Below are 57206 nucleotides of genomic sequence, written 5' to 3' on the forward strand. Positions count from 1 at the left end.
CCGCCCCCCCCCCCCCCCGCGGGCGGGGGGGGGGGGGGGGGGGGGGGGGCCCGCCCCCCGCCGGGGGGGGGGGGGGGGGGGGGGGGGGGGGGCCCCCCCCCCCCCCCCCCACGGCCGCGCGTACGCCGCTGCCGGCGGCGTACGCACCCTCATCAAGGAGCACACTCATCATGAAGAAGTCCCTCGCCCGCTGGGGGTGGCTGTTCACCGGCCCGACCGTGGCGGCGTTCATCATCGGGTTCATCATCCCGTTCGCCCTCGGCATCTATCTGTCGTTCACGGAGTTTCGCACCGTCACCCGCAGCACGTGGGTCGGCTTCGACAACTACGCCAAGCTCTTCGGCGACGAGGTCTTCGCCCACTCGCTGTGGTACACGGCGGCCTTTGCGATCGTCACGACGATCCTCATCAACGTCTTCGCCTTCGCGATCGCCTACCTGCTCGTCAAGAAGTTCCGCGGCCGCAACGTGTTCCGCTCGGTGTTCTTCATGCCGAACCTCATCGGCGGCATCGTGCTCGGCTACATCTGGCTGCTGCTGCTCAACGGTGTCCTCGCTTTCTGGGCCCGATCGATCACCTATGACGCCGCGTACGGATTCTGGGGCATGGTCGTCCTGATGTGCTGGCAGCAGATCGGCTACATGATGGTGATCTACATCGCCGGCCTCCAGTCGATTCCCGCCGAGCTGATCGAGGCCGCCGAGATGGACGGCGCGTCGCGCTGGCGGAGCCTGCGCAGCGTCGTCATCCCCCTCGTCATGCCCTCCATCACGGTGTGCACGTTCCTGACGATCACCAATGGCTTCAAGATGTTCGACCAGAACCTCGCGCTGACCAACGGCGCTCCGTCGCGCCTGTCCGAGCTGCTGGCGCTCAACATCTTCAACACCTTCTACGGACGACCCGGCTTCGAAGGCGTGGGCCAAGCCAAGGCGGTCGTCTTCCTGCTGATCGTCGCGGTGATCGCACTCGCGCAGAACCGCTATGCGCGCTCGAAGGAGGCGATCGCATGAACGACAAGGTGCGCCGCCCCTGGCTGTGGACGACCGTCTTCGCGGTCATCGCCGTCGCCTATCTGTTCCCCATCGTCCTCGTCGTCGTCAACTCCTTCAAGGACAAGGTCTACATCGCCTCGGAGCCGTTCGCTCTCCCCCGCGCAGAATCGTTCGTCGGCTGGGAGAACTACCTGCGCGGCATTCAGCTCACCGACTTCATCGCGTCGGCAGGGTGGTCGTTCGTCATCACGATCGGCTCCGCGATCCTGATCCTCGCGTGCACGTCGATGACCGCGTGGTGGATCGTCCGCATGGACAATCGCTTCGCCAAGACCCTGTATACGACGTTCCTCTTCAACCTCGTCGTGCCGTTCCAGATGGTGATGTTCACGCTGTCGTGGCTGGCCGACTACCTCGGGCTGAGCAACCCCTTCGGGCTGTGGATCATCTACCTGGGGTTCGGCGCGGGGCTGGCCGTGTTCATCTTCACCGGCTTCGTCAAAGGCATCCCGTACGAGATCGAGGAGGCCGCCACGATCGACGGCTGCGGACCCGTCCGCACCTTCTTCCTCATCGTGCTGCCCATCATGAAGCCCGCCGTGATCACCGTGGCTATCCTTGAGGTCATGTGGCTGTGGAACGACTATCTGCTGCCCTACCTGACGCTGGACCTGAAGAACTACAAGACGATCCCGATCGCGGTGCAGTACCTTCGCGGTGGATACGGATCGGTCGACATGGGGGCCATGATGGGCGTCCTGGTGCTCGCACTGATCCCGGTCATCGTGTTCTACTTCGCCAGCCAGAAGCACATCATCAAGGGTGTCGTCGCCGGCGCCGTCAAGGGATGATCGACCCCGTCGAGGAGGCTTCCGCGTGGCAGAGATGACCATCAAGGAGCTCGCTCGCATCTGCGGTGTCGCGGTATCGACGGTCTCGCGCGCGATGAACGATCGCTCCGACGTCAGTCCGCACACGCGGGCGCGCATCCGCGCCGCGGCCGAGAAGCACGGCTACGTGCCCAACTCCAGCGCCCGCCGGCTGAAGATCGGCTCGACCAAGACGATCTCGGTCTTCATCCAGGGCGAGTTCGGGCAGTTGCTGGTCGAAGTGCTGCAGCTGCTCGAACTGGCCTTCGCCGAGGCCGGTTTCGACACGACGATCTCGCACATCGCCGATGCCAGTCATGCCAATGCCGGCACGGTGGAGCGCATCGTGCGCGAGGGGAAGTTCGGCGGTGTCGTGTTCCTCGGCAGGTATGGGAACGCCGACCGCGAGGCTTCCGCTCAGCTGAGCCGTCGCCTCGCGGAGATCGACGTGCCGATGGTGTTCTGCACGACGCCGGACTACTCGGGCGCGGCGGCGCTGCATTCTTCGATCTCGGTCGATGACCACGCGGGCGCCCGCGACCTCACTGCGCATCTGGTCTCGCTCGGCCACCGCCGCATCGCGTTCGTCGGCGCCGGCGCCGAACCCGATCGCGAGCACGCGTGGGCGCTGCGACTTGCGGGCTACCAGGCCGGTCTGCGCGACGCCGGCATCGATCTCGACCCGGCGCTCGTGGTCGGCTCGGCGCTGGAGGAACAGACATACTCGATGCGCAACGGCTATGAGTCGATGCGTGTGTGGCTCCCCCAATCGCCGGACGATGTCACCGCGATCGTCGCGGTGTGCGACGCAGTCGCGATCGGCGCGAGCCGGGCACTCGACGAGAGACGGCTATCCGTCCCGACCGACATGTCGATCGTGGGCTTCGATGGTCTCGATGTCGCCAACTACGTCGTGCCGAGCTTGACCACCATCGTCCAGCCGGTGGCCGAGATCGCGCAGAGTACGGCACGAGTGCTGCTGGCGACGATGGCCGAGCCGACCCGTGCGATCGAGCAGGTCTGGATCCGCGGGCGCCTGATGACGGGAGAGTCCGTGCGGCCGCGGTGACGAGGGCGCACGAATGGCCTGGCGGAACGAGACGGAAATCCCTTCCGCGGGGGCGCGAAGTCTTTCCGAAGCGTGACGCGATCATCCGCTGCAGCCGCGAACTCACCGGCGAGGTGATCGAACCCGACTTCCGCACCTTCCCAACCCGACCAAGACACGAAGGATCGCACGATCACCGATACTCCACGCCCAAAGACCTGCCCGACCCTGGTCGGCGACACGGTCACATTGCGCAACTACTCGCTTGCGGATACCGCGCTCGTGCGCACTGTCGTGGATGACCCGCACATTCCGTCGATCACGTCGGTTCCTCGACATGGCGATGACGCGGCGATCGAAGCGTACATTCAACGCTAGATCGGACGCGCACGCGACGGCGAGGGGTATCAGTTCGTTGTACTCGACACGCACTCGGGTGTCGCGGTGGGTCAGGCCGGCGTCATGCTCCGCTCCCTCGACGAGGGTCGAGCGGGTATCGGCTACTGGATCTCACCCGCGCAGCGACGCCGAGGCTATGCGACGGCGGCGCTGCGCATGCTGGTCGGATGGGCGTCCGCTATCGAAGGCGTCGAACGTCTGGAGCTCGTCGTCGAGCCGTGGAACGAGGGATCGTGGCGGGCCGCGGAGGCCGCGGGGTTCGTGCGCGAGGGCCTGCTCCGTCGTTGGGAACGCGTGGGCGGTGTCAGCCGCGACATGTACATGTACGCCTACCTGCCCACTGACGCTCCGCACGATCGGGACACCATCGTGTCAGGCTCGCCGGCGCCAGCGGTTGCGAAGGGAGACGAGACACCTCGCTTCGTCAACGCCCGCGCGCTCGATGTCACCAGCTGAGCCGTCGCGCCACAGCGTCGGCTGCGGCGCTCGGGAACTGATCCCAGCCCGTTTCGAAGATGCGCCGCGTCAAGAGGAACAGGTCGCGCGCCGCGGCGTCGGCGGGGCCGTCGAGTGCCGTGGCGATGGCTTCGGCCCAAACGGGGTAGTCGGCTTCAAAGCGCCGGGTCGGATCGATGCGGTCGCGCGTCGCCGGGGAACTGCCGGCGAAGCGTCCCCGAATAGCGCGGAGAAGGTGGTTTACGGCCCACGTGCGGATGAACTGGCCGCCGTTCAGTACCTCGCCGCGCCGAACCCGTCCGACGCCGAGCAGCAGCTTGACCAAGACGAGGCGCACGTCGTTCTCGGGGTCGAACGAGTCAGCTTCGGCAGCAGCGGCTTGTCCCGCTTCGATGAGAGCGGCGGTGGTGCCGGAGGCGTCGTCGACGACGACGCTGGCGTCGCCGGCGACGACGCTTGACAGTTCGGCGGGCTCGGCAAGAGCGAACTCGAGTACGTGGCCGTCGTCGTAGACGACGACGAACCCGACCGAGCCTTCGCGGGCGATGAGCACGATGCGTCCCGCGTCGGGCAGCCAGTTGAGCGCAGTGCGTGCTTCGTCTCCCCTGCCGGGCACCGCGATCGCGAAGAAGTCGTGGTCTGACCATTCGTCGCGGCGGTGGTCGCCTGCCCTCGACGCGGAGCCGAGGAGGACGAGCCCGAGGAGCTCGTCCGCGGAGCGCACGCCTCGGGTTAGGCCGTCACTGATGGCCGTGAACCTTTCGGGCGTGGTCACGAGAGTCTGGCCACGGACACGTCGCACGCAGCCGGCCGCGGTGCTTCTGGGGCGACAGCCCGCAGCGGCGACGCCGGACCCTGGCTGAGGAAGCGGGGCGAACCGTCGTAGGTGGCCTCGCTGATGGGACACCGGCTCGGATCGTGGTGCGGCATTGCCGTCCTCCCTCTTCGGAAAGTCGACGTTTCTGCCCGCACAGCGATTCACCGCCGAGGTCGCGACACGCCTACCGTAGCAGTGACGAGACACTCTGCAGCGCCGCCATCCATGTCCTGAGTCATCGCACGCGACGAGACCGTGTGCCAGAACGGCATCTCCGATGCAAAACGAAACTCCCCGCTCGCGAGCGGGGAGTTCAGTTTCAGTCTCACACGAGGTCAGTTCATTGGACCAGCGTTTGAGTAACTACGATGTGGCTGGACTGATAAGACGTGGCATGGCGTTCCATGTTCATGACCATAGGGTGGCCGCCGACGTCGAATGTTGTCAAGGAGTTAATTCCATGTTTCGGCACATGGAACGCCAAACATGGAACGCCAGGCGTGGAACGGTTCCAGGTCAGTACGCGACCGGGACCGGCGGCGGGGGGACTGCTGAACGAGCAATGACAGGTGGCGGGGCTTGTTTCGTGCCCGTCGAGGAACCTCAATCGCACGGCTCGAGGCCCGTACGCTTCGTTCCTGATTCGCGCGATGCCCGGATAGGGATCACGAGGGGCCGCTCGGCGCCGTCGGTCACGGAGCGCCGGGAGCGCCGGCCACTTCTGAACCGCACTGTAAGTTTCGATCATGACGCCCGAAGGAATTGCTGCTCTTGTTTCGGCGGGCGCTGCTGTGATTGCACTCTTCGCCGCGCTCTTCGCTTGGCTGCAGCGACCGAAGCCAAACCTGCAGCTGTCCCACTTCGTCATTGATGATTCGGCGTGGCACAGCGAGTCTGACGTGGTCCGGGTGAAGGCGATCGTCGTGAACCACGGCGACGCACCCGCGCTGTCCGTGACGCTGTGGCTTCGAAAAGAAGGAATGCCGCGCCGTTGGATGCGAACGTCGGCGGCGGACTACTGGGCAGCGATCTACCCGGGCGAAGCAATCGCCTACACGACGCACACGACGTTGAACCTCTGGCAGCCGAAGAAGGATCTGTTTGTCAGCGGAGCTGGAGGGCTCGCCAAGTTCGACGGCGCGAAGCTACGCGTAAGGAGGCTCGGGAAGTTCCACGTCCCGATGTGCAAGACCTGGGACCTGGATCGTCGCCACCGACGCCAAGGACGCTCGACCCGAGACTTGCCGACCCTGAATGACAACTAGTCCCGGGAGGGTAGCACTGGCCCCGCTCGGAAACCACGCTCGCGCGCACACCCCCGCTCAACGCGCAATGCCCGTATGGGGATCGTCTTGCGGGCACCCGCATGGCACTCCTCGAGCGTTCCGGTGTCTCATAACCTAAGTGCCTCGAAACCCATGGGATGTGAGACAGGGGCGGCAGAAGGACAGCGCATAGAACCTATGCTGACGGCATGGCAACCAACCTCAGTTACCTCCCCGCAGATTTGCCGGTCCCCGTCGACGACGGTGCCGCAGACCACCTCCCTGGCCTTTCTATCCCGCATCTGACTCTGCCGACCGCAGACGGTGAGACCGTGGCACTGAACGAGCTGGGGACTGGTCGCACGGTGATCTATTTGTATCCTCTCAGCGGTCGGCCCGGAACGGAACTGCCTGAGGGATGGGACTCCATTCCGGGCGCGCGCGGTTGCACTACCGAGGCATGCGACTTCCGCGACCACCACAGCGACCTCCGCGACGCGGGAATAAGCGCTGTCTATGGATTGTCCAGCCAAAGCACCGACTACCAAGCCGAGATCGTTGAACGACTCAGATTGCCGTTCACGATGCTCTCCGACGCAGATTTCCAGCTCGCTGACGCCCTAAAGCTTCCCACCTTTCAAGCACCTAGCCAGGACCGGCTCTACAAGCGGCTCACACTCATCGTCCATGACGGACGGATCGAGCACGTGTTCTACCCGATCTTCCCCCCGAACACCCATGCTCAGCAGGTCTTGACCTGGCTGACCATGGCAACGGGACAAGCTCATCGCCCTGTCTCATAACCTCAGTGTCTCGAAACCCATGGGATACGAGACAGTCGCCCCACCTCGCGCGATCGGCTGACGCACACGAGTGTTGAGGACTTCGGACAGAAGTGCCGATGACTTCGGACATTGACACGACGGCATCCGGCCGACGTCGACACGCCGTGCCGAAACCCTGTACCAAAACCTCCCGTCCCGTGCCGCAGTGGTAAACGTTTCCGGCACGACGACTAGGCACGTATGCAGGCTGAGTGTTGCCTATTCGTTTGAGGTCGCGCGATGACTTCAGATGCAACTACGAGTACCGATGGCCTGCGCACAAGATCACCTCTAATCAGGCCTTTCTTGTGCCCTCGAGGCTCGGCTGACGTCCCTGCAGCGCCACCAGGTCGGGCGCCGTGACCGCGAGCTCGAACGTCTCCTCCACGGTGATGATGCGCTGCTCCGGCGGGCACTCGGCGATCAAGGCCGCGAGCAGGGTGGTCTTGCCGGCGTGCGTCGCACCCGACACGAGGACGTTCCTGCCTGTAGCCATCGCATCGGAGAGCATCGCGGCCACATCCGCCGGCACGCTTCCCGCCGCCACCAGATCGTCGAGACTCCGCCGCGTGCGAAGGAACTTGCGGATGTTCACCGCGTGGTGCGCGCGCGTGATTCCCGCGGCGGCCACGTGCAACCGACTGCCGTCCGGCAGCGAGGCATCGACGAAGGGCTCGCTCAGATCGAGGCGGCGCCCGGTGGCGTGCAGCATCCGCTCGATCAGGTCGCGGACCAACTCGTCGGTGAGCGGCAGTCGCACGCGCTCGCTGCGCCCGTCGCGGGCGACGAACACCGTCTCTGGATCGTTGATCCAGATCTCCTCCACATCCGGATCGTCCAGCAGTGCCTGCAGCGGCCCGTACCCTGCGACGCGTGCGAGGACGTCGCGGACGCCCGCCCTCTCGTCGTCGATGAGCTCGAGGCCGCGCGCCAGCGCGACGTCGTTGTGGCGGCGGATCTCGGCGCGAGCCGTGAACTCCGCCCGATCCGGTTGTCGTAGCGGATCCGCCTGCTCCTCGCGCAGAATCGCCCGCACACGCTCGGCGACCGCCTGCACAGCGGAGCCGGGAGGAACCGGGGCGACGAGACTCACACGCGCATCCTGCCCGTCTCCGGCGAAGGGCCGGCGCGCTTATCCACAGGGCGCGCTCCACGGCGCGCTGTCGACGAGCCGCGCGCGTCGGCACGCGGCGTCAGCCCGAGGTGTCCCCTGCCTCGACCGGCCAGACGCTGCGCAGGACGTCGATGACGTCGTTGCGGTCGGCACCCGCCGACGTCGCCTCGTCGACGAGGTCCCGGATGCGCGCGATCACCACCCTCGGCAGGAGCGCGGCCGACGCGGCGACACGTGTACCCGCGGCGGTCCGACTCACCACGAGCCCGTCCTGCTCCAGCATCTTGTAGGCCTTCGCGGCCGTCCCCGGAGCGACGCCGAGATCCGCCGCCGTCTGCCGCACGGTGGGGAGCCGTTCGTTCGCCGCGAGCTGACCCGACACGATCAGGGCGCGCAGCTGCCGATAGATGTCGACGGCGGGACTGCCCTCGTCGGTCGGCGCCAGGAGAATGGTGGCCATCACTTGACGGTCACCGTTCCGGCGGGCTCCGCGGCGACCGCGGCGGATTCCCGCGCGATCGGCGGCCGACGCCAGCCCCGCGCCGCGGTCGCCAGGAGGAGCACGAGCGCCGCGGTCTCGAGCACGGGGGCAGACCATCCCGCCATGACGGCGAGTTCGGCATAACGCCACGCCGCGTCGTAGGTGGCATCCGCCTCGCCCCCACCGATCGAGAGGGTCGACACGGTTCCCGATGCGGCGATGAGTCGCCACGCCTCCGCGACCGACAGCAGGGTCGCACCCATCGCGATGCGGGTCGTGCCTGCGGCGGTCGCGCGGCGGCCCCGCCGCTCGGCGACGACGGTCTCGGCACGCAGGAACGGACGCGCCGCGTTGCGGTCGAGCACCGCCCAGGCGACGGCGGCGAGCGACACCAGGCACACCAGCACAGGAACGCCGTAGGACCAGCCGAAGAACGGGAGCCGGATCGGATCGATGGCCGCCTCGTTCGGGATCGGAATCACGAGCCAGGTCGAGTTCCCGTCGTCGTCGGGCGACGAGGCCAGGCCTGCGGCGATCGTCGTCGCCGCGGAGACGAGCGCCACGATCGCGGCTACAGCGAGCTCCGCACGCGAGCTGAAACTCGTCCAGCCGCGCCGTGCGGCCGTGAGCACGGGCGCTTCCGGCACGGAGGTTCCGCGCGTCACGACCACTCCGAGGACGACGCACAGCCCGACGACCGCACACGCGACCGGGACCGCGAACCGCCACCACGGCAGGAGCCCGGGCGCCGTGACGAGGTACCCGCGGACGACGAACTCGCCGAAGAACACGACGACGACGGTGACGGCGACGATGGCGAGCACGCGGACCTCGGGAACGTAGCGCGCGTTCACGGACGGAGTCACCGTGCCCATGCCCGGCTCTCGTGACACGACGAGGATGATCGTCGTCACCACCACCGCGACGAGGAGCGCCGCGGGCGGGAAGGACAGCACTCCCCACACGAGGTCCAGGGGATCGACAGTACGTCCGGCGAGAGGCATCGGGGCTCCTTCGAGGTTTGTACTGCTTGTCTATCACAACTTGTGACACACGGACAGTACAAAGTTCTTCGCGGCGTCTCACGGACGACGTATGCACGGTCCTCCTTCTCTCGAGCCGCGCCCGAACACGGCTACCGTTCGAGAGTGGGATTCTCGCCGCTGGGGTTCGTCGTGAGCGTCTTCGTGCTGGCCCCGACTCTCCTTCTGGCCCCGTTTCCGCCACGCGATCCGGCTCCCCCACTGCAGCTGCCACCGGCGCTCGCGTGGACCGAGCGGGTGGGACAGGCCCTGTGCGTCGTCGTCCCCGCCGCCACCGCACCGGGGGAGATCGTGTGGTGGTGGGCCCTTCCCGGCATCGCGGCACTCCTCGGCTACAACGCGCTGTGGGTGCGCTACCTTGCGACCGGTCGCCGTCGCGCCGCTCTCTACGACACGGTGTGGCGCGTGCCCGTGCCGATGGCCGTCCTTCCCGTCGTGGTCTTCCTTGCCACGGCGGGACTGCTGAGCAATCCGTCGATCGCCGTCGCCGCCGTCGTCCTCGCCGCCGGACACATTCCCGCGTCGCTCAGCGCGGCACGAGCCCTGGCCCACCGCTCGTGAGCGCCGTCCGCGCGGAGCTGTGGTGGATGCCCGTGGGCGCGGGCGGGCACGTGGTCGTCCACACCAGCAGGTGGTGGGAGCTCGTCCGCGCTCGCCGCGAGCATCGACATCCGCGGCCTCTGTTCCATGCGGCGCTCGAGGTGATCGCGGATGCGCATCGCACGGTCATCGAGATGACGCCCGCGTGGGGTCAGCCGGCGGACGCGAGCGGCGTCGTCAGGGAGGGCCCGGTGGGCCTGCGACCGCTCGGCCGGTGGCGGCTGTTCCGCTACGAGGTGCGCGCCTGGCCGGACGGAGCGATCCCCGACCGCGCGTACGCGGTGGACTCGCCCACCGCGATCCCGCTCACGCCGGCGGCGAGGGATGCCCTGTTCGCGTCCCTCGCCGAGGTGCCGCCGTTGACGTGGGGACGCCCCGTGGTCCCCGGCGGCGACATGTGGAACAGCAACGCCGTGATCTCCTGGCTGCTCACGCGCGCCGGCGTCGATGCGACGCGGCTCTCCCCTCCCCGAGGCGGCAGCGCCCCCGGCTGGTCCGCCGGCATCGCCCTCGGCGCGGACTGACTCGTCAGGACTCGGCTCGCTGCTGCAGAGATCGAGCCGCAGCATCCGCGTCCGCACCGACACGCTGCGGACGCCTCCTCACGCGGGGAGGGTGGCGCCGTAGCGGTCCGCGACCTCGACGAACCGCCGTCTCAGTATCGGCCACCGGTCCTCGTGTCCGAAGCGGGCGGTCGCCTGTGCGAGCTGCGCATCACGGGACTGCTCGTCCCCGATGGCGCACCACCAGGCGAAGAGATCCAGGTCGAGTCCGGCCCCGGCGTCGCGCTTGACCCGCGCGAGCGCCTCCGCCGTCTCGATTCCCCCCAGATGGTCGGCGAGAGTCACCATCGCGTCGCGGAAGCGCGGTATCAGCTGATCGTCCGACCACGTCTCCAGATCGATCCATTGCGCCGGCCAGCCGACGATGCCCTCGAAGCGCTCCCGGTACTGCGGGGTCGCCGCCGTCAGCACATCGGGCACGCTCCGCCCGATCGCCCGATCGAACTCGGGAACGTAGACCGCACCCTCGACGTAGACGCGCACTGTCGTGGCGGTGTTGCCGTGGCTGCGTTGCAGCACGATCTCCTGCAGGGCGGAGGGGGACTCGTGGACCCACGTCAGTCGCTTCTTGCGGTACCCGCGGGGCTTGAGGACCGGCACGACGGCGCCGGCCACGAGCGCATCCAAGCGGTCATCCAGGTCTGTCATCTCTCCCCCATCGGCGCATCGATCACAGAGCGACCTTACCGGCGCCGAACGTCCGCCTATTGATACGGCTCCCACGACGACCTTGTGGCCTGACCACATGCGAGCATGATCCCATGCTCAGCATCCCCGACACCCTGGTCGTGCAGGCCGACGCGGCGGTCCACAAGTCGGAGGCGCTCCGCTCCCCCGGCCGCTTCCTCGTGTCCGGAATGCTCGCCGGCGCATACATCGGGGTCGGCGTCGTACTGATGGTCGCCACGGCCGGACCGCTCCTCGCGGCCGGATCGGGGTTCGCCAAGCTCGTGAGCGGACTCGTCTTCGGCGTCGCCCTCACGCTCGTCGTCTTCGCCGGCGCGGACCTCTTGACCAGCGCGATGATGATCCTCCCGATCGGAGCGCTGATGCGCGCCGTCCCGCCGTGGCGCGCCCTGGCCACGTTGGTGGCAACCCTCGCCGCCAACGTGCTCGGCGCGCTCGTGTTCGCGGGCCTCATCGTCGCGTCCGGCGTGCTGCACGCCAACGCGCCCGCGGGCAAGATGCTCTCCGACATGCTGGCTGCCAAGGCGGACGAGGGGCCCGTGGAGCTGTTCGCGCGCGGCGTCCTCTGCAACGTCCTCGTCTGCCTCGCGATCTGGATGGCCGCCCGGGTCCGCGACGACGTCGCCAAGATCCTGCTGATCTTCGCCGCGATTCTCGCGTTCATCAGCTCGGGGTTCGAGCACGTCGTGGCCAACATGACCACGTACGGCATCGGACTGTTCAGCGGCGACCCGCACGCGACGTGGGGCCTGTTCGCCTACAACGTCACCTGGGTGGGCCTCGGCAACCTCGTCGGCGGGGCCATAGTCGTGGGTCTCGGCTACTGGGTGATCGGCGGATCCCCGCGCGGCGGCCTGCCCCGGCGGCATGCGGACGTCCCGATGGACGCCCCGCCGGCCCGCGTAGACTGATCTCCTCCGCGGGAGTGGTGAAATCGGCAGACACGCAGGATTTAGGTTCCTGTGCCTTCGGGCGTGTGGGTTCAAGTCCCACCTTCCGCACAGGAGGCGCAGGCTACGCTCTAATCCTCCGCGCCTTCGGCGCCCCTCCCCCGCCCACCGATCGACGGGACCCCTGTGCACGCTCTCGCCCTCATCCCCTGGCTCGACCCGCAGGTCATCATCAACTCCGCGGGTCCCTGGGCCCTGCTGGTGGTGTGCTTCATCGTGTTCGCCGAGACGGGGCTCCTCGTCGGCTTCCTGCTGCCGGGTGACACGCTGCTGGTCATCTCGGGTCTGCTCACGCACACCAACGACATCTTCGGCGTCAACATCTGGATCGTCTCGCTGCTGATCGCCCTCGCGGCGTTCGTCGGCGGTGAGGTCGGGTACCTGATCGGGCACAAGGGCGGGCCGGCGGTCTTCGAGCGGAAGGAATCCGGCCTGTTCAGCCGCAAGAACGTCGAGCGCACGAACGCGTTCTTCGAGCGGTACGGCGGCCTGACGGTGATCCTCGCCCGCTTCGTCCCCATCGTGCGCACCTTCGCCCCCGTCGCCGCGGGCGTCGGCCACATGCCGTGGCGCCGCTACTCGCTCTACAACCTGATCGGCGCCCTCCTGTGGGGCTTCGGACTGACGATGATCGGCTACCTCATCGCCTTCATCCCGTGGATCGCGGACCTCGTCACGAAGTACATCGACGTGATCCTCCTCGCCGCCGTCGGCGGGACGGCGCTCATCACCCTGTGGCACTACTTCTCCGAGCGCCGCAAGGTGAAGAAGGAGCTCGCCGCCGGCGAGCCCGCGATGACCGACGCCGCAGCGGCCGAAGAGCTCACTCTGCCTGCGGTCGCCTTCGAGACCGCCCCCGAGGTGCACCGCGTCGCGCCCGAGGTCTTCGACACGCCGCCGTCTGCGACCCCCGGCACCGAGGACGACCGCCGCGCCTGAGCTCAGGAGGCGTCCGCGCGAGCGGCGCGGGCGCGCTCCACGCTCGCCTTCAGCGCCGCCATCAGGTCGATGACCTGTCCGCCGCCCGTCGCCTGCTCGTCGTCGCCGAACGTCTCGGACGTGTCCAGGGCATCGCCCTTCTCGAGCTTGGCGTCGATCAGGGTGCGCAGCTCCTGCTGGTACTCGTCGACGAACTCGTCCGGATCGAAGTCGCTCGAGAAGCTCTCGACGAGCGACGCGGACAGCTCCAGCTCCTTCGCCGAGATCCGCACCGGCTCGTCGAGCGACGGGAAGGCGGCTTCACGAACCTCATCGGCCCACAGCAGCGTCTGGAGCACGAGCACGTCGCCGCGCACCCGGAGCGCCGCGAGCCGCGTCTTCTGGCGCAGCGAGAACCGCACGATCGCCGTGCGATCGGTCTGCTCGAGGGTCCTGCGCAGCAGGACGTACGCCTTCGGCGAGGCCGAGTCCGGCTCCAGGTAGTACGGGCGGTCGAGCGTCAGCAGGTCGATCTGATCGCTCGGCACGAACTCGACGACCTCGATCTCGCGGCTGCGCTCCGCGGGCAGCGATGCGATGTCCTCCGCCGTGAGCACGACGGTCCGCTCACCGTCGTCGTACGCCTTGTCGATGTCCGCGTACGGGACGACCTCGCCGTCGATCTCACAGATGCGCTGGTACCGGATGCGGCCGCCGTCCGCCGCGTGCACCTGATGCAGGGGGACATCGTGGTCCTCGATCGCCGAGTAGACCTTCACCGGCACGTTGACCAGGCCGAAGGTCAGGGCGCCCTTCCAGATCGCTCTCATCGCCCCAGTCAACACCGGCGCCGCCTCGCGCCGCCAGGGGGTCCGCGCGCTCGCCCGCACGGGCTAGCCTGACGCCATGGCAGCACGCGGGCAGCTCGTCGACGTCGACGGACGGCGTCTGCGCCTCTCGCACCTCGACAAGGTGATGTACCCGGAGACCGGCACGACCAAGGGCGAGGTGATCGACTACTACACGCGTATCGCCCCGGTGATGCTGCCGCATCTGCGCGGCCGCCCCGTGACACGCCTGCGCTGGCCGGAGGGGGTCGCAGATCCGCCCTTCTTCGCGAAGGATCTCGAGCGCGGCGCCCCGGCCTGGCTGGCGCGGCGCGCCATCGACCACACCGGCGGCGCCAAGGACTACCCGCTCGTCGACGACGTCGCGGGGCTCGTCTACCTCGCTCAGGTGGCGAGCCTCGAACTGCACACGCCGCAGTGGCGCTTCACCCGCCCCGAGGGCACGGACGGGCGGGGGCGACCCGACCGCCTCGTCCTGGACCTCGACCCGGGGACCGGCACGGGTCTCGCCGAGTGCGCCGAGGTCGCCCGTCGGGCGCGCGCGATCCTGCGGGACATCGGCCTTGATCCGCTTCCCGTGACCAGCGGGTCGAAGGGCATCCACCTCTATGCGCGACTGGACGGCACCCGCTCGTCCGAAGAGATCTCCGCCGTCGCGCACGAGCTCGCGCGCGCCCTCGAGGCCGATGATCCCGCCCTCGTCGTGAGCGCGATGTCGAAGGCGGCACGACCCGGCCGCGTGTTCGTCGACTGGAGTCAGAACAACGCGGCGAAGACGACCATCGCGCCGTACTCGCTGAGAGGACGGCCGACGCCGACGGTCGCCGCTCCCCGCACCTGGTCGGAGCTGGACGATCCCGCCCTGCGGCACCTCACGTCGTCGGAGGTGCTGGACCGCGTCGCCGCCGACGGCGACCTCCTCGCCGCACTCGCACCGACGCCGGGCGACGCGCTGCGCGCCTACGTCACCAAGCGGACGCGCGGCGCGACGCCCGAGCCCTTCCCTCCCGACGCTCCGGACGTCGCGGACGATCCGGGTGATCCGGATGCCGGCGACACTCCCTCACCCGTCGGTGGCGCATCCGCCGGGAGCCCGTGCGGGGGCCGTCGGTTCGTCATCCAGGAGCACCATGCCTCGCGCCTGCACTACGACCTCCGCCTCGAACGGGACGGTGTGCTCGTCAGCTGGGCCGTGCCCCGCGGCATCCCCGCCGCCGGAACGCCCGATCACCTCGCCGTCATGACTGAGCCCCATCCCCTCGACTATCTGACCTTCGCCGGCACGATCCCCGAGGGCCAGTACGGCGCCGGGACGATGACGGTGTGGGACACGGGATGCATCGAGGTGGAGAAGTGGCGCGACGACGAGATCCTGCTCACGGCGACGGGCCGCCCGGACGGACCGCTCGGAACCGCGCGCCTCGCGCTCATCCGCACGTCCGGTGACGGCGAGAAGTCGCAGTGGCTGCTGCACCGCCGGAAGGAGGCCGGTGCCCCCGCCACGACCCCTCCCGTCGGAGGGCGGACGACACCGAGGGTCGACGCCGCTTCTCGGCCCGACGCCCCGATGCTCGCGGTCGCCGCCACGGCCGGCGTCGCCGCGGCCGCAGCGGCGCGAGGCGACGCGCCCTGGGTGGAGTTCAAGTGGGACGGCGTCCGCGCGATCGGGACCTGGGACGGCCGGAGGCTCTCCCTTCGCGCGCGCAGCGGCACCGACATCACCGCGCGCTATCCCGAGCTCACGGCCGTCGATCTCGGACTCGGCGCGGAACCCGCCGTCGTCGACGGCGAGCTCGTCGCGATGGATGCGGCGGGTCGACCGAGCTTCACGCGCCTGCAGGCACGCACGCACCTGACGAAGCCGCGGGAGATCGAGCGCGAGACCGTGCGCACGCCCGTGTCGTACCTCCTCTTCGATCTGCTCCGCCTCGGCGGTGAAGACGTCGCCTCACGCCCTCTCCGCGAACGACGGACGCTCCTGGACCGCGTCGCCGCGTCGGCGACCGGGCCCGTCGCGCTCCCGCCCGTCGCCGACGATCTCGGAACCGCCCTCGAGGCCGCCCGCAGCCTCGCCCTGGAGGGTGTCGTCGTCAAGGACCCGCGCTCCCCCTACCGCCGCGGAACACGATCGGAGGAGTGGCTCAAGGTGAAGATCACCGCGACGCAGGACGTCGTGGTCGGGGGGATCCGGCCCGGGCGCGGTGCACGCGCGGGCGGCATCGGGTCGCTGCTCCTCGGCATCCCCGAGGGCGGCGCGCTCCGCTACGTCGGGCGGGTGGGGTCCGGCTTCAGCGACCGAGAGCTCGCCCGGCTGGAGGCGCTGCTGCGCCCGCTGACCACCGACGCGAACCCGTTCACGGGCGTCCCCGCCGCCGACGCGTCGGACGCGATCTGGCTGCGGCCCGACGTCGTCGGCGAGGTCGAGTACGCCGAGTTCACCCCTCGCGGCACACTGCGCCACGCGCGCTGGCGCGGCGTCCGGGCCGATGTCGAACCCGGCGGCGTCCGGCGCGATGCATGATCCGCCCGATCAGCGTCAGGCAGGGGCGGACGACGGATCCGGCGCGACGTCGGTGAACACGCCCACGCGGTCGCCGTCCAGGACGAAGCGGAGCGCGGTCCCGAGGGGGAACCGCGCACGCAGTGCCTCCGTCGAGGACGAACTCACGACGAACTGCACCGTCGCGGGGAACTCCCCGGCGCGGCACGACCAGAACACGTCGCCGCGCACGGAGCCGTCGGTGCCGAACCCGTCGGCGGGTGCGACCATGATGCACTCCGAGTTCGAGCCGAACACTCCCACCCCCATCGGCGTGGGCACGACGATCAGCCCCTCGAACGCGAATCCCGTCGCGGCCTCGCCGGGCACCCAGCCCTTCATCTCCGCGGGCGCGTCGACCCGCTCGGTGAGCGTCGCGATCTGCCGGCCCGCCGCGGTGGCGACCGGCGGCACCGACGCGAGACCGAACACGAGGGTGCCGACGACGACCGCCACGACGAGCATCGACGCGGCCCAGGCGACGAGCCAGTGCACCGCGATCCGCCGGGGACGCGCGATCGGCGCGGGTCCGTCCGACGCGCTGTCGGCTCCGGTGCTCGGGGGCTCGTCCTCCCCCGCGGCCGTCGAGGTCGGCGCGGCGGGGGCGCCCGACGGATCGGCGAACAGGCGGCGGACCTCCACGTCCTGGATGTCGTCGGGCGCGGGCGGGAGGTCGGAGCGCTCGGCCTCGTCGCGCGCACGCGATTCCAGCTCGCTCAGCCGCTCCTGGGCGAAGGGATCATCGGCGATCCCGGAGCCGGGTCCGTAGGCGCGACGGCGCAGCTCGGCGAGTTCGTCGCGGGTTGCGTCATCCATCCCCTGCATCCTCGCACGGCCGCACTCAGTGCGCGTCGGCTTCGAGGTGGCCGGTCGGTTCGAACTGGAAGGTGGAGTGCTCGACGTCGAAGTGATCGGCGAGGCAGGCCTGCAGTGTGGAGAGGAGGCGCCCCGCGCCGCCCCCGGTCAGGACCTCCGGCTCGACGACGACGTGCGCCGTGAAGACCGGGGCGCCGCGCGTCAGCTGCCACACATGGATGTCGTGCACGTCGGCGACGCCGTCGGCCCCGAGGATGTGCTCGCGGATCGTCGCCACATCGGTACCGTCGGGCGCGCGCTCCCCCAGCACGGCGAACACCTCCCGCAGGAGGGAGATCGCCCGCGGCACGATCATGACCGCGATCACGAGCGATGCGATGGCGTCGGCGGGCATCCACCCCGTCAGGACGATCACGACCGCCGCGACGATCACGACCGCGGAGCCGAGGAGGTCGCCCATCACCTCGAGGTAGGCGCCGCGGACGTTGATCGAGGTCCGCTGCGCCGCCGACAGGAGCCACATCGAGATCGCGTTCGCGATGAGTCCGACCACGGCGACGACGATCATCAGGCCGCCCGCGACCTCGACCTCGCTGGGCTGCAGCAGCCGCCCGACGGCCTCGACCGCGATCCACACGCAGAGGACGATGAGCAGCACCGCGTTGATGAGCGCACCGAACACCTCGGCCCGCTGATAGCCGTAGGTGTTGCGGGCGTTCGCGGGCCGTGCGGCGACGATGCTCGCGATGAGGGCGATGACCAGCGCCGAGGCATCGGCGAACATGTGCGCAGCGTCTGCGAGAAGCGCGAGCGATCCTGTGACGACCGCACCCACGACCTGCACGACCATCACGACCGAGGTGAGCGTGAGCGAGATGGCGAGAAGACGGTGGTTGGCCTGTCCGCGGACCCCGGAGACGCTGTGGGCGTGATCGTGCATGACTCGAGGCTATGCCCGGGCGCGGTCCTCCCGCCGCGATCGCGGCCAGTCGGGAATGAGGACGATTTTCACTCGCCCCGCGGTGCTCCTACAGACCCTGCAGAAGCGGCAGCAGGGCGTGGAACGCGCGGGCCCGGTGGGACACGGCGTTCTTCTCGGCGGCCGTGAACTCGCCCGCCGTCCGCGCCGGCCCGGCGCCCTGGTCATCCGGCACGAAGATCGGGTCGTAGCCGAACCCGCCGGTACCCGCGGATGCGGCGGCGAGCCGCCCCGGCCAGACGCCGGCGACCGTGTGCTCGATGGGCGCCGCGTCACCGTCCCCGGGGATCACGAGCGCGATCGTCGAGACGAACTGCGCCGTGCGATGCGGGTCGGCGATGTCGGAGAGCTGATCGAGCAGCAGATCGAGGTTCGCCTGCGCATCCTTGCGATGGCCGGCCCAGTACGCCGAGAACACCCCGGGCGCTCCCCCCAGCACGTCCACGCAGATCCCGGAGTCGTCCGCGAGGGCGATCAGACCCGTGTGCGCCGCCGCGGCGCGCGCCTTGATGAGCGCGTTCTGCGCGAAGGTGACCCCGTCCTCCACCGGCTCGGGACCGTCGTACGCGACGACCTGCAGGTCGGGGCGGACCGCGGCGACGATCGCGTCGAACTCCGCGACCTTGTGCGGATTGTGCGTCGCGAGCACCACTCGGCGCGCGCGGGACTCGACGCCGCTCACGAGACGAGAGCCGCCGTCTGGGCCTCGCGCAGATCGGCACAGCCCGCGACGCCGAGCTCCAGCAGCGCGTCGAGCTCGCGCTTGTCGAACGGGGCCCCCTCGGCGGTCCCCTGGACCTCGACGAACAGACCACGCCCGGTCACCACGACGTTCATGTCGGTCTCGGCGCGGACGTCCTCGACGTAGGCGAGGTCGAGCATCGGCTCGCCGTCGATGATGCCGACGGAGACGGCGGCGACGGAATCGTGCAGGACCTTCGCGTTCTTTCCCACCAGCCCCTTCGCGCGGCCCCACTCGACGGCATCGGCGAGGGCGACGTAGGCTCCCGTGATCGCCGCCGTACGTGTGCCCCCGTCGGCCTGCAGCACGTCGCAGTCGATGACGATGGTGTTCTCGCCGAGCGCCTTCGTGTCGACCACGGCGCGCAGAGCCCGACCGATCAGGCGGGAGATCTCGTGCGTGCGCCCGCCGATCCTGCCCTTGACGGCTTCACGGTCGTTGCGCGAGTTCGTCGCTCGCGGCAGCATCGCGTACTCCGCCGTCACCCAGCCCTTGCCCTTGCCCGTCAGCCAGCGCGGCACGCCGCCCGTGAACGAGGCCGTGCAGAGCACCTTGGTGCCGCCGAAGGAGATGAGCGCCGAGCCTTCGGCGTGGGCGCTCCAGCCCCTCTCGATCGTCACGGGGCGGAGCTGGTCGACGGAACGGCCGTCGGCGCGGGTGGTGGTCATGCGCGTCCTTTCGGAAGGTCGATCGCGCCGGTCTGCACGAGGCGCACGGCGGAGACGCCGCGGCCCATCAGACGGTCGGCGAGGCGGAGGAAGTCGTCGGCGGAGTCGCCGGTGGCCTCGTACACGTGGGTCGGCGAGGCATCCGGCCCCGCGAGCAGGTCGCGCGACACCAGTTGCCGGTAGACGTCCTTCGCCGTCTCGCTGTCGCTCGAGACGAGAGACACGTCGGGCCCCATGACGTAGCTGATCGCGCCCTCGAGGAACGGATAGTGCGTGCAGCCGAGGACCAGAGTGTCGACGTCCGCCTCGCGCAGCGGCGCGAGGTACTCGGCCGCGACGGCGAGGACCTCGGCGGAGTCCGTGACGCCGGCCTCCACGAACTCGACGAAGCGCGGACACGCCTGCGCGAACACGTCGAGGTCGGCGTTGACGCCGAGCATGTCCTGGTAGACGCCCGATCCGATCGTGCCGGCGGTGCCGATGACCCCGATCCGGCGGTTGCGCGTCGTGGAGATGGCGGTGCGCACCGCGGGGCCGATGACCTCGACGACGGGCACGTCGTAGCGCTCGCGCGCGTCGCGGAGCATCGCGGCGGATGCCGTGTTGCAGGCGATCACGAGCATCTTCACGCCCTCGTCGACCAGCGTGTCCAGCACCTCGAGACCGTAGCGACGCACATCCGCGATCGGCTTGGGACCGTAGGGCGAGTGCGCCGTGTCGCCGATGTACAGCAGCGACTCGCGGGGCAGCAGCTGCGAGACCGCGCGGGCGACGGTGAGACCGCCGACGCCCGAGTCGAAGATCCCGATAGGCGCGTCCGTCACGATCCCCCACTGTACCCGGCGATGCCGGGGCGCTCCGCGTCGATAGAGTGACGGCATGTCCCGAGGAGCATCCGCGGCGCCCTCCAGCGCCCTGCTGACCGACCGATACGAGCTGACGATGATCGATGCGGCGCTGCGCGACGGCACCGCGTCCCGTCCGTGCGTGTTCGAGCTGTTCGGGCGGCGCCTCCCCGGTGCGCGCCGGTTCGGGGTCGTCGCCGGCACCGGGCGCCTGCTCCAGGAGCTGCGCGACTTCCGCTTCGGCGAGGAGGAGCTGCGCTTCCTGCGCGACCACGACGTCGTCAGCGCGCAGACCCTCTCCTTCCTCGAGGGCTACCGGTTCACGGGCACGATCCGCGGGTACCGCGAGGGCGATCTCTACTTCCCCGGGTCGCCGGTGCTCACCGTCGAAGGAGGCTTCGCCGAGGCCGTCGTGCTCGAGACCCTGGCCCTGAGCATCCTGAACCACGACTCGGCCGTCGCGAACGCCGCGGCCCGCATGAGCATCGCCGCCGGCGACCGGCCGCTCGCCGAGATGGGCTCGCGCCGCGCGGCCGAGCACTCCGCCGTCGCCGCGGCGCGCGCCGCGTACATCGCCGGATTCGGCGCCACGAGCAACCTGGAGGCGGGCCGCACGTGGGGCATCCCCACGATGGGCACCGCGGCGCACGCGTGGACGCTCCTGCACGACACCGAGGAGGAAGCCTTCCGGAGCCAGATCGCCGCGCTCGGCGTCGACACGACGCTCCTCATCGACACCTACGACATCCGCGAAGGGGTCGCGACCGCCGTCCGGGTGGCGGGCACGGGGCTGGGCGGCGTGCGCATCGACTCCGGCGACCTGCCCACCGTCGCGGCCGAGGTGCGCGCGCAGCTGGACGGCCTGGGCGCGACGGGGACGAGGATCACGGTGACCAGCGATCTCGACGAGTTCGCGATCGCCGCCCTCGCAGCCTCCCCCGTGGACGCCTACGGCGTCGGCACCTCGGTCGTCACCGGCTCCGGCGCCCCCACCGCGGGCATGGTCTACAAGCTGGTCGCCCGGCAGGACGCCGCCGGCGGCTGGGTGTCGGTCGCGAAGGCATCCGCCGAGAAGGCGTCGACGGGAGGCCGCAAGGCGGCGTTCCGCACCCTCGCGGACGGCGTCGCCACGAGCGAGCTGATCGCCGTGTCGGACGGCTTCGAGGAGGTGCAGACGGCGTCCGCGCATCCGGATGCGCGCGCTCTGCAGGTGGTCCTCGTCGACCACGGCGACATCGACACGGAGTTCGAGGGCCCGGCGGGCGTCGAACGCGCCCGGACGCACCATGCCGAGGCGCGCGCGGAACTCCCGCGCAAGGCGCTCGCGCTCAGCCGCTCGGATCCGGCTCTGCCGACCGTCTACATCGACGCGTGAGGGCTCAGCCCATCAGCGACTCGTAGATCTCCTTGCACGTGGGGCACACCGGGAACTTCTCCGGGTCGCGCCCGGGAGTCCACTTCTTGCCGCAGAGGGCCCGCACGGGCTTGCCCGTGATCGCGGACTCGAGGATCTTGTCCTTCTTGACGTAGTGCGAGAAGCGCTCGTGATCGCCGGGCTCGATGTTCTCCTCGCGCAGGAGCTCCTCGAGTTCGCGATCGAGCGTCAGGGTCCCGCCGTCGTCCGGTCTGCCGGGTCCGTCCAGGGTGCTCATGGCATCCGAGTCTAACGGCCGGCGGGGCGCCCGGGACGGACTGTGCACGCTCAGGTCGACTCCACGAACTCCATGAGACGACCGCCGCCGCGGTCGAACACGCGACCGCCGATCAGGATGCCCGCGACGAGCACCACGGCTCCGACGAGCAGGCCCGTCCACAGCGCCGCCCAGGCGAAGCCCGCCTCGAGCGTGAGGGCGAGCCAGCCGAACCACAGCGCAGGAACGCTCAGGACGAGTGCACCGAGGAGCACCGCGGCCTGGGCGAGCCCGCCGTTCGTGCGCTGCGGCTGCTGGAACGGGCTGTCGCCGGGGCGGGACGCCGCGTACGGCGCGGCGGCCGACGAGATGGACGACAGTCCCAGCCCGCAGAGGAACAGGCTCGCGCAGACGCCGGCCAGCGCGGGGAGCACCGCCCACCGGCCGTGCAGCGACACCGAGATCGGGACGGCGACGCCGAGCGTCGCGACGCCCAGGACCGCCACCGGGACGAGGCGACCGATCCGGTCCGACACGCCCCGCATCGCACTGGCGACGTGCATCCAGAGCGCCGTCGAGTCGTAGGCGAGGTCGTTGTGCGCGAGCCAGCCGAAGAACAGCGCCATCAGCGGAGCGGGGATGAGCGCGACGTAGGCGACGGGCACGCCCACGACCAGCAGCGGCACGACCACCACGACGGCGGCGACGGGCACGATCACGAGGTTCACGAGGTACCGGGGATCGCGCAGCCAGTAGACGAGGCTGCGCGCGGCCGTGCCACCCGCCGGCGTGCTCGGCGTCAGAGCGAACCACCCCAGTCCCGCACGCTCGCGCCCCGATCCGGGACGTTCGGTGGTGGTCATGAGCAGCGTCGCCAGTCGGAACCACAGGGCGCCGAGCACCGCCACCGTCGCGATCGCGACGAGGAGCGGCAGGACCGGGTCGCCGCCGAGGGAGGCACCCGGGACCGCCCATGCCGCACCCAACGGAGTCAGCGCGAGGACGTCGACCGCGTCGCGCAGCGCCGGCGGGACGGCGCCCTCCCCGCCGAGAGACGCGAAGAAGACGGCGACCGGCACGATCACGACGAGGAGCGCCACCAGGAAGACGCCGCTCAGCTCCCGCGAACGTCGCTCGCGGAGAAGGAGCCCTCCGATCGCCAGCGCGATCCGGCTGGCCAGCAGACAGGTGACCACTCCGAGCGCCATGCCGACGACGGTCATCGTGACGGATGCACCGTGGGCGGTCCACACTCCCCCGATCGCGACCGCGGCGACGATCAGCGCGAGGACGGGAACGCTGAGAACGCTGGCGAGCAGGATCGCCGCGGCGATCGGCCCCGGCGAGGCGCCCAGCACCGCGAAGCGGCGCGGGTCGAGCTGGTCGTCGGCCCCTCCCACCAGAGCCGCCGCGAAGAAGCCGAGGGCGAGCGCGGACCCCGCGACGACCGTGACGGTCTGCGCGACGAGGTCGCTCGCCCCGTGCAGGCGAGCCGCACCGACGACCACCGCGGCCAGCGCCGCGACGATCAGGGCGATCCCGGCGATGATGCGGGCGCGGTGACGTCCGTCGCCGCGCACCGCCCCGACGAGGAGGTCGAACCTCAGTCGGAGAACGTGTGCAACCACTCCAGGCCCTCCACGTCCGCGATGCCGGCGGACAGCTCGATGAACCGCTGCTCGAGCGAGAGCTCCCCGCGCACGTCGTCGAGCGTGCCCTGGGCGAGCACCCGGCCGGCCACGATGATCGCGACACCGCTGCAGACGCGTTCCACGAGATCCATGCCGTGACTCGAGAGGATCACGGTCCCCCCGTGCTCCACATAGGCGGCCAGGATGTCGAGGATCACGGCGGAGGAGACGGGATCCACGGACTCGAAGGGCTCGTCGAGGACCAGCACGCGCGGCGAGTGGATCATCGCCCCCGCCAGCATGAGCTTCTTCGTCATGCCGGTGGAGAAGTCGGAGACCTGCCGGCCGAGGGCCTCGGTGAGATCGAACGCCCGGGCGAGATCCGCGGTGCGGGACTCGACGACGGTGGACGCGAGCCCGCGGAGCACCCCGTAGTAGTGGAGCAGCTGCCGGCCGGTGAGCCGGTCGAACGTACGCAGCCGATCGGGCAGGATGCCCATCTGCTGCTTCGCGCGGCGGGGGTCGGCGGACAGGTCCACCCCGGCGACCTCGATCGAGCCCGCGTCCGCTCGGAGCAGGCCCGCGATCAGGGACAGGGTGGTCGTCTTGCCCGCACCGTTGGGGCCGACGATCCCGTAGAAGGTCCCTGCGGGGACCGTCAGGTCGATCCCGTCGACGGCGCGGGTGCCCCCGAAGCTCTTGGTCACCGCCCGCAGCCGCAGGGCGGGGACGTCCGCGACGGGGAGCGCCTCACCGTCGTCGTCGGAGGCGATGACGGCGAGAAGGTCCTCCGCCGGCCCCTGGTCGTCGTCCGAGACGGATTCGTCGCCGAGCACGACGGTCTCTTCCTGGGGCCCGGGTTCGGGTTCGGGCTCGGGTTCCTCGGGAGCCGGGACCTCGATCGGCTCGTCCACGACGACCTCGGGCTCGTCGAGAGCCACCTGCTCGTCCACGACGACCTCGGGCTCCTCGAGAACCACCTGCTCGTCCACGACGACCTCGGGCTCGTCGAGAGCCACCTGCTCGTCCACGACGACCTCGGGCTCGTCGAGAGCCACCTGCTCGTCGGCGGCTGCCTCGGGGTCCTCTTCGGGCTCCGCAGAGGCAACCGTCTCGGCGACGACCTCGGTGTCCGGCGACGCGGCGTCGTCGACGGCAGGCTCGTCGGCGGTGATCGCCGGGTCCTCCGACTCCGACTCCGCCGCCTCGTCGAAGCGCGCCGCCGCGACGGATGCCGGCACGGCCGGCGGCGGTGGCACGGGCGAGGTGCGAGCCGATGCGGTCGTCTTCCCCGCCCGCGGGGTGCGGGGTGCACGCTTCTTCGGCCGCGCCGGGCGAGCCGGGCGCGAGGACTCCGGGCTCGCCGGACCGGAACCCGTCGGCGCGTCCGTCCGAGCGGGCGACGCACCCGCGGCCGCGGCTTCGGCGGCGCTGACGGCGGGCAGAGGCGGCGTGGAGACAGTGTCCTCGCCGGCGTCGTCGTCGGGCTGCGGCAAGGAGGCGGTCACCGGACCAACCTACCAAGCCGGATGTACGCGTGCCCGGCCTCTTTCCCTCCGTGACGACGGCCCCTAGGATCACGGAAACGCAACGGACCGGGCCTTTCCTGCCTCCTGCCAGACGAGTTCGATAGCATGGCTGACGGCACGTCGGAGTGTCCACCCGCTGAACAGCCGGTGAACAACACCTCCAGGAGTACCCCACCATGACCTTGCAGACCGTGATCCTCGCCGCGGGGATGGGTTCGCGCCTCGGCCGCAGCCTTCCCAAGCCCCTCACCGAGCTGAGCGACGGCCGTACCATCATGCGCCAGCAGCACGACAACATCCGCGCCGCGTTCGGCGACGACGCGCGCATCACCACGGTCGTCGGCTACCGCGCCGAGACGGTGATCGAGGCGTTCCCGCACGTCGACTACGTCCACAACGACCGCTACGACCAGACGAACACCTCCAAGAGCCTCCTGCGCGCCCTCACCGCCACCGGCCGCGGCGGAGTGCTCTGGATGAACGGCGACGTCGTCTTCGATCCGCGCGTGCTCGGGCGGGCGATCGACCCGATCCGCCGCGACCAGTCCTTCGTCACCGTGAACACCGCGAAGGTGAGCGACGAAGAGGTGAAGTACACCGTGACCGCCGAGGGATACATCAAGGAGCTCTCGAAGACGGTGCGGGGCGGAATCGGTGAGGCCGTCGGCATCAACTACGTCTCCAGCCGCGACAAGCGCGCCCTCATCACCCAGCTCGGACGCGTCGGCGACCAGGACTACTTCGAGCGCGGACTCGAGCTCGCGATCGCGCAGAACGGGATGCTGCTCGAACCGCTCGACATCTCCGACCTGTACGCGGTCGAAGTCGACTTCGCCGAGGACCTCGAGCGCGCCAACCAGTTCGTCTGAGTCCACAGCGGCCGCTCAGGGGGGGTCCATAGGATCGTCCCCGTCATGGCAAAGGTCCACCGCATCCACTCGATGCCGGACGACTCCCCGTGGGCGGGCGGGCTCCCGCCGGAGGGGTCTCCGGAGCATCCGCACGCCATCCGCGCCCTCGACGGTGTGCTGCGCGTGCAACGGCCCGTCGTCGTCGCGCACCTGCGCAGCATCCGCCTGCGCCACCCCGACGCCACCACGGCGCAGATCGTGCGCATGCTGGAGCGCCGCTACCTCGCCGCGGTGACCACCGGCGGCGCCGCCGTGGGCGCCACGGCGGTGATCCCGGGCATCGGCACGGGCGTGACGCTCGCCCTCTCCGGTGTGGAGACGGTCGGCTTCCTCGACGCGACGGCGCTGTTCGCGCAGTCGCTCGCGGAGCTGCACGGCATCCCGATCGAGAACCCGGACCGGGCGCGCGCACTCGTACTGACCCTCATGCTCGGTCAGGAGGGCGTCGATCTCGTCGCTCAGCTCACGCGTCAGGTCTCCGGCAAGGGCGGACCGAGATCCGCGTACTGGGGCGAACTGATCACGAAGTCCCTCCCCCGAGCCGCGGTCGGGCCCCTCGTCGACCGGCTCAAGGGCGCGTTCGTGCGTCAGTTCGCCGCCAAGGGAGGCGCCTCCGTCCTCGGAAAGGCACTGCCGTTCGGCATCGGCGCAGCCGTCGGCGGCACGGGGAACCATCTGCTCGGCCGTCGTGTCGTCGTCGGCTCGCGCCGAGCCTTCGGCGTCGTGCCGGCTCGGTATCCGGAAGAGCTCGAGCCCCGCCCCGGTGCCGCGCGGCTCGAGCACGCCGCGCTCGGAAGCGTGCGACGCGTGGGATCGGCGCTGGGAGCCGGCGGCCGCAAGATCACGGAGGCCGTGGGAACGGCCGTCGTCACGACGAGCGGACGCGTACGCCGCGGTCGCGAGGCGATCCCCGAGGCGGACGCGGCGATCGACGACGCTGCCCCCGCCACCGACGACGAGACCACGCACGCCTGATCGTCGTGCGCATGCCCTAAGGCGCGCACAATAGGACGATGGGAATCTTCCAGAGCCGCCCCGAGGACCCGACCGAGTGGGCAGGTCTGCCCGCAGAGCCGTGGCAGCCGCGCACACCCGGCGAGGTTCTCCCGCCCGCGGCCCCGGTGGACGTGCTCGCGTTCCTCGACGGCGGGGTCGGCATCTCGGTGGAGGTCATGCCGCCCACGGCGGAGAACACCGATGACGCCGCTGCCTCCGGCGGGCAGACGTCCGACGGACAGGCCCCCGACGGCGCGTGAGCGACGGCGCCCGCGAGCGGCGCCCGGTGGACTCAGCCCTCGTCGAGCTCGGCGGCCTCGGGCATCCCGCCCTCGTCCGACGATCGGGAGTGCCAGTCCTCCCAGCGCTGCATGAGCGTGGCGATCGCCGTCTCGAACCGGGCGGTCGCAGCTCCCGGCGCGGTGTCGCCGAAGTAATGTCGCACCCAGCCGTCCAGCCGTCTCACGGCGTCCGGATCGGCCAGCACGCGCTCCGCCTCATCGAGCACGCGAGGTGCCGCGTCCGCGCTCAGCCACTCCGCATCGGACAGGTAGCCGCGCGTGTCCAGGACCGCCTCGGGATCCGTGGGACGCGTGACGAGCAACGGCCTGTCGGCCGCGAGCCTGTCGTAGACCATCGCGGAGACGTCCACGATCGCGACATCGGCCGCGGACAGCTGCCAGCCGACCTCGGGCGCCGCGTCGTACACGTGCCGCGCCCCGGCATCGGCGGCGTTCGCCGCCGCGATCGCCGCGATGATGCGGGCGTTCGCGGCGCCGTACGCCGCGTCCACGACCCCCGAGCGGGGGTGCGGTCGGTAGATCAGCCGATGGCGGGGAGACGCGAGCACCGCGGCGACGAGCGCCTCGCCGTGCGTCCGGACGGAGCCGTAGTGGGCGGACGGGCGGTCGCCCTCCCACGTCGGTGCGTAGAGGACGACGACGCGTTCGTCGGGGGTGTACGGCAGCTCACCCGAGTAGTGGTCGGCCTGGGGACGTCCGATCTCGATCGTCCGGTCCTCGACGTCGTAGTCCCAGAGCACACGGCCCAGGCGCTCACGGGCCGCGTCGCCCGCGACGAGGGCGTAGTCGTAGGCCTTGAACTGGTTGGTGGTCATGTACATCTTGTCGGACTCGCCGTGGTTGATGAACACGTGCCACCGGCGGCCGTACCGGAACATCTGGAAGTTCCGTGTGTTCTGGTTCACGTACAGGACGACGCGGAGGTCCTGCGTGCCGAGGTAGTCCTCGAGATCGCGCACCGTCGGCACGAAGGCGACCGGCAGCGCGCCGTCGGACAGCAGCGCGCGAGCGCCCGATGCGTTCCGGGCGAGCACGACGACCGGCCACCGGCGGGCCAGGCCCGCCAGCGGGCGGTACCACTGGCGGATCTGGTACATGTTGACGTCGCCGTCCGCGAAGTACACGGCGACGCGGAAATGCTGCGACGGGTGACGGGGCGCCCGTGCGATCCGGGCGCGCACGTCCCGTGCCGCGAACCGCGCGCGCACCGCCCTGCAGACGAGGTCCGCCGCGCCGCGCGCATCTGAGATCCATCCCACCCGTTCAGCCTAACGAGCCTCCCCCTCCTCCCCCTCCGGCGTCCACCCCGCCCCGCTCCGGCATCCACCCCACCCCGCGAGACCGCGCAGATGTGCGCTGTCGGCGCCCGCAGCGTGGCATATGCGCGGTCTCGCGGACGGAGGGGCGGCGGGCGGGCGTGACATGATCGACGGATGCACGAAGGCCAGCCGACGCGGGACGCCCCGGTGCCGCCGCCCGGATCGGGCGTGAGCTTCGTGATGCCCGTTCTCAACGAGGAGCGCTATCTCGAAGCCGCCGTCGCGAGCGTCACGAGCCAAGACGTCGACGGTCCGACGGAGCTCATCCTGGCGCTCGGCCCCTCCACCGACGGCACGGATGCCATCGCGCGGCGACTCGCCGACGAGGACGACCGGGTGCGGCTGATCGCGAACCCGGCCGCCGACATCCCGGTCGGCCTCAACCTCGCGGTCGCGGCGGCCCGGTATCCCACGATCGTGCGCGTCGACGCGCATTCCGCCCTCGAGCCGGGGTACACGCGGCGGGCCCTGGCGACCCTCGCCCGCGTGCGGGCCGCCAACGTCGGCGGCGTCATGCGTGCGGAAGGGCGCACGCCGTTCCAGCGGGCCGCGGCGCGCGCCTACAACTCCCGCGTCGGGCTCGGCGGCGGCGCCTACCACTTCGGCGGCGCCGAGGGGCCGGCGGAGTCCGCGTACCTCGGCGTGATCCGTCGCGCCGTGCTCGACGAGGTCGGCGGCTTCGACGAGAGCCTGCGCCGCGGCGAGGACTGGGAGCTCAACCTGCGCGTCCGACGCGCCGGCTACCGCGTCTGGTTCGATCCGGCCCTCGCCGTCGCGTACTGGCCCCGCGAGAACTGGATGCGACTGGTACGCCAGTTCCGCTCCACCGGCGCGTGGCGGGGCGAGCTCGTCCGGCGGCACGGACGGCGTAACTCGGTGCGCTTCTTCGCTCCCCCCGCGCTCGTGGTCGCGATGGTGGTCGCGCTCGTCGTCGCCGTGCTGCAGCTGACGGGACTGCTCGCGGGCGTCTGGTCCGTGGTCGCCTCCGTGGTCTACCTGCCCGTCGCGGCCTACGTCGCCCTCGTCCTCGCGCATGCCCTCGGCCGCAGCGCGGGACCGGGTGTGCGCGAGCGGGCGTGGGCCGTCGCCGTCCTCCCCGCCATGCATCTGGCCTGGGGCACGGGGTTCATCGGCGGCTTCGCACTCGGCGCCCGGGAGGACATCGACACCTCTCGGCTCGATCGGAACACCCCGCTCCCGTGACCTGCGCCCTCACGCCCTGTCGACGAACCGCTGGTCGAGGATGCGGGCGACCACCCGCGCGGCCGCACCGCCGTCGTCGCGCGGGTTGAACCGGGCCCGCCACGCGTCGTAGCGTCCCGAGAACTCCACGGGGACACCCGGCTCGGACAGTGCGGCGGTGAGGTCCTCCTGCGTCGTGACGAGAGGCCCGGGCGCGTGCGTCGGCAGGTCGAAGTAGAAGCCGCGGAGATCCTCCCGGTAGTGCGCGAGATCCGGGGTGAAGAAGACGATCGGCTTGCCGGTCGCGGTGAAGTCGAACATCACCGACGAGTAGTCGGTCACGAGCACGTCCGCCGCAACGAGCAGCTCGGACACGTCGGGGAAGGCGGTCACGTCGACGACGCGGGCGCCGACCGTGTCCGATCCGGGCAGCAGCGTGCGCGAGTGCCCGCGCACGAGGACGACCGCGCCGGTGTCGCGGGCGAGCCGTTCCAGGTCCAGGAAGTCGACGATCTCCTCCCGGTCGTCCCGCCACGTCGGCGCGTACAGGACGACCCGCTCGTCGGCACCGACCCCCAGCGCGGCCCGCACGGCGGCGCCGTCTCCCGTGATGAGGACGTCGTTGCGGGGATAGCCCTCGACCCAGATGGGGCCGCGCAGGAAGGCATAGGCCTTACGGAGGATGCGCTCGCCGTAGCCGTTCTGCGCGAGCAGCACCGTCCAGCGGCGGCTCTCGCGGAACACCGCCAGCATGCGGCGCGGGTCGACACCCGGACGGTGCAGGGCGAGCCGCTTGAGGGGCGTCCCGTGCCACGTCTGCAGGACGACCTGGCCGCGACGGCGCGCGTACCGCCGTCTCAGCCAGTCGTTGACGACGAGGAGCCGCGCCGCGCCGCGTGCCCGCCACCACTCGGGGCTGCCCTCCACCACCGGCACGGCGCCCGGCGGGACCGCCACGGAGAGGTCGACGACGCTCCAGTACCGCGTGACGCCCGGCGCCAGACGCGCGAGCTCGCGGTCGATCGCGCGCGGATTGCAGCTCGCGTTCCGGCCGTAGAAGCTCTCGAAGAAGACCGCGTTCTCCAGCGGGTCCCGGCGCATCGCGTAGCGGCGCTCGAGGGCGTCCTGACCCTCGCCCGACGCGTACGCCGGATCGATCGGCGGACCCACGGTGACCACGCCCTCCTCCAGCGACACCCGCATCGTGGGCGCGATCGTCACGGGCATCCGCGCGTCCACAGGGATGTCCCGGCCGCCCGGAGCCGTCAGCGAGAGCGCGTACCGCCCGCTCGGCAGCGGACGTGCGGGCCCGCCCCACCGCGCCGCGTGGAGGTCGAGGCGGCACTCCCAGCCGCCGCCCGTCCCGGCGCGCTCGGCGGGAGAGACGACACCGTCGACGCGGGCACGGCGGCCGATGAGCGCGACCGCGTGCGGCGGCTCCCCCGGGCCGGCGAGGACGAGGACGGACGCGCCCTCCCCGTCGGTGTCGATACGGGCGTCGGTCTCGATACGGGCGTCGAGCGTCATCGGGTCTCCTGCCGCATCGGTGAGGGGGTGTCGCGCGCGTCCCCGAGCATCCGACGCACCGCACGGTACACCCGTTCCGCGTTCCGGCCGTCGTGGTGCACGTGCATCCGCTCGCCGAGCAGCCGGGACCGCTCGACACGCGCACCGCGGACGCGCTCGTCGGTGAGGACCTCGCGCAGCTGCGCGTGCAGTGCCGTCCAGTCGGACGCGGGGTCGTCCCCCGCGACGTCCGCGTACGTCCCGTAGAAACCGCGGCTGCGCGCGTAGGCGGCCAGGTCGGGGGCGAGGAAGAGCGTCGGCAGCGGGACCAGCCCGGCGTCGAAGGCGAGCGACGAGTAGTCCGTCACCAGGACGTCCAGGCCGGGAAGCAGCGGCGTGACGTCGGCCACGACGTCGGCGCCGAGCGCCCGCACCCGAGCGCTCGTCGGCACGGCGTCGCCGCCGCCCAGGTGGTGGGATCGCAGCAGCAGCACCGCATCGGTCTCCGCCAGGAGGTCCTCGATCGCCGCGCGCTCGACGTCCGAGGGCGCAGCCGGATCCGGCGCGCCGTCGCGCCACGTGGGCGCGTACAGGACGAGGGAGGTGTCGGGGCCGATCCCCTCCAGCAGGTCCGTCAGTGCAGCGCGGGCCCGGACGCGGCGCTGCGTCGCAGACCCCGCGGACAGAACGTCGGTCCGGGGTTCGCCGACGACGGGCACGCGTTCCGTCGGCAGGCCGAACGCCGACTCCAGACGACCGCGCACGACCTCCGACGCCGCGGGCACGAGGCGGATGCGCGACTGCGTGCGGCGGTACAGGCCGCGCACCAGCCGGGACCCCAGGCGGGGGGCGAAGGGGAACGGACTCGCGGAGGTCACCTCGGCATCCAGACCGATCCGCTTGAGCGGGATGCCGTGCCACAGCTGGACGATCACGCCCCCGGTGGCGGCGTAGCGGTTCACATCGCCGAACCCGTGGGTCACCACCACGACCGCTGCGCGGGCGGTCCACCAGAACCCCCGGAGCGAGTTCTTCGGCGCGGACCGGATGCCCCGGCGCGCCGCGTCGGCGGCGTCGCGATCACCGGCGGTCAGCCAGACCACGTCCTCGCCGTGCGCGAGCGCGACCCGCAGGAGGGCCTCCGCGCCGTCCGCGACGCCGACGGCCGAGCCGAAAACCCACAGGGGACGGCTCGCGTCACGGGTCCGGCCGATCGCGAGCGTCGCCGCGCGCCCCAGCAGGTAGAGCGGGATGCGCAACAGCTTCCCGGCGTTGCCGGCGTCGAACGAGAAGGACGCCACCCCGCGAGCCTATCGCGGGGTGGCGTCCCAGACCGTGCGGCGACCGCCGCCGGTCGCCCTCGCTACTGCGTGAGTGTCCCCAGTGTGACCTCCGTCGACGAAGTCGCCCCGTCGCGGACATAGACGAGCTTGGCGGTGCTCCCGCCCGCCAGGGCGCGCACCTGCGCGGTGAGATCGGTCGCGTCGGTGATCGGCACGCCGTTGAAGGAGGTGACGACATCACCCTTCTTGAGGCCGGCGTTCGCGGCGGCACCGCCACCGGTGACCTCGCTGATGAACGCTCCGGCCGTCGTCGCTCCCTGCTGCGCCGCGGCGTCACCGACCATCGCACCGAGGAGGCCGTGCGTCGCCTTCCCGTTCGCGATGATGTCGTCGGTGACGCGCTTGACGATGTCGGACGGGATCGAGAAGCCCACGCCGATCGAGCCGGACTGGCCCGACGACCCCGAGCCCCCGGCCGAGGCGATCGCGACGTTGATGCCGATCAGCTTGCCGTCGCCGTTCACGAGCGCGCCGCCCGAGTTGCCCGGGTTGATCGCGGCGTCCGTCTGGATGACCGCGATGGAGATCGAGCTCTTCGGGCTCTGCTGCTGGCCCTGTCCGAAGTCGAACTGGAACGGCGAGTCGTTCTGCCCCGGCTGCGGGGTGCGATCCTGCGCATCGCCTTCGGGCGCCGCCGACGAGGCGATCTGGATCGACCGGTTGAGGGCGCTGACGATGCCCGTGGTGACCGTGTTCGACAGGCCGAGCGGGGCTCCGACGGCGACCGTCTGGTCGCCGACGTTGAGCTTCGAGGAGTCCGCGAACTGGATCGGCGTGAGGCCCGACGCGTCGGTCAGCTTGATGACCGCGAGGTCGTAGGTCGGGTCCGTGCCGACGATGGTGGCGCCATAGACCTTGCCGTCGGAGGTCGTGACCGTGAGCTTCGCGTCGGCGGTCGCGCCGTCCAGCGTGACCACGTGGGTGTTCGTGACGACGTAGCCATCCGCGGTGAGCACGACGCCCGATCCGGTGCCGCCGGAGGATCCGCCCGACGCCGAGATCGTCACGACCGACGGCACGACCTTCGCGGCGATCGCGGTGGTCTGGGTGACCGAGTCGGTGTTGTTCACGGTCACGGTGGAGGGACCGCTGGTGACGACCGTCTGCGACTGCGGGAAGAACGAGGCGCCGGCGGCGCTCATCCCGAGACCCGCCGCCCCGCCCACGAGCGCCGCCGCGACCATGATCCCGACGACCTTCCCGGCGCCGACGCGGCCCGCGCCGCCCGTGCCGACGGGCGCGGGCGCCGCGTGCACTCCGGAGGCGCCCGCTGCCGGCACGCCCGCCGACGGGTACGGAGTCGTCGGATAGTGCGCGCCGGGCGCGCCGAGCGCACCGGGCGCCTGCGGGGTCTGCGCGGACGGCGCGTGGGGCGCGCCCGGAGCCGTGTACGGCTGCTGCGCGGCGTACTCGCCGTAGGCGGGCGCGGGCCGCGCCTCCGGCGGCGTCGACGACTGGGCGCCGGACGGGGCCTGCGCCGTGGCCGCGTCGGCGGCGTTCTGTGCCGGCAGCGGCGGACGCTGCGCGTCGTCGCGCTCCGGCTGCGGTTCGTTCGAGTTCGGCGTGGTGTCGCTCATGGTGTTCCCTTCCCAAGACACCTTCAGCATGACCGCGGATCCTGTGCGTTGCTTATGGCGGCGCCTCGACCCGCCTATGCGTGTGTTCTGGATGAGCCTGTAGCGTGTGACGGATGCGAGAGATCCCCGGCGCGTGGCGCCGCGCAGCATCCGGCGCCGGCCTTCTCGGACCGGGCGGCGTACCGGCTCCGACGATCTTCGCGGAGATGTCGATGCTCGCGGCGAGGACCGGAGCCATCAACCTCGGACAGGGCTTCCCCGACGAGGACGGCCCCGCCGAGGTGCTCGACGCGGCCCGCGCCGCCATCGCCGCCGGGGCGAACCAGTATGCGCCCGGTCGCGGCGTGCCCGTGCTCCTCGATGCGGTCGCCGCGCACCGCCGGCGCTTCTCCGGGATCGAGCTCGATCCCGGGCGGGAGGTCCTGATCACCGCGGGCGCCACGGAGGCGCTGGCCGCGACCCTCCTCGCCCTCATCGCGTCGCCGGAGGACGAGGTCGTCGTCTTCGAGCCGTTCTACGACTCGTACGCCGCCTGCGTGGCCCTGGCCGGCGCCCGGCTGGTGCCCGTGCCGCTGCGCTTCCCCGACTTCCAGCCCGATCTGGACGCCCTCGCCCGCGCGGTCACCGACCGGACCCGGATCATCCTGGTGAACGACCCGCACAATCCGACCGGAGCCGTGTTCTCGGCGGAGGCCCGCGCCGAGATCGTGCGTCTGGCGGAGCGGCACGACGCGATCATCGTCACCGACGAGGTGTACGAGCACCTGGTCTTCGAGGGCGCCCACGTCCCCGTGGCGACGCTGCCGGGCGCGGCGGAGCGGACCCTGTCGATCTCCTCGGCCGGCAAGACGTTCTCCACCACCGGCTGGAAGATCGGCTGGATCACGGGGCCGGCCGACCTCATCGATGCCGTCCTGGCCGTCAAGCAGTTCCTCACCTACACGAACGGCACGCCTTTCCAGTCTGCGGTGGCGGTCGGTCTCGGCCTCGGCGACGACTACTTCTCCGGCATCGCGGCGACCCTGCGCGCCAAGCGCGACCTGCTCGGCGAGGGACTGCGCGCGGCGGGGTTCGCCGTGTCGGTCGCGGCGGGCTCCTACTTCACGGTGGCGGATGCGGCCGCGTTCCTGGCGGGCGGAGAGGACGCGGCGGACTTCTGCCGGGCCCTTCCCGAGCGCGCCGGGGTGGTCGCCATCCCCCTCACCGCCTTCGTCACCCCCGGCCATCGGGATCGCTACGCGAGCCTCGTCCGCTTCGCCGCGTGCAAGCGGACCGAGGTGATCCTCGAGGCGTCCGACCGCCTGCGCTCCCTCGCCTGAGCCGCCCGCCGCACATTCGCGCGGTCTCGCGCATCGGGAGCTCGGGGTCAGCGGGGGACGACGCGGAACCGGCGCAGGGCGAGCGCGGGGTTGACGGTCCGGACCCGCTGCACGACGGCGGCCTCGACGAAGCCGACCGCGACGTCCGTCGCGACGCCGACGCCCGCGATCTCCACCCCCTGCGGGTCCACGATCACCGATGATCCGACGCCGATCGGCGGCGGGTGGTCGGCTCCGGCGACGTAGAGGGTGTTCTCGATGGCGCGGGCGTGCAGCAGCGTGCGCCAGTGCTGCTCCTTCAGCGGACCGCGCACCCATTCCGCGGCCGTCAGCACGACGTGGGCGCCCGCATCGGCGAGTGTGCGCGCCACCTCGGGGAAGCGCAGGTCGTAGCAGGTCATCAGCGCGAATCGGATGCCTCCCACCTCGAACGTCTGCGGCTCGGCGATCTCCCCCGGCTCGATCCAGTCCGACTCGCGCTGCCCGAACGCGTCGTAGAGGTGCAGCTTGCCGTTGGTGGCGAGGATGCGCTCGCCGTCGACCGCGACGACGGTGTTCCGGACGCGCTCGTCCTCGCCGCGCTCGACGAGGCCCGCCACGACCACGACTCCGGCGCGCCCGGCGATCTCGCGCAGCCCGCGCGTGAACGGCCCGTCGAGCTCCTCGGCGTGGGCCCGGAGCGAGTCGTCCATCGGATCGACGAAGTAGCTCGCGTACTCGGGGAACAGCACGACGGCCGCTCCGCGCGCCGCGGCTCGGTCAGTGAGCTCCGCGATCGCCTCGAGGTTCGCGGCCGTGTCCGCCGTCGGCGCGAACTGTGCGACGGCGACCCCGACGGCACCCGTCTCCGAGGTCTCGACGGCTGTCCGATCGGCCGGTGCACCGCCCCCGCCGCTGTCGCCCGTCGTCATGCGTTCATCCTCCCCCGCGGGCACGGATCGCTGCAACGTGCACGGACCACTCCGAATCCGTGCTAGAGTCATTTCTTGTGCCGCGGGGTGGAGCAGCTCGGTAGCTCGCTGGGCTCATAACCCAGAGGTCGCAGGTTCAAATCCTGTCCCCGCAACAAAGGAAAGGCCCTCTGACTGGAGATATCCAGATCAGGGGGCCTTTCGCCTGTCCGGACCACGCGTCGTCCGGGTGGGTCACTCCTGGAGGGCGAGCCCCATCTCGCCGAAGAACCTCGTGATGGATCCGAGCTCATCGTCGCTGAACGAATCCATCGCCGCGCGCATCCGGGTCATCCGCTGGGCGAAATGGCGGAAGAACTCCGCACGAGCGGCGTCGGTGATCACGACGATCCGCGCGCGGCGATCGTGCGGATGCGGTCGGCGCTCGACATGGCCGCTCTCGGTCAACCTGTCCAGGAGCTTCGTCGTCGACGCCGTCGAGATGCCGAGGTGGACGGCGATGTCGTGCGGTGAGACCCACTCGCCGCGCTGCTCGCGCACGATCACCATGCGCAACGCCGCCAGATCGCTCGCGTTCATCTCCATCTCGCCGCGGATGCCCGTGTGCATGCGATCCATGGCGTCGCTGAAGGCCCGCATCGCGGTCAGCGTCGACAGCACGATCTCTTCCCGCGGGGTCTGCGGGACCCATCTCTCGGTCACGGTGGACACCTCCGACATCCCCAGGTAGTATCTCAGGACATTGCTAGTTTAGCTAGCAAAAAGGAGGAAGAACGTGGCTGCCAGCGAGACCGCCATCGATACCGTCGTCCTCGTGGACGAGGAGGGGAACGAGATCGGGACGGCCCCGAAGTCGAGCGTGCACGGCAGCGACACCGCGCTCCACCTCGCCTTCTCCTGTCATGTCTACAACAGTGCGGGGCAGACGCTCGTCACGCGCCGGGCACTGGACAAGAAGACCTGGCCCGGCGTCTGGAGCAACTCGTTCTGCGGCCACCCCCGGCCGGCCGAGCCGGTCGTCGCCGCCGTCCACCGACACGCCGCGCACGAGCTCGGTCTCGCCCTGCGCGATGTGGAGCTTGCTCTCCCCCTGTTCCGGTACCGCGCCGTCGACGCGAGCGGGATCGTCGAGCACGAGCTGTGCCCGGTGTACACCGCGTACGTGGACGACGAGCCCCGCCTGAACCCGCGCGAGGTCGTCGAGGCGCTGTGGGTCGACCCCGCCGACCTGGCGACCTCCCTGCGCGCCACGCCCTGGGCCTTCAGCCCCTGGCTCGTCCTGCAGGCGGAGCAGATGCACGTCTTCGCCGGGGCCGCGACGGGATCGCCGCGATGATCTCGGTCGACGACGCGGACAGAACCGGCATCGACGAGGCGATCGCCGCGTCGATGGATCGTCTGGGACGACGCGCGGGACGACTCGGCGACGGTGCGATCGCCCTGGCGGATGCGGCGGCGGCCGCGGGCGCCGACGGCAAGCGCGCGCGCCCCCGGATGGTCGTGGCCGCTTTCCGGGCTCTCACGGAGCCGGGAGCCGCGCGCGAGGACGCACAGGCTCTCCCGCGCGCGACCGACGCCGCCGTCTGGCAGGTCGCCGCCGCCTTCGAGATCCTGCACACGGCCTTCGTCGTGCACGACGACCTGATCGATCGCGACCTGGAGCGACGGGGTATCCCGAACGTGGCGGGTCGCTTCCGCACCCGCGCCCTCGCCTTCGGTGCGCGGCCCGAGGATGCCACGCTCGTCGCCGACGCCGCCGCAGTCCTGGCGGGAGACCTCCTCCTGTTCGAGGCCAGTCGACTGATCGCGGCCGCCGACGTGGATGCGGGCGTCCGCACGGCGCTGTTCGACATCCTCGACGACGCCATCCTCGTCTCGGCGGCCGGAGAGCTCGCCGACGTCGAGAACGCCGCCCGCACCGACGTGCCGGAGACGGACGAGCTGCTCGGCGTCGCCCACGACAAGACCGCCGCCTACTCGTTCGAGGCCCCGCTGCTGGCCGGCGCCGCTCTCGCCCACGCCCCTCTCGACGTCCGCACGCACCTCGCCGCCGCGGCGACCGACCTCGGCCTCGCGTTCCAGCTCGTGGACGACCTCATCGGTACCTTCGGCACTCGGGGGCAGGCCGGACGCGATCCCGGCGCCGACCTGCGCGAGGCCAAGCGGACGCCGCTCATCGGTCTCGCGCGCCGTCGGCAGACCTGGCCGCAGGTGCGTTCCGCCCTCGCGCTGGCCCACACCGGTCCCGTCGCCGTGCGGCGCGCTCAGCGCGAGCTGGAGGCCAGCGGAGCGCGCGACGACGTGGAGGTGCTCGTCCGCGAGGCTCTCGGACGCGCGCGATCGCGCGCCGCCTCCCCCGAGCTTCCCGCACCCGCCGGCGCGCTGCTGCTGCGCATCGCGACGGTCATCGAGGAGCGGATCCCATGACCGCGACGCCCCCGACGCTCTACGACCGGTGCGCGCAGGATGCCGCCGCGACGGTCATCGCACGGTACTCGACATCTTTCGCCCTGGCGTGCCGCCTCCTCGGGCCGCGCGTGCGCGGCCACGTCCGCAACGTGTACGCGCTCGTGCGGATCGCGGACGAGATCGTCGACGGCGCCGCCGCCGCCGCGGGTGTGCCCGCCTCCACGCAGCGGCTCCTGCTCGACGAGCTCGAGGCGGAGACCCTGACAGCCCTCGCACGCGGGTTCAGCACGAACCTGGTCGTGCACGCCTTCGCCCTCGCCGCCCGCGAGTGCGGCATCCGCGCCGAGCTGGTCCGCCCCTTCTTCGCATCCATGCGCACCGACCTCACCCGGACCGCGCACGACGCCGCCTCGCACGACGCCTATGTGTACGGGTCGGCCGAGGTCGTGGGGCTCATGTGCCTTCAGGTCTTCGTCAATGCGGGTCGCTCCGAGCCCATCGAGCCCTCGGCCGACCTGGTCGAGGGCGCGAGACGGCTGGGCGCCGCGTTCCAGGACGTCAACTTCCTCCGTGACCGCATCGACGACCGGGGGCGCCTCGGGCGCGACTACCTCGGCATCGACGACACGGATGCCGCCACGCGTGACGAGGTGCTCGCCCGCATCGATCGCGACCTGGACGTGGCCGCGGCGACGATCCCGAGCCTGCCCGCGGACTGTCGCCGGGCCGTCACCACCGCGCACGGGCTGTTCGCCGAGCTCGCCCTCAGGCTCCGCGACAGAACCGAGGAGGTCCGGGTGTCGGTGCCGAACGCCGTGAAGGCGACCATCGCCGCACGGGCGTTCGCGGGGCTGCCGCCCCGGAGGCTGGAATCGTGAGCGGCAGCGCAGCCGTCGTCGGCGGCGGTATCGCCGGGCTCGCGACGGCAGCACTCCTCGCCCGCGACGGATGGGACGTCACGCTCTTCGAGGCCCGGGCGGACCTGGGCGGTCGGGCGGGATCGTGGGAGCGCGATGGATTCCGGTTCGACACCGGTCCCAGCTGGTACCTCATGCCCGAGGTCTTCGAGCACTTCTTCCGCCTGATGGGAACCAGCGCCGCCGAGCAGCTGGACCTCGCCCCCCTGACGCCCGCCTATCGGGTCTACCCCGAGCCCGAGGGAGCGGGCCCCGGGAGCCCCGTCGACGTCGTCTCCGGCCGCGAGAACGCCCGCGCGCTCTTCGAGGCCCGCGAGGCCGGGGCCGGAGCGCGACTCGACGCGTACCTGGACTCCGCGTCCGAGGCGTACGACCTGGCCGTGTCGCGCTTCCTCTACGACACGTACGCCTCGTCCGAGGGGCTGCGCGACCCCGCCGTCCTGCGCCGCGCGCCGCGACTGGCATCCCTCCTGACCCGTTCTCTCGAGCGTCACGTCGCTCACTCCTTCGACGACGACGTCCTGCGCCAGATCCTCGGCTACCCGGCCGTCTTCCTCGGGGCCTCGCCGTCGACGGCTCCCGCTCTGTATCACCTGATGAGCCGCCTCGACCTGGACGACGGCGTCCTGTACCCGCGGGGCGGCTTCAGCGAGCTGATCGCCGCCGTCGCCCGCCTCGCGACGGAGGCCGGGGCGACGATCCGCACCTCCGCCCCCGTCGAACGCATCCTCGTGACGGAGGGCCGCGCTCACGGCGTCCGCCTCGCCGACGGATCGGAGCACGCCGCCGACGTCGTGGTCTCGACCGCCGACCTCCATCACACCGAGACGCGCCTGCTCGGCGACGGCGAGCGGTCCTACCGCCCGCGCTGGTGGGCCCGGCGCAACCCGGGACCGGGGGCGCTGCTGCTCCTCCTGGGCGTCGACGGACCCCTCCCGCAGCTCGCCCACCACACGCTCCTGTTCGCCCGGGACTGGACCCGGAACTTCGACGACATCTTCGGACGCGACACGCGGATCCCCGACCCCGCGTCGGTGTACGTCTGCCGGCCGTCCGCGACCGACGACTCGGTCGCCCCTCCGGGCCACGAGAACCTGTTCGTCCTCGTCCCGATGCCCGCCGACCCCTCGCTCGGGCACGGCGGCGTCGACGGCCGGGGCGATCCGCGCATCGAGGCGGCCGCCGACCGGGTCATCGACCAGATCGCGACGTGGACCGGCATCCCCGATCTGGCCTCGCGCATCCGGGTCCGACGCACGATCGCCCCCGCCGACTTCGAGGCCGACCTCGGTGCCTTCCGCGGGGGCGCGCTCGGACTCGCCCACACCCTCGGGCAGAGCGCGCTGTTCCGCCCCAAGAACGTGTCCCGCCGCGTCGATCGGCTGATGTACGCCGGCACCTCGGTGCTCCCCGGGATCGGGCTGCCGATGTGCCTGATCTCCGCCGAGCTCGTCGTCAAGCGTCTGCGCGGCGACCGGAGCGCGGCTCCCCTACCCGAACCGGCGCGGTGACGATGGCCGGCCTGTACCTCCTGGCGCTCCTGGTCTCCTTCGGCGGGATGCTCCTCCTCGACGCCCGCCACCGGCTGGCGTTCTGGGCCGCTCCCGTCCCCACCGCGCTGGCGGTCCTCGCCGGGACCCTGTTCTTCGTGCTCTGGGACGCCGCGGGCATCGCGGCCGGCGTCTTCGTCCGCGGCGGCAGTCCGCTGCTGCTCGGTATCGACCTCTTCCCGCACCTGCCGCTCGAGGAGCCGGTCTTCCTCGCCTTCCTGTGCCACCTGGCCCTCGTCGTGCACGCCGCGATCCGCCGGCGCGCGGCCGCGCGGAGGACACCGCGAGGGGAAGCCCCGGGAGCGCTCCGATGACCTACGCCCTGCTGACCCTCCCGTTCCTCCTGCTGGCGGCGATCGTGACGTGCGCGTCGGCGACGCGGCCCGGTTTCGGCGCCCGACTGCGTGCCTCGGTGTGGACGGCACTCGTCCTGGTGGCGCTCACCGCCGTCTTCGACAACGCGATGATCGCCGCCGACCTGTTCACCTACCCCGATCACCTCATCAGCGGCGTGCGGATCGGACTCGCCCCGATCGAGGACTTCTCCTACCCGATCGCCGCCGCCTTCCTGCTGCCCGCCCTGCGAAGCCTGTTCTCGCCGCGCGTGGAGGACCCCGCCGGGGGCGAGGCATGACGGCGTCGGCCGGGCGATCCGGAGGGGTCGTCCGTCAGCTCCTGCTGGCGTCGCGCCCCGTGAGCTGGATCAACACCGCCTATCCGTTCGCCGCGGCGTACCTCGTCACGACGCGGGAGATCGACGTCCTCCTCGTGATCGGCACGCTGTTCTTCCTGGTGCCCTACAACCTCGCGATGTACGGGATCAACGACGTCTTCGACTACGAATCGGATCTGCGCAATCCGCGCAAGGGCGGCGCCCACGGGGCGGTCCTCGACCGGCGCTTCCACCGGATCACGCTGTGGGCGGCGGCGCTGTCGTGCGCCCCGTTCGTCGTCGTCCTCGTCGCGGCGGGGTCGCCGCCGTCGTGGGCCGTGCTCGCCCTGAGCCTCTTCTTCGTGGTGTTCTACTCCGCGCCGCCGCTGCGGTTGAAGGAGCGTCCCGTCGCCGACTCGGTGACCAGCAGCATCCACTTCTTCTCGCCCGCCGTGTACGGGCTGGTCCTCGCGGACGCCGTCTGGACGCCGGGCCTCGTCGCCGTCGTCGCCGCGTTCGCCCTGTGGGGCGTCGCGTCGCACGCGTTCGGAGCGGTGCAGGACGTCGTCGCCGACCGCGAGGCGGGGATCGGATCGATCGCCACGGCCTTCGGCGCCGCGCGCACGGTGCGGATCGCCGCAGGAGCGTACGCGCTCGCCGGTCTCATCATGCTCGCCACCGCATGGCCGGGCCCCCTCGGCGCACTTCTCGCGCTCCCCTACCTCGCGACGGTGTGGCCGTACCGCTCGGTGGCCGACGCCGCGGCGACGCAGGCCACGCGGGGATGGGACCGCTTCCTCTGGCTCAACCAGTTCACCGGCTTCGCCGTCACGCTCATGCTGATCGGGTGGTGGCTGCTCACGTCGTGAGCGACCACCACCCGATCGAGGGCGCGGGCTCCTACTGACCCGACGAGCTGGCCGCGAGCAGCTGCTGCACGGCGGCGGTGAGGCGCGCGTCCGCCTCGGCGAACTTGGTGAGGTCCCCGGCCTTCAGCGCGGCGTCGCGGTCCGACATGGCCTGCTGGGCGTCCTTCAGAGCCGCCTCGAACGCGATGTCGGTCGACCCGCCCGTTCCCGCGTCCGGGCTGCCGGACGGGCTCGGCCCGGGCGTCGGGGCGATGGTCTTGTCGCCGGTGTTGGCGCCCGAGCTGCCGCCGAACAGGGTGTCGAGGGCGTCCTGCAGGGTGTCCTCGAACGCGACCTTGTCGCCGAACGCGACCAGGACCTTCCTCAGGGTGGGCAGCTTGGTGCCGCTGGAGGCCTGCACGAACACGGGCTGCACGTAGAGCAGACCGCCGCCGACGGGGAGGGTCAGCAGGTTGCCGTTCAGCACCTCGGACTGGCCCTGCTTGAGCAGGTTGAGCTGCTGGGAGATCGTCTCGTTCGAGTTGAACGTGTTCTGCACCTGACCGGGGCCGGGCACGCTCACCTCGGCGTTGATCTGCAGCATGCGCAGCTTGCCGTAGTCGGGTGCCTTCTCGCCCGTGGTCGACCCTGCGTCCGAGTCGACGGCGAGGTAGCCCATCAGGACGTTGCGCGCGCCGTCTCCCTCGGAGGCGGGGATGAACGACGTGAACATCGAGAACGTCGGCGAGCTCTGGCCGGGCATCTTCATCGTGAGGTAGTACGGCGGCTGCAGCACGTCGTTGTTGGACACCGGGTCGTTCGGGGTCTTCCACGCGTTGTCGCGCGCGTAGAACGACGCCGCGTCGTCGACGTGGTACGTGCCGAGCATCGCGCGCTGGACCTTGAACAGATCGGTCGGGTACCGCACGTGGCTCATGAGCTCGCCGCTCATCTCCGACACCGGCTTGAGCGTCGACGGGTAGACCTTCTGCCATGCCTGCAGCAGCGGGTCGGTGTCGTCCCAGGCGTACAGCGTGACCTTGCCGTCGTACGCGTCGACGGTGGCCTTGACCGAGTTGCGCACATAGTTGACGTCGTCGAGGGCGACCCGGGGCGTCTTGTTCGTGGTGTCGCTGATCGCGTCGCGCAGGCTCACGATCTCGGAGTACGGGTAGTTGGCGCTGAGCGTGTACCCGTCGACGACCCAGACGATGCGCCCGTCGACCACGGTGGGGTACGGGTCGTTGTCGAGCTCGAGGTAGGGCGCGACCTTCTGCACGCGGTCGACCGGGTTGCGGTCGTAAAGGATCTGCGAGTTCGCGTTGATCGCGTCGGAGAGCAGGATGTCGGTCGACTGGAACTTCAGCGAGTAGATCAGCCGGTTGAAGAGGTCGCCGACCTTCGGGCCGCCGTCACCGGTGAAGGTCGTCTTGGTCTGCGCCGCCCCGTCGGTGCCGCGCGGGTAGTCCAGCTCGATGTCCGTGCCGCCCTCGGGGCCGCCGACGATCGAGTAGGTCGGGGAGGACTCGCCGAAGTAGACGCGCGGCTCGTACTTCGTCGTGTCGGTCAGCTCGCCCGCCGTCGGGATGCCGCGCTCGAGGAAGACCGGGTTGCCGTCGCTCGTGCGCTCGTTGCCCTTCGCGACGACGAGGCCGTAGCCGTGCGTGTACACGAGGGTCGTGTTGTACCACGAGGCGGCGTCGCCGAGCTGGCCGAGGTTGAGGTCGCGGACGGAGACGACCGTGTCCTGCGACTTCCCGTCGATCTGGTAGCGGTCGACGTCGAGCGGGTCGGTGAACTGGTAGTACGAGCGGTACTGCTCGAGCTGCCGCACCGTCGGGGAGATGATCGCCGGGTCCATGATGCGGATCGACGCCGTCGTGTCGGCATCGGCACGCAGCTGGCCGGGCTCCGCGTCTGTGACCGCCTTGAAGTCGGTCTTGTCGAGCCCGTCGATGCCGTAGGCGGTCTTCGTCGCGTCGATGTTCCGCTGGTAATAGGGGCTCTCGAGCGTCTCCTGGTTCGGGCGCACCTGGATGTTGGTGAGCACCCACGGGTAGGCGATGCCCACGACGAGGGACGAGACGATGAGCAGGCCGGTACCGATGAGGGGGAAGCGCCAGCGTCCGATCACCGCGGTCACGAAGAAGAGCAGCGCGACGATGATGGCCGCGATCGCGATGATCGTGAGCCCGGGGATCACGGCGTGGTCGTCGACGTAGCTCGCGCCCGTGATGCGCTCGCCCTGCTGGGTGAGCGTCTTGTAGCGATCGAGCCAGATGCTCGCCGCCTGCACGAGCAGGTAGAGACCGGCGACGACCGCGAGCTGGATGCGGGCGGCCTTCGAGATCCGCAGCTCGCGCTGCCCCACGCGCACCGAGCCGTAGAGGTAGGACACGAGCACCGTGACGGCCAGGCAGACCAGCAGCACCGCCGAGGCGAAGCCGAGCACCGCCGAGAAGAACGGCACGGAGAAGAGGTAGAAGCCGACGTCCATCTGGAACTGCGGGTCCGCCGTGCCCGTGTCGACGCGGTTCGCCCAGAGCCAGACGGTCTCCCACTGCGCCGCCGCGGCGAACCCCGCGAAGAAGCCGAAGAAGACGGGGATGCCCCACATGCCCAGGCGTCGCAGCGGCTCGACGACCTCCTGGTAGTGGTCGAGCTGGGAGCTCAGACGCGCATAGACCGGGCGCAGACGATACGCCAGCTGGATCGCCGCGAACACGGGGATCGCCATCGCGAGGAACCCGGTGACGAACATGACGACCCGGGCCGTCCACTGCGTCAGGAGAACCCCGGAGAAGCCGAGCTGGTCGTACCAGAGCCAGTCCGCGAACAGCGTCGCGAAGACGAAGAAGCCCACGACGACGGCCGCGATGACGGCGAGGGTGATGCCGATCGCGCGGCGGATGGGACTGGGCGTGGCCTGGTTCGGCGCTGAGGTCGTGGTCACCCCTCCATCCTAGGCGGGGGTGTCGGGCCCCGATCCCGGACAGGGGCGGCCCGCCCTCAGGTACCGGCAGATTCCCAGCCGGCGCTCACCCGCAGGTGGGGAGTGCGTCCAGATCGCCGCCCTCGCGGATCGCCGTCAGCGCGGTCAGCGCGTCCGTCAGGGTGTGGACGGAGAAGACGCGCAGACCGGCGGGCACGTGCCCCACGACCTCGTCGCAGTTGTCGGCGGGCGCGAGGAACCAGGTGGCGCCCGCGCCCACCGCGCCGAACATCTTCTGCCGGATGCCGCCGATGGGCCCGACGGTTCCGGCGGAGTCGATCGTGCCGGTTCCGGCGACGTTCTGACCGCCGTTGAGCTCGCCGTCGCTCAGCGTGTCGATGATGCCGAGCGCGAACATCATGCCGGCGCTCGGGCCGCCGACGTTGTCGAGCTGGATCGTGACGTCGATCGGGAAGTCGTAGTCGTGCAGCGTCGTGACCCCGATGAGCCACACCGTCGTGCCGTCCACGGTGCGCGACGTGGGCGTCACCGTCTCCGTGAGGGTCTGGCCCGCGCGCTCGACCGTGAGCTCGACGGGCGCCCCGCCCCCGGCGTTGATGATGCGGCGCAGCTGGTCGGTGTCGGTGACGGGAGTCCCGTCGGCGGCGCGCAGGATGTCGTCCTTCTGCAGGATCCCCTTCGCGGCGGAGTCGTCGGTGAGCGAGTAGACCCGCACCATCGGCTTCACGTCGTAGCCGAGCGTCGTCAGCGCGGCGGCGGTCGCCTCCTTCTGCGAGTCGACCATCATCACGGCGCTCTCCTGGTTGCGCTGCTCGGTCGTCTGGCCCGCGGGGAAGACCTGGTCGATCGGGATGACGGCCTTCGCCGGGTCGAACCAGGCCAGGGCGAGCTCGAACCAGGACGGCGTCCGCTCCCGCGAGCCCACGACCTGCACCGTGAGCAGATCGAGGGCGCCCGACGTCGGGTAGGTCTGCGCGCCGTCCACGGAGATGAGGGGCACCTCGGCGCCGTCGGTCCCCGGGACCGAGCCGAGCGTGTTGAAGACGGGTCCGGGCTGCTGGATCACGAACGACGTGGGCAGCACGGTGAGGGCGAGCAGGCTGAACAGCGCGACCGTGAGCGCCCAGATGCCGATCGTCGTGGAGCGGGCCCTCCGCCGGCGGGGCGCGGGAACGATCGTCGTGCCCTCGTCGAACAGTGCCACAACAGCCCTTTCCGGCCGGTCGTTCGCGATCGGCGTACAGACGACTCCTTCACCGCGGGCACGTGACGCGCCGCGGCGGGAGCCGTGCGACTAGCGTAGAACGCGACGACTTCCGCCTGCTGAGAGGCGCCTGACATGGCTGACGACGACACCCCCGACCGTTTCGACGGCGACGATTTCCAGGAGATGCTGCGCCGCCTTCTCGGCGGAGGAGACGGCGGCATCGACCCGTCCCAGCTGGAGGGACTGTCGCGCATGGGCGTCGATCCGGCGATGATCCAGCAGATCATGGGGCAGATGCAGCGCGCGTTCGCGCAGGGCGGCTCGGGGGACGACGGCATCGACTGGAGCGCCGCGAAGACCCAGGCGCTGCACCTCTCGAACAAGGACGGCCAGGGCATCTCCACCGGGGAGCGCACCGAGTTCGACCAGGCCTTCGCCCTGGCGACCCTGTGGCTCAGTGAGGCGACGACGATCTCGGACCTCTCGGCGACCCCGGTGGCCATCACGCGCGGGCAGTGGGTCGAGCAGACCCTGCCGGTGTGGCAGGAGCTGGCCGAGCCGGTGGCGGATTCGATCGCCGGCGCCCTCACCTCGGTCATCGACGAACAGACCCCCGAGGAGATGAAACAGCTCGTCGCGGGGGCGGGCGCCTTCATGCGGCGCATCGGCGGGTCGCTGTTCGCCGCACAGCTCGGCGGCGTCGTGGGCCGGCTCTCGCTCGAGGTGGTCTCGGGCGGCGACGTCGGCATCCCCGTCATGCCCGACGGGGTCGCGGCGATCCTGCCGCAGAACTTCGCGGACTTCGGTCGCGACCTCGAGGTCACGGACGACCAGCTCGCCCTGTACCTGGCGACCCGCGAGCTCGCGCACGCGCGTCTGTTCCGCCACGCGCGCTGGCTCCGCCTGCACGTGATCTCGCAGGTGACCGAGTTCGCCCGCGGCATCCACGTCGACCGCGGCGCGATCGAGGACCTCGCATCGCGCTTCGACCCCTCCTCGCCCGAGGAGCTGCGCGCGGCCCTCGAGTCCGGCGCGCTCCTGCCCCAGCGCACTCCGGCGCAGGATGCCGCGCTCACCCGTCTGGAGAACCTGCTGGCCACCGTCGAGGGCTGGGTCGACGTCGTGACGGCCGACGCGACCTCCCGCCTGCCCGAGGCGGCGAAGATCGCCGAGGCGGTGCGGCGCCGCCGTGCGGTGGGCGGCCCGGCCGAGCAGGCGATGGCCTCGCTGGTCGGCCTCGAGCTGCGTCCACGGCGGCTGCGGGAGGCCGCGGCCATGTGGCGGGCCGTCACCGACGCCGTCGGCACGGCCGAGCGCGACTCCCTCTGGGACTACCCCGACCTCATGCCGGACGCCTCGGACATCGACGACCCGCAGAGCCTCATCGCGCGCCTGCGTGCGCGCGCCGCCGGTGAGGCGCCGCCGCGGGACGCGTTCGACGATGCCCTGGACGAGCTGCTCGCACAGGCGGCGTCCGAGGGTGCGGAGGCCGGGGAGGCATCCGAGGGGACCGACGAGCCGGACGAGCCCGGCACGGAGGATCCCCGCCCGGTCTGACGCCCCGGAGCCGCGGGGCTGTGGACAGTCCCGGACCCTCCCGTCCCGCGCGGGCATGATCGGGGGATGCTGCGACTGTCGCCCTCACATCCCCCGCTGTGGCGGACCACGACGAGCCTCCAACTGGGCGCGGAGGACGCCGTGCGCATCGACGACGTCTCGGTGTGGCAGGAGCGTCTGCTCGACGCTCTGCACGGGGGCATCCCCGCCGCGATGGTCGTGCCGCTGGCGCGGACCCTCGGCGCCCCGCAGGCGGACGCGGAGAGGTTCGCGCAGCGGATCGGCGGAGCCCTCGTGCCGGATCCCCCCGCACCCCTCGCCGTACGGGCGGAGCTCCCCGGCGGTCTGTCCCGTCCGGAGGCGGACGCGCTGGCGCACGGCTGGCGTGCGGGATCCCTCACCGTCCACGCGAGCCCGTGGCCGGAGGCCGTCGGCCGGCAGGAGGGGCCCGTCGTCCTCGTCGCCGACCAGCTGACCGAGCCGCGCCGGGCCGCGGCCCTCATGCGTGCGGACGCGACCCACCTGCCGATCATCCTGGCGGGCGACCGCGTCGTCGTCGGGCCCCTCGTCGTCCCGGGGCGGACGGCCTGCCTGTCGTGTCTGCACGCGCACCGCACGGACGCCGACCCGGGCTGGCCGGTGATCGCGGCCCAGCTGATCGGGCGCGCGCGCACTCCCACCGACACCGGTCTCGTCCTGGAGGCCGCCGTGCTCGCCGCGCGGATCCTCCACGGCAGGGCCGGCGCCGTGACGGGAGCGCACGACCGCGCGGAGGGGGCGTCGCTGTCGGTGACCCTCAGCCTCGCCGACGCGCGGCGGGTCTGGCGCGTCCACCACCCGCATCCAGGATGCCCGTGCCAATCTCCTGCAGGAATCGGGACGGCTGTCGAGGCCGGCCCCCGGCCCCCTCGCGAGACCACGAGAGCGACAGGGTGCGGCCCGCACGCGTGACCCCGACGTACGCGAGACGACGCTCCTCGTCGATCGCGTCGAACCCGGTGGCGTAGGAGATCGGCAGAAGCCCCTCCGACAGACCGACCAGGTGCACGTGGTCCCACTCCAGTCCCTTCGCCGCGTGGAGGGTCGCCAGGGTCACCGTGCGACGCGTCGGCTCGTGCTGGCTCCGGCCGCGCGCGATCAGCTCCTCGCTGAACGCGCGCAGCGTGGTTCCCTCGGGCGCCTCCTCGGCGAGGCGCAGGACGGCCGCGCGCGCCTCCCACGCGTCGCGCAGCGCGCCGCCCGCCGGCGGCGGGTCGTCGCTGAGACCGAAACCGCGCAGGATGTCCCGGACCGTCGCCAGGAACGACGTCTCGATCGGCGCGACGGACGCCGCGCGCAACGCCATCACGGCCTGGCGCACCTCGGGCAGGTCGAAGAAGCGGGTTCCGCCGAGCACGCTCGCCGCGATCCCGTGCCGGGCGAGGGCGGACAGCAGCGGCACCGACTGCGCGTTGGCGCGATAGAGGATCGCGACGTCGGCGGGCGAGATCCCTGCGTCCAGCTGCGCCGCGACGGCGGCGGCCACGCCCGCGGCCTCCGCCGCATCGTCCTCGAAGTCCGCGACCGACGGGCGGACCCCGGCCGGACGCTGCGAGGACAGGGTGAGGGCGCCGGGGCGACCCCGCATGAGCGCGTTCGCGACATCCAGGATGCCGGGGTCGGAGCGGTAGTTCCGCTCGAGGCGCACCACCTTCGCGTCCTCGTAGCGGTCGGCGAAGCCGAGGAGGTAGCGCGGATCGGCGCCCGCGAAGGAGTAGATGGTCTGACTCGCGTCCCCGACGACGCACAGGTCGCGGCGGTCGCCGAGCCAGAGCTCGAGGAGACGGTGCTGGATGGGCGAGACGTCCTGGAACTCGTCCACCGTCAGGTGCCGGTACTGCTCGTGCACGGCGGCGGCGACGCGCGGCTCGGCCTCCAGCATCCCCGCGCAGGCGAGCAGGACGTCCTCGAAGTCCAGCTGTCGCCGATCGTCCTTGACCTTCTCGTAGGCGCGCATCAGGTCGGCCACCGCCCCCGCGTCGAGGGTCCCGAGGCCCGTCGGATGCTGCGCCGCGTCCTGCTCGATCGAGCGCATCGCGACCTTGCGCCACTCGATCCGGCTCGCGAGGTCACGCAGCGTCGCCCCGTCCAGCCGCAGCCGCAGCGCGTCGGCGGCCTGCCCCAGGACCCGCACCTTCTTGTCGATGATCGACGGCGCGGCGTCGTTCGCGAGCTGCGGCCAGAAGAAGTTCAGCTGGGCGAGCGCGGTCGCGTGGAAGGTGCGCGCGGCGACGCCCGTGACTCCCAGCTCCCGCAGTCGCCCGCGCATCTCGCCGGCCGCCTTCGCCGTGAAGGTGACGGCCATGACGCGCGAGGGAGAATACGCACCGGTGTCGACGCCGTGGGCGATGCGATGCGTGATGACACGCGTCTTCCCCGTCCCCGCGCCGGCGAGCACGCAGACGGGCCCGCGCAGCAGCGACGCCGCCTCGCGCTGGTGCTCGTCGAGCCCCGCGAGAGCTCCCTCGCTCACGGCGCGCTCTCCACCCAATCGACGATGAGCCGCCGGGCGATCGATGCCGTGCCGGGCAGGCGGAAGTCGATCCCGTCGCCGTCCGGGTCGGCCAGCGCGGCCGCGAGCTCCGCCCGCTCGAACCAGCGGACCTCGACGATCTCCTCCCCGTCGGCGCGCGCGACGGAGTCCGGCGTGGCTGTGGCGTGGAACCCCAGCATGAGCGAGCGGGGGTACGGCCACGCCTGCGATCCGCGGTAGCGGCTCTCCGCGATCACGACGCCCGCCTCCTCCAGGACCTCGCGACCGATCGTGGACTCCAGCGACTCCCCCGCCTCGACGAACCCCGCGAACGTCGAGTACATCCCCCGGCTCGCCCACAGCGCGTTCTGTCCGAGGAGCAGGCGATCGCCGTCGGCGGACTGGACGGCCACGATCACGGCCGGGTCCGTCCGGGGGAAGTGCTGTCGGCCGCACCCCGTGCAGCGCCGCGACCAACCCGCCGTCTCGAGCGAGGTCGGCATGCCGCAGGCGGGGCAGAACGGCGCGTCGACCAGCCACCGGCCGAGCGCCGCCGCCTCGACGAACAGACCCGCCTCGACGGCGTCGAGCTCTCCGCCGACGACTCGGAGCGCGGCCCACCGGGCGTCCGGCACCGGCTCCGCGAGGGGGTCGGGCGCGTCGTCGGCGGACGCGGCGAGCAGGACGCCCTCGCCCTCTGCGCCGCGACCGAGCAGCGCCCACGCGGCATCGGGTCGGATCTGCACCGCGGAGACCGTGCGCAGCGCCGTGCCGGAGTCCGCGATGAGGGAGCGATCGCCGTGGACGGCGACCACACGCGTGGCGGGATCGGTCCGCAGCCGGTCGAGGAGCCCCGGCTCGTCCCGCTCCGCCCCCGCCCGATCGATGCCCGCCCGCGCCAGGGCCGGGGGCTGAGGAGCGCGCGGATCGAGCATGCAGGACCTTCCTTGCCGGGCGTGGCGCACCGCGTCTCGGCCCGGGACAGACCTACCCTGGGGGCATGGCACGCTCACCCCTCACTCTAGCCGCGTCGGTCACGTCGGCCCTGCCCGGCGTCGTGGTGACCGGAGTCGGTTCGCTCAGCGAGGGCGCTTCGGGACGCTACGACAGCGCGATCGCCGAGCTGGAGGACGGGCGACGCGTCGTCGTGCGCGTCCCGGCCGACGACGAGGCCGACGCCGATCTGCGTTCCGAGTCGCGCGCCCTGCACGCTCTGACCGCGGGCATCCGGGGCGTGCTGCCCTTCGGCGCGCCGGATGTGCTCGGCGAGACCCGGGTGGACGGGCGGCACACTCTCGTGCAGACGCTGCTGCCCGGATACCGCGTGGACGCGGGGCACGTGCCTGCCGGGCGCGGTATCGCGACCGCCCTGGCCACCGCGACCGCCCAGGTGCACGACCTCCCGGTGTCCGTGGCGCGCGACGCCGGTCTTCCCGTCCTGACCGCCGCGCAGGTGCGCGACGAGGCGGAGCGTCTGCTGGACCGTGCCGAGGCGACGGGGCTGCTCCCCTTCGGTCTCCTGCGCCGATGGAGCACCGCGATCGGGTCCGATCCGCTGTGGCGCTTCGAGACCACGGTCGTCCTCGGCGGAGTCGACCCGGCGTCCTTCGTCTTCGAGGACGACGTCGACGGAGTCCCGCAGGTGACGGGTCTGCTCACGTGGGGCGGGCTCGGCGTCGGCGATCCGGCGATCGACCTGCGGTGGACGGCGTCGGCGCCCACGGCGCGCGACGACGTGATCGACGCCTACGCGCGCGCCTCCCACAGAGCCCCCGACCCTCAGCTCGCGGAGCGGACGCGTCTGCATGCCGAGCTGGAGTTCGCGCGCTGGCTGGTGCACGGTCACGCCGCCGGCTCGCAGGAGATCGTGTCCGACGCGATCGCGCTGCTGGAGTCGCTGGACGAGACGGTGCGCGACCAGCCCGCCGTGACGTCGGAGATCACGACCGCCGACGAGGCGATCGCCGCCAGCGCACGGGTCTCCGTCGGAGCGGGCCCGATCGACACGTCGATGCACACCGACACGTTCGATCCCGATGCCCTGGCCGCCTTCATGGCCGACGAGGACGCACGCGACGCGGACACCGACGACTCCGCCGATCAGACCGTGCCGATCGAGCTGTCCGAATGGTCGGGGCTGCGCGCCGACGAGACCGGACCGGTGTCGTCCGGACCGGTGGCGGCCGGACCGATGGCGACCGGACCGGTGGCGACTGCGCCGACGACCGAGTCCGGCTCGGTCGCACCCGTGCCCCGCGAGACCGCCGAGACGGACGGGGACGACCTCGACGCGGCCGCACGCAACGCGCTGCGGCGGTGGACGGGCACGAACTGATCAGTCGCGGATGATGAGGTCGTCGGCCACGTAGTAGAGGGCGACGTCGATCAGCTCCTCCGGAACGCCCGTACGGGCGTGGTACGCGCGCCGGTAGAGCTGCAGCTGGAGCAGTCGCTCCCGGCGTGCCGCGGCCGTGCGCGGCGGACGCCCCGTCTTCCAATCGACGATCTCGATCCGCTCCCCTCGCCGGTACACCGCGTCGAGCTTGCAGATCGCGATGTGGGGCCGGCCATCGGGCAGGAGGTCGTCGAGCGCAACGTCGATCTCCAGCTCGACGGCGATGGGCCGCAGATCGGCCCACTCCGACGCGAGGAAACGCGTCGTGAGCTCGTCGAGGGCGGCCGCCTCCGTGTCCTCGGCCTCGTCGCGGCTCTCCCACAGCGTGTCGTCGAGCGACGACCCGCCGCCGGTGAGGCCGGAACGGCGTTCCACCCAGTCGTGGAACAGCGTGCCCAGCCGGGTCTGGCGATAGGGCCGTTCCGGAAGGGGAAGGGCATGATCCGCGGCCGCGGCCGCGTAGTCGGCCACGAAGTCCTTGTAGCGCGAGGCGGGCAGCCGCGTCGGCGCCGCCGCCCGCGCCGGCGAGGTCCGCTCGTCGCGCTCGGCGAGCAGGAGCGCGACGTCGGGCGCGGGATCGACCGGGGGCGCCGCGAGGGCCGCACGCACCCGCTCGGCGGCCCGCGTCACCACGGCGCGGCGCTCCCCCAGCGGATCGATGGGCCAGGCCAGCAGTCGCTTCTGATCGAGGTACGGGTTCTCCCCCGGATCGCCGACCTCCAGCGGAAGCCCCAGCGCCGACGACACCTCGCTGAGGAACGCGCTCGGCCCGCGCGGCGTCTTCGTCCCCGACCACGCCGAGCCGCTCAGCAGGAGGTGATCGCGGGCCCGCGTCACGGCGACGTACGCGAGACGGCGCTCCTCGTCGAGCTGGCGCTCCTTGAGTGCCGCCTTGAACTCCTCGAGCGCGCCCCGCAGGGCCTGCTGCGTCGGAGCGAGCCGCTCCTCCCAGGCGAGAGCGGGGAGCCAGGCCCGATCGCCTCGGAACGGGTAGGGCAGGACGCCGAAGCGGAGCCAGCCGAGTCCGTCGCGCGGCTTCGCCGGGAGCTCGTCGTCGACGCAGCGGACCACCGCCACCGCATCCCATTCCAGCCCCTTCGACCCGTGGATGGTCAGCAGCTGGACGACGTCGGGCTCGGGCGGCTCCGTGCGCGGGGCGAACTCGTCGGCGCGCTCGGCGCGATCGAGCCACGCCAGCAGCGCGGAGAGCGACCCGCTCTCGTCGGTCGAGAGGAAGCCGTTGAGCTCGTCGACGAAGGCACGCAGCTGATCGCCCGCGACGCGCGCCGGTCCCCGGGCCTCGTTGGAGGCCAGTTCGACGTCCAGGCGCAGCTCGACCTCGATCAGCCGGACCAGTTCGGGGACGGGCAGACCGGCGGCCCGGCGCAGACCGGCGAAGACGGCGGCGGCCTCGCGCAGCCGCGCACGGCCTGCGGGGGTGAAACCGTCCAGCCACCCGTGGTCGTCGCCCTGGCGTCCGACGAAGTCGAGGGCATCCATGAGCGAGACGCCGTCGTCGCCGGACCGGCGCAGTCGCGCGAGCACGTCGGGATCCAGCTGCTGCAGCGCGACGTCGTGCCGGCCGAGTCGCCGGGCGAGCGCCGCGAGGGCCCGCAGGTCGCGCAGCCCGATCGCCCAGCGCGGCCCGCCGAGCAGTCGGATGAGCGACGAGCCCGCGCGGGGGTCGCTGATGATCCGCAGCGCAGCGACGACGTCGACGACTTCCGGCGTCGACAGGAGACCGCCGAGGCCCAGGATCCGATGGGGGATGCCCCGGCGCCCGAGCGCGTCCGCGAAACGCACCATGTGCTTCTTCGCGCGGAAGAGGATCGCCCCCGTCGTGGCCGTGCCGGCGCTCGCGCGCTCCGCGCGCACGCGCACGAACCAGTCCGCGACCCGCTCGGCCTCCGCGTCGGCGTCGACCTCGTATACGGTCTCGACGACGCCGTCCGGCGCCCCGGGCCGCTGCCCCAGAGTGCCGACGCGCACGGGCGTGCGCGCGCCGAGGGGCTCGAGCAGCGCGTTGGCCGCGTCGAGGACGCGCGCACTGTTGCGCCAGCTCGTGAGCAGGGCGAACTCGTGCACGACGCCGGACGAGCGGAACGCACCGGCGAAACCGCCGAGGTTCCCGGCACTCGCACCTCGCCAGCCGTAGATCGACTGATGCGGGTCGCCCACGGCCATCACCGCCGTGTCGGCGAACAGCGCGGCGAGGAGGTCGCTCTGGACGACCGACGTGTCCTGGTACTCGTCGAGGAGGACGACGCGGTACCTGTCGCGCAGCTCAGCCGCCACCGCGGGGTGCGCGCGCACGATCCGCAGCGCCCCGGCCACCTGGTCGGAGAAGTCGATGAGCCCGCGTCGCCGCTTCTGCGCGTCGTACTCCGCGGCGAGCCGGCTCAGCTGCGGCAGCCACGCGACGGTCGCGACGGCGTCGCGCACGGGGGCGAGCGGGCCGCTGCCTCGCTGCGTCGGCCGGTCGAGCACTTCTCGGAGTCCGTCGGCGAACCGCGCGACCTCGTCGAGGTCGGCGAGGTTGTCGACGGCGTCGCGTGCGAACTGCAGCGCGGCGTCGATGATGGTCGACGGCCGGCGATCGACCTCCTCGAGCGCCGGATCGTCGGATGCGTGGACGACGGCGCGCATGAGCAGCCACGCCGCCGACTCGCTGAGGACCGCGGAGTCGGGGTCGCGCCCGATGCGCACCGCGTTCTCCCGCACGAGCTGGTCGGCGAAGCTGTTGTAGGTGGCCACGACCGGCCGCTCCAGGAGCGCGTCCGCGGCGGCGTGCTCCGGGGCGGATGCGCCCGCGCCGTCCGCGGCGGGTGCGAGCCGAGCCGAGAGCGCGGCGATCGCCGCGCGGCGTGCCGCCTCGGCCGACCGTGCGTCGGGGGCGTCCCGCTCGATGCGTCCGAACACCTCCAGCTCGCCGCCCTCGTGCAACCGCTGGAGATGGGGCAGCAGTCCGCTCCGCTCGAACTCCCCGAGTCGCGCCAGGCGCCGCTGGATGCGCTCGGCCAGCTCGCCGGCCGCCTTGCGCGTGAACGTCAGTCCCAGAACCTGGTCGCGTCGGACGAGCCCGTTGGCCACGAGCCAGACGACGCGCCCCGACATCGTCTCGGTCTTGCCGCTCCCGGCCCCCGCGACGACGAGCGCCGGCTCGAGAGGGGCCGCGATCACGGCCGCCTGCTCGGGAGTCGGGGGGAACTGGCCCAGCGCGGCGGCGATCGCTCCCGGTGAGAGGGTCTGCGTTCCGGTCATGCCCCGCTCACCGGTCCGATCGTGTGGATGCGGCACAGCCCGTGCGAGTGGTCGTCGCGGCAGTGCGCCTCGAACGGCGCGAGGAACTCCCGGCCGCCCATCACGTGGACCGCGTCGCCGACCCGCGCGAGGAACGCCGTGCGCGTCTCGTCGTCGAACGGCGCCTGCGCGGGAGTGGCGTACATCGAGCCCCGGGTCGGCGTGAGGACGAGCAGCTTCGCCCCGCCGGACGCCCGGCCTTCGGTGCCGGGGATGACGCCGCGCTCGAAGGCGAGCTGGTAGGCGCTCAGCTGCGGATTGCCGGTCGCGGCGGCGGCTCCCG

At 71.5% G+C, this 57206-nt stretch carries 52 protein-coding genes and 2 tRNA genes (1 of these 54 running past the window's edge); 28 read left to right on the plus strand and 26 right to left on the minus strand.

Annotated elements, in window-relative coordinates:
• Window positions 1–170: 170 nt before the first annotated feature.
• The 4 genes from WFI00_RS14585 (at window position 171) to WFI00_RS14600 (ending at window position 3767) form a co-directional block, all read left to right on the plus strand.
• Window positions 171–1013 (plus strand): carbohydrate ABC transporter permease, encoded by an 843-nt coding sequence (locus WFI00_RS14585; protein WP_336632202.1) that lies wholly within the window; start codon window positions 171–173, stop codon window positions 1011–1013.
• Complete coding sequence (locus tag WFI00_RS14590) at window positions 1010–1846, plus strand: carbohydrate ABC transporter permease (RefSeq protein ID WP_336632201.1); 837 nt, start codon at window positions 1010–1012, stop codon at window positions 1844–1846. Before WFI00_RS14585 ends, WFI00_RS14590 begins: the two co-directional genes overlap by 4 nt.
• A gap of 34 nt (window positions 1847–1880) precedes the next feature.
• A complete protein-coding gene (locus WFI00_RS14595; protein WP_336632209.1) occupies window positions 1881–2933 on the plus strand; it encodes a LacI family DNA-binding transcriptional regulator in 1053 nt (350 codons plus the stop codon).
• Between the two features lie 357 nt (window positions 2934–3290).
• A complete protein-coding gene (locus WFI00_RS14600; protein WP_336632208.1) occupies window positions 3291–3767 on the plus strand; it encodes a GNAT family N-acetyltransferase in 477 nt (158 codons plus the stop codon).
• Here the strand turns inward: WFI00_RS14600 and WFI00_RS14605 are convergent.
• Window positions 3757–4491: a hypothetical protein gene (locus WFI00_RS14605; protein ID WP_336638485.1), complete on the minus strand. Its 735-nt coding sequence runs from the start codon at window positions 4489–4491 to the stop codon at window positions 3757–3759. The genes WFI00_RS14600 and WFI00_RS14605 overlap by 11 nt on opposite strands.
• Before the next feature lie 839 nt (window positions 4492–5330).
• On the opposite strand from WFI00_RS14605, the gene WFI00_RS14610 reads away from it, so the two are divergent.
• Complete coding sequence (locus WFI00_RS14610) at window positions 5331–5849, plus strand: hypothetical protein (RefSeq protein ID WP_336632199.1); 519 nt, start codon at window positions 5331–5333, stop codon at window positions 5847–5849.
• A 209-nt stretch (window positions 5850–6058) separates the two neighbouring features.
• Window positions 6059–6652: a peroxiredoxin gene (locus WFI00_RS14615; RefSeq protein ID WP_336632198.1), complete on the plus strand. Its 594-nt coding sequence runs from the start codon at window positions 6059–6061 to the stop codon at window positions 6650–6652.
• 316 nt (window positions 6653–6968) lie between these two features.
• On the opposite strand, the gene WFI00_RS14620 is transcribed toward WFI00_RS14615, so the two are convergent.
• The 3 genes from WFI00_RS14620 to WFI00_RS14630 all read right to left on the minus strand — a co-directional run bounded on the left by WFI00_RS14620 (window position 6969) and on the right by WFI00_RS14630 (window position 9272).
• Window positions 6969–7766: a CpaF family protein gene (locus WFI00_RS14620; RefSeq protein WP_336632197.1), complete on the minus strand. Its 798-nt coding sequence runs from the start codon at window positions 7764–7766 to the stop codon at window positions 6969–6971.
• A gap of 100 nt (window positions 7767–7866) precedes the next feature.
• A complete protein-coding gene (locus tag WFI00_RS14625) occupies window positions 7867–8247 on the minus strand; it encodes a GntR family transcriptional regulator (protein ID WP_336632196.1) in 381 nt (126 codons plus the stop codon).
• Window positions 8247–9272 (minus strand): hypothetical protein, encoded by a 1026-nt coding sequence (locus tag WFI00_RS14630; protein ID WP_336632195.1) that lies wholly within the window; start codon window positions 9270–9272, stop codon window positions 8247–8249. The genes WFI00_RS14625 and WFI00_RS14630 overlap by 1 nt, the downstream gene beginning before the upstream one ends.
• Before the next feature lie 144 nt (window positions 9273–9416).
• Here WFI00_RS14630 and WFI00_RS14635 point away from each other — a divergent pair, with 144 nt between their 5' ends.
• Both WFI00_RS14635 and WFI00_RS14640 read left to right on the plus strand, forming a co-directional pair.
• On the plus strand, window positions 9417–9872 hold the full coding sequence (locus tag WFI00_RS14635) for a hypothetical protein (protein WP_336632194.1): 456 nt from the start codon (window positions 9417–9419) through the stop codon (window positions 9870–9872).
• The gene (locus tag WFI00_RS14640) at window positions 9869–10435 is read left to right on the plus strand and encodes a hypothetical protein (protein ID WP_336632193.1); all 567 of its coding nucleotides are present in this window, start codon (window positions 9869–9871) and stop codon (window positions 10433–10435) included. The genes WFI00_RS14635 and WFI00_RS14640 overlap by 4 nt, the downstream gene beginning before the upstream one ends.
• Window positions 10436–10513: 78 nt before the next feature.
• On the opposite strand, the gene WFI00_RS14645 is transcribed toward WFI00_RS14640, so the two are convergent.
• Window positions 10514–11122: a DUF4304 domain-containing protein gene (locus tag WFI00_RS14645; protein ID WP_336632192.1), complete on the minus strand. Its 609-nt coding sequence runs from the start codon at window positions 11120–11122 to the stop codon at window positions 10514–10516.
• A gap of 113 nt (window positions 11123–11235) precedes the next feature.
• On the opposite strand from WFI00_RS14645, the gene WFI00_RS14650 reads away from it, so the two are divergent.
• The 3 genes from WFI00_RS14650 to WFI00_RS14660 all read left to right on the plus strand — a co-directional run bounded on the left by WFI00_RS14650 (window position 11236) and on the right by WFI00_RS14660 (window position 13050).
• Window positions 11236–12072 carry a formate/nitrite transporter family protein gene (locus WFI00_RS14650; protein ID WP_336632191.1) on the plus strand — a complete coding sequence of 279 codons (837 nt, stop codon included), beginning with the start codon at window positions 11236–11238 and terminating at the stop codon, window positions 12070–12072.
• 8 nt (window positions 12073–12080) lie between these two features.
• A tRNA-Leu gene (locus WFI00_RS14655) sits at window positions 12081–12162 on the plus strand.
• A gap of 75 nt (window positions 12163–12237) precedes the next feature.
• Window positions 12238–13050, plus strand: a complete 813-nt coding sequence (locus tag WFI00_RS14660; protein WP_336632190.1) for a DedA family protein — start codon at window positions 12238–12240, stop codon at window positions 13048–13050.
• A gap of 2 nt (window positions 13051–13052) precedes the next feature.
• Here WFI00_RS14660 and ku read toward each other — a convergent pair whose 3' ends face one another.
• Window positions 13053–13859, minus strand: a complete 807-nt coding sequence (gene ku, locus WFI00_RS14665; RefSeq protein WP_336632189.1) for a non-homologous end joining protein Ku — start codon at window positions 13857–13859, stop codon at window positions 13053–13055.
• 76 nt (window positions 13860–13935) lie between these two features.
• Between ku and WFI00_RS14670 the strand changes: the two genes are divergently transcribed.
• Window positions 13936–16398: an ATP-dependent DNA ligase gene (locus tag WFI00_RS14670; protein WP_336632188.1), complete on the plus strand. Its 2463-nt coding sequence runs from the start codon at window positions 13936–13938 to the stop codon at window positions 16396–16398.
• Between the two features lie 15 nt (window positions 16399–16413).
• Here WFI00_RS14670 and WFI00_RS14675 read toward each other — a convergent pair whose 3' ends face one another.
• The 5 genes from WFI00_RS14675 to murI all read right to left on the minus strand — a co-directional run bounded on the left by WFI00_RS14675 (window position 16414) and on the right by murI (window position 20445).
• Entirely contained in the window at window positions 16414–17232 is an 819-nt protein-coding gene (locus tag WFI00_RS14675; RefSeq protein WP_336632187.1) for a hypothetical protein, read from the minus strand.
• Window positions 17233–17257: 25 nt separating this feature from the next.
• Complete coding sequence (locus WFI00_RS14680) at window positions 17258–18172, minus strand: cation diffusion facilitator family transporter (RefSeq protein WP_336632186.1); 915 nt, start codon at window positions 18170–18172, stop codon at window positions 17258–17260.
• 88 nt (window positions 18173–18260) lie between these two features.
• Entirely contained in the window at window positions 18261–18893 is a 633-nt protein-coding gene (gene rdgB, locus WFI00_RS14685; protein ID WP_336632185.1) for an RdgB/HAM1 family non-canonical purine NTP pyrophosphatase, read from the minus strand.
• On the minus strand, window positions 18890–19621 hold the full coding sequence (gene rph, locus WFI00_RS14690) for a ribonuclease PH (RefSeq protein ID WP_336632184.1): 732 nt from the start codon (window positions 19619–19621) through the stop codon (window positions 18890–18892). The genes rdgB and rph overlap by 4 nt, the downstream gene beginning before the upstream one ends.
• Entirely contained in the window at window positions 19618–20445 is an 828-nt protein-coding gene (gene murI, locus WFI00_RS14695; RefSeq protein WP_336632183.1) for a glutamate racemase, read from the minus strand. Before murI ends, rph begins: the two co-directional genes overlap by 4 nt.
• 55 nt (window positions 20446–20500) lie before the next feature.
• Here murI and WFI00_RS14700 point away from each other — a divergent pair, with 55 nt between their 5' ends.
• Window positions 20501–21841: a nicotinate phosphoribosyltransferase gene (locus WFI00_RS14700; RefSeq protein ID WP_336632182.1), complete on the plus strand. Its 1341-nt coding sequence runs from the start codon at window positions 20501–20503 to the stop codon at window positions 21839–21841.
• A gap of 4 nt (window positions 21842–21845) precedes the next feature.
• Here WFI00_RS14700 and WFI00_RS14705 read toward each other — a convergent pair whose 3' ends face one another.
• From WFI00_RS14705 to WFI00_RS14715, 3 genes are read right to left on the minus strand one after another with little or no spacing between them, the layout of a single operon-like run.
• A complete protein-coding gene (locus WFI00_RS14705) occupies window positions 21846–22118 on the minus strand; it encodes a DUF3039 domain-containing protein (RefSeq protein WP_336632181.1) in 273 nt (90 codons plus the stop codon).
• A gap of 50 nt (window positions 22119–22168) precedes the next feature.
• Entirely contained in the window at window positions 22169–23725 is a 1557-nt protein-coding gene (locus WFI00_RS14710) for a hypothetical protein (RefSeq protein WP_336632180.1), read from the minus strand.
• Window positions 23701–25236 carry an ABC transporter ATP-binding protein gene (locus WFI00_RS14715; RefSeq protein ID WP_336632179.1) on the minus strand — a complete coding sequence of 512 codons (1536 nt, stop codon included), beginning with the start codon at window positions 25234–25236 and terminating at the stop codon, window positions 23701–23703. The genes WFI00_RS14710 and WFI00_RS14715 overlap by 25 nt, the downstream gene beginning before the upstream one ends.
• A 197-nt stretch (window positions 25237–25433) precedes the next feature.
• Between WFI00_RS14715 and WFI00_RS14720 the strand changes: the two genes are divergently transcribed.
• From WFI00_RS14720 to WFI00_RS14730, 3 genes are read left to right on the plus strand one after another with little or no spacing between them, the layout of a single operon-like run.
• The gene (locus WFI00_RS14720) at window positions 25434–26126 is read left to right on the plus strand and encodes a phosphocholine cytidylyltransferase family protein (RefSeq protein WP_336632178.1); all 693 of its coding nucleotides are present in this window, start codon (window positions 25434–25436) and stop codon (window positions 26124–26126) included.
• A 45-nt stretch (window positions 26127–26171) separates the two neighbouring features.
• Entirely contained in the window at window positions 26172–27143 is a 972-nt protein-coding gene (locus WFI00_RS14725; RefSeq protein ID WP_336632177.1) for a hypothetical protein, read from the plus strand.
• A gap of 38 nt (window positions 27144–27181) precedes the next feature.
• Window positions 27182–27424, plus strand: a complete 243-nt coding sequence (locus tag WFI00_RS14730) for a hypothetical protein (protein WP_336632176.1) — start codon at window positions 27182–27184, stop codon at window positions 27422–27424.
• Between the two features lie 32 nt (window positions 27425–27456).
• Here the strand turns inward: WFI00_RS14730 and WFI00_RS14735 are convergent, their stop codons facing one another.
• Window positions 27457–28725, minus strand: coding sequence for a CDP-glycerol glycerophosphotransferase family protein (locus WFI00_RS14735; RefSeq protein ID WP_336632175.1), 1269 nt, complete (start codon window positions 28723–28725; stop codon window positions 27457–27459).
• Between the two features lie 174 nt (window positions 28726–28899).
• Between WFI00_RS14735 and WFI00_RS14740 the strand changes: the two genes are divergently transcribed.
• Window positions 28900–29988, plus strand: coding sequence for a glycosyltransferase family 2 protein (locus WFI00_RS14740; protein ID WP_336632174.1), 1089 nt, complete (start codon window positions 28900–28902; stop codon window positions 29986–29988).
• A gap of 9 nt (window positions 29989–29997) precedes the next feature.
• On the opposite strand, the gene WFI00_RS14745 is transcribed toward WFI00_RS14740, so the two are convergent.
• From WFI00_RS14745 to WFI00_RS14755, 3 genes are all read right to left on the minus strand, one after another.
• Entirely contained in the window at window positions 29998–31494 is a 1497-nt protein-coding gene (locus tag WFI00_RS14745; RefSeq protein WP_336632173.1) for a CDP-glycerol glycerophosphotransferase family protein, read from the minus strand.
• A complete protein-coding gene (locus WFI00_RS14750; protein ID WP_336632172.1) occupies window positions 31491–32774 on the minus strand; it encodes a CDP-glycerol glycerophosphotransferase family protein in 1284 nt (427 codons plus the stop codon). The genes WFI00_RS14745 and WFI00_RS14750 overlap by 4 nt, the downstream gene beginning before the upstream one ends.
• A gap of 62 nt (window positions 32775–32836) precedes the next feature.
• A complete protein-coding gene (locus WFI00_RS14755; protein ID WP_336632171.1) occupies window positions 32837–34393 on the minus strand; it encodes a S1C family serine protease in 1557 nt (518 codons plus the stop codon).
• Window positions 34394–34506: 113 nt separating this feature from the next.
• On the opposite strand from WFI00_RS14755, the gene WFI00_RS14760 reads away from it, so the two are divergent.
• A complete protein-coding gene (locus WFI00_RS14760; RefSeq protein ID WP_336632170.1) occupies window positions 34507–35712 on the plus strand; it encodes an aminotransferase class I/II-fold pyridoxal phosphate-dependent enzyme in 1206 nt (401 codons plus the stop codon).
• A gap of 47 nt (window positions 35713–35759) precedes the next feature.
• On the opposite strand, the gene WFI00_RS14765 is transcribed toward WFI00_RS14760, so the two are convergent.
• Window positions 35760–36623, minus strand: coding sequence for a carbon-nitrogen hydrolase family protein (locus WFI00_RS14765; RefSeq protein WP_336632169.1), 864 nt, complete (start codon window positions 36621–36623; stop codon window positions 35760–35762).
• Window positions 36624–36704: 81 nt separating this feature from the next.
• Between WFI00_RS14765 and WFI00_RS14770 the strand changes: the two genes are divergently transcribed.
• A tRNA-Met gene (locus WFI00_RS14770) sits at window positions 36705–36778 on the plus strand.
• A 79-nt stretch (window positions 36779–36857) separates the two neighbouring features.
• Here WFI00_RS14770 and WFI00_RS14775 read toward each other — a convergent pair.
• On the minus strand, window positions 36858–37325 hold the full coding sequence (locus WFI00_RS14775) for a MarR family winged helix-turn-helix transcriptional regulator (RefSeq protein ID WP_336632168.1): 468 nt from the start codon (window positions 37323–37325) through the stop codon (window positions 36858–36860).
• Between the two features lie 73 nt (window positions 37326–37398).
• Here WFI00_RS14775 and idi point away from each other — a divergent pair, with 73 nt between their 5' ends.
• From idi to WFI00_RS14810, 7 genes are read left to right on the plus strand one after another with little or no spacing between them, the layout of a single operon-like run.
• Window positions 37399–37959, plus strand: coding sequence for an isopentenyl-diphosphate Delta-isomerase (gene idi, locus WFI00_RS14780; protein WP_336632167.1), 561 nt, complete (start codon window positions 37399–37401; stop codon window positions 37957–37959).
• Window positions 37956–39050, plus strand: a complete 1095-nt coding sequence (locus WFI00_RS14785; RefSeq protein WP_336632166.1) for a polyprenyl synthetase family protein — start codon at window positions 37956–37958, stop codon at window positions 39048–39050. The genes idi and WFI00_RS14785 overlap by 4 nt, the downstream gene beginning before the upstream one ends.
• A complete protein-coding gene (locus tag WFI00_RS14790) occupies window positions 39047–39910 on the plus strand; it encodes a phytoene/squalene synthase family protein (RefSeq protein ID WP_336632165.1) in 864 nt (287 codons plus the stop codon). The genes WFI00_RS14785 and WFI00_RS14790 overlap by 4 nt, the downstream gene beginning before the upstream one ends.
• Window positions 39907–41460, plus strand: coding sequence for a phytoene desaturase family protein (gene crtI / locus WFI00_RS14795; protein WP_336632164.1), 1554 nt, complete (start codon window positions 39907–39909; stop codon window positions 41458–41460). Before WFI00_RS14790 ends, crtI begins: the two co-directional genes overlap by 4 nt.
• A gap of 2 nt (window positions 41461–41462) precedes the next feature.
• Entirely contained in the window at window positions 41463–41813 is a 351-nt protein-coding gene (locus tag WFI00_RS14800; protein ID WP_336632207.1) for a lycopene cyclase domain-containing protein, read from the plus strand.
• Window positions 41810–42133: a lycopene cyclase domain-containing protein gene (locus tag WFI00_RS14805; protein WP_336632163.1), complete on the plus strand. Its 324-nt coding sequence runs from the start codon at window positions 41810–41812 to the stop codon at window positions 42131–42133. Before WFI00_RS14800 ends, WFI00_RS14805 begins: the two co-directional genes overlap by 4 nt.
• The gene (locus tag WFI00_RS14810) at window positions 42130–43020 is read left to right on the plus strand and encodes a prenyltransferase (protein ID WP_336632162.1); all 891 of its coding nucleotides are present in this window, start codon (window positions 42130–42132) and stop codon (window positions 43018–43020) included. The genes WFI00_RS14805 and WFI00_RS14810 overlap by 4 nt, the downstream gene beginning before the upstream one ends.
• A gap of 31 nt (window positions 43021–43051) precedes the next feature.
• Here the strand turns inward: WFI00_RS14810 and WFI00_RS14815 are convergent, their stop codons facing one another.
• The gene (locus tag WFI00_RS14815; RefSeq protein ID WP_336632161.1) at window positions 43052–45952 is read right to left on the minus strand and encodes a UPF0182 family membrane protein; all 2901 of its coding nucleotides are present in this window, start codon (window positions 45950–45952) and stop codon (window positions 43052–43054) included.
• 85 nt (window positions 45953–46037) lie between these two features.
• On the minus strand, window positions 46038–47156 hold the full coding sequence (locus WFI00_RS14820) for a YlbL family protein (RefSeq protein WP_336632160.1): 1119 nt from the start codon (window positions 47154–47156) through the stop codon (window positions 46038–46040).
• Window positions 47157–47291: 135 nt separating this feature from the next.
• Here WFI00_RS14820 and WFI00_RS14825 point away from each other — a divergent pair, with 135 nt between their 5' ends.
• Window positions 47292–48716 (plus strand): zinc-dependent metalloprotease, encoded by a 1425-nt coding sequence (locus WFI00_RS14825; protein ID WP_336632159.1) that lies wholly within the window; start codon window positions 47292–47294, stop codon window positions 48714–48716.
• 796 nt (window positions 48717–49512) lie between these two features.
• On the opposite strand, the gene WFI00_RS14830 is transcribed toward WFI00_RS14825, so the two are convergent.
• Together WFI00_RS14830 and nudC are read right to left on the minus strand one after the other, a co-directional pair.
• The gene (locus tag WFI00_RS14830) at window positions 49513–51228 is read right to left on the minus strand and encodes an ATP-dependent helicase (protein WP_336632158.1); all 1716 of its coding nucleotides are present in this window, start codon (window positions 51226–51228) and stop codon (window positions 49513–49515) included.
• Window positions 51225–52163, minus strand: coding sequence for an NAD(+) diphosphatase (gene nudC / locus WFI00_RS14835; protein WP_336632157.1), 939 nt, complete (start codon window positions 52161–52163; stop codon window positions 51225–51227). The genes WFI00_RS14830 and nudC overlap by 4 nt, the downstream gene beginning before the upstream one ends.
• 65 nt (window positions 52164–52228) lie before the next feature.
• Here nudC and WFI00_RS14840 point away from each other — a divergent pair, with 65 nt between their 5' ends.
• Window positions 52229–53563 (plus strand): phosphotransferase, encoded by a 1335-nt coding sequence (locus WFI00_RS14840; RefSeq protein WP_336632156.1) that lies wholly within the window; start codon window positions 52229–52231, stop codon window positions 53561–53563.
• On the opposite strand, the gene WFI00_RS14845 is transcribed toward WFI00_RS14840, so the two are convergent.
• The gene (locus WFI00_RS14845; RefSeq protein ID WP_336632155.1) at window positions 53564–56884 is read right to left on the minus strand and encodes an ATP-dependent DNA helicase; all 3321 of its coding nucleotides are present in this window, start codon (window positions 56882–56884) and stop codon (window positions 53564–53566) included.
• Window positions 56881–57206 carry the end of an ATP-dependent helicase gene (locus WFI00_RS14850; RefSeq protein WP_336632154.1) on the minus strand. 2788 nt of this gene lie beyond the right edge of the window, so the window shows 326 of its 3114 coding nt (coding positions 2789–3114); its start codon lies beyond the right edge, outside the window; its stop codon occupies window positions 56881–56883. The genes WFI00_RS14845 and WFI00_RS14850 overlap by 4 nt, the downstream gene beginning before the upstream one ends.

This window comes from Microbacterium sp. MMO-56, from assembly GCF_037146215.1.
Classification (GTDB): Bacteria; Actinomycetota; Actinomycetes; order Actinomycetales; family Microbacteriaceae; genus Microbacterium.

Coding starts and splice junctions, on each gene's coding strand:
- WFI00_RS14805 (WP_336632163.1), top strand. CDS start 41,810: ATGACCTACGCCCTGCTGACCCTCCCGTTCCTCCTGCTGGCGGCGATC.
- WFI00_RS14705 (WP_336632181.1), bottom strand. CDS start 22,118: ATGAGCACCCTGGACGGACCCGGCAGACCGGACGACGGCGGGACCCTG.
- WFI00_RS14800 (WP_336632207.1), top strand. CDS start 41,463: ATGGCCGGCCTGTACCTCCTGGCGCTCCTGGTCTCCTTCGGCGGGATG.
- WFI00_RS14760 (WP_336632170.1), top strand. CDS start 34,507: ATGCGAGAGATCCCCGGCGCGTGGCGCCGCGCAGCATCCGGCGCCGGC.
- WFI00_RS14755 (WP_336632171.1), bottom strand. CDS start 34,393: ATGAGCGACACCACGCCGAACTCGAACGAACCGCAGCCGGAGCGCGAC.
- WFI00_RS14585 (WP_336632202.1), top strand. CDS start 171: ATGAAGAAGTCCCTCGCCCGCTGGGGGTGGCTGTTCACCGGCCCGACC.
- WFI00_RS14590 (WP_336632201.1), top strand. CDS start 1,010: ATGAACGACAAGGTGCGCCGCCCCTGGCTGTGGACGACCGTCTTCGCG.
- WFI00_RS14725 (WP_336632177.1), top strand. CDS start 26,172: ATGGCAAAGGTCCACCGCATCCACTCGATGCCGGACGACTCCCCGTGG.
- WFI00_RS14615 (WP_336632198.1), top strand. CDS start 6,059: ATGGCAACCAACCTCAGTTACCTCCCCGCAGATTTGCCGGTCCCCGTC.
- WFI00_RS14680 (WP_336632186.1), bottom strand. CDS start 18,172: ATGCACGATCACGCCCACAGCGTCTCCGGGGTCCGCGGACAGGCCAAC.
- nudC (WP_336632157.1), bottom strand. CDS start 52,163: ATGCTCGATCCGCGCGCTCCTCAGCCCCCGGCCCTGGCGCGGGCGGGC.
- WFI00_RS14625 (WP_336632196.1), bottom strand. CDS start 8,247: ATGGCCACCATTCTCCTGGCGCCGACCGACGAGGGCAGTCCCGCCGTC.
- WFI00_RS14765 (WP_336632169.1), bottom strand. CDS start 36,623: ATGACGACGGGCGACAGCGGCGGGGGCGGTGCACCGGCCGATCGGACA.
- WFI00_RS14825 (WP_336632159.1), top strand. CDS start 47,292: ATGGCTGACGACGACACCCCCGACCGTTTCGACGGCGACGATTTCCAG.
- WFI00_RS14675 (WP_336632187.1), bottom strand. CDS start 17,232: ATGGATGACGCAACCCGCGACGAACTCGCCGAGCTGCGCCGTCGCGCC.
- WFI00_RS14730 (WP_336632176.1), top strand. CDS start 27,182: ATGGGAATCTTCCAGAGCCGCCCCGAGGACCCGACCGAGTGGGCAGGT.
- WFI00_RS14650 (WP_336632191.1), top strand. CDS start 11,236: ATGCTCAGCATCCCCGACACCCTGGTCGTGCAGGCCGACGCGGCGGTC.
- WFI00_RS14840 (WP_336632156.1), top strand. CDS start 52,229: ATGGCACGCTCACCCCTCACTCTAGCCGCGTCGGTCACGTCGGCCCTG.
- WFI00_RS14595 (WP_336632209.1), top strand. CDS start 1,881: ATGACCATCAAGGAGCTCGCTCGCATCTGCGGTGTCGCGGTATCGACG.
- WFI00_RS14790 (WP_336632165.1), top strand. CDS start 39,047: ATGACCGCGACGCCCCCGACGCTCTACGACCGGTGCGCGCAGGATGCC.
- WFI00_RS14845 (WP_336632155.1), bottom strand. CDS start 56,884: ATGACCGGAACGCAGACCCTCTCACCGGGAGCGATCGCCGCCGCGCTG.
- WFI00_RS14610 (WP_336632199.1), top strand. CDS start 5,331: ATGACGCCCGAAGGAATTGCTGCTCTTGTTTCGGCGGGCGCTGCTGTG.
- WFI00_RS14630 (WP_336632195.1), bottom strand. CDS start 9,272: ATGCCTCTCGCCGGACGTACTGTCGATCCCCTGGACCTCGTGTGGGGA.
- WFI00_RS14645 (WP_336632192.1), bottom strand. CDS start 11,122: ATGACAGACCTGGATGACCGCTTGGATGCGCTCGTGGCCGGCGCCGTC.
- WFI00_RS14810 (WP_336632162.1), top strand. CDS start 42,130: ATGACGGCGTCGGCCGGGCGATCCGGAGGGGTCGTCCGTCAGCTCCTG.
- WFI00_RS14720 (WP_336632178.1), top strand. CDS start 25,434: ATGACCTTGCAGACCGTGATCCTCGCCGCGGGGATGGGTTCGCGCCTC.
- ku (WP_336632189.1), bottom strand. CDS start 13,859: ATGAGAGCGATCTGGAAGGGCGCCCTGACCTTCGGCCTGGTCAACGTG.
- WFI00_RS14745 (WP_336632173.1), bottom strand. CDS start 31,494: ATGACGCTCGACGCCCGTATCGAGACCGACGCCCGTATCGACACCGAC.
- rph (WP_336632184.1), bottom strand. CDS start 19,621: ATGACCACCACCCGCGCCGACGGCCGTTCCGTCGACCAGCTCCGCCCC.
- WFI00_RS14670 (WP_336632188.1), top strand. CDS start 13,936: ATGGCAGCACGCGGGCAGCTCGTCGACGTCGACGGACGGCGTCTGCGC.
- WFI00_RS14740 (WP_336632174.1), top strand. CDS start 28,900: ATGCACGAAGGCCAGCCGACGCGGGACGCCCCGGTGCCGCCGCCCGGA.
- WFI00_RS14700 (WP_336632182.1), top strand. CDS start 20,501: ATGTCCCGAGGAGCATCCGCGGCGCCCTCCAGCGCCCTGCTGACCGAC.
- WFI00_RS14785 (WP_336632166.1), top strand. CDS start 37,956: ATGATCTCGGTCGACGACGCGGACAGAACCGGCATCGACGAGGCGATC.